General features: G+C 66.3%; 50 protein-coding genes, 1 tRNA gene, 1 rRNA gene and 1 pseudogene (1 of these 53 running past the window's edge). 36 read left to right on the top strand and 17 right to left on the bottom strand.

Translation table 11 applies throughout. The annotated features are described in order from the left end of the window. Positions 1-212: 212 nt before the first annotated feature. The 5 genes from rrf to ehuA all read left to right on the top strand — a co-directional run bounded on the left by rrf (position 213) and on the right by ehuA (position 3,660). Positions 213-329, top strand: a 5S ribosomal RNA gene (gene rrf, locus ACZI8W_RS22735). Positions 330-554: 225 nt separating this feature from the next. Then, positions 555-1,457, top strand: a complete 903-nt coding sequence (gene ehuB, locus ACZI8W_RS22740) for an ectoine/hydroxyectoine ABC transporter substrate-binding protein EhuB (protein WP_463370788.1) — start codon at positions 555-557, stop codon at positions 1,455-1,457. 16 nt (positions 1,458-1,473) lie between these two features. Continuing rightward, complete coding sequence (gene ehuC, locus ACZI8W_RS22745; protein WP_463370789.1) at positions 1,474-2,208, top strand: ectoine/hydroxyectoine ABC transporter permease subunit EhuC; 735 nt, start codon at positions 1,474-1,476, stop codon at positions 2,206-2,208. Further along, entirely contained in the window at positions 2,205-2,849 is a 645-nt protein-coding gene (gene ehuD / locus ACZI8W_RS22750) for an ectoine/hydroxyectoine ABC transporter permease subunit EhuD (protein ID WP_463370790.1), read from the top strand. Before ehuC ends, ehuD begins: the two co-directional genes overlap by 4 nt. A 46-nt stretch (positions 2,850-2,895) precedes the next feature. Beyond that, positions 2,896-3,660 (top strand): ectoine/hydroxyectoine ABC transporter ATP-binding protein EhuA, encoded by a 765-nt coding sequence (gene ehuA, locus ACZI8W_RS22755; RefSeq protein WP_463370874.1) that lies wholly within the window; start codon positions 2,896-2,898, stop codon positions 3,658-3,660. A gap of 10 nt (positions 3,661-3,670) precedes the next feature. On the opposite strand, the gene ACZI8W_RS22760 is transcribed toward ehuA, so the two are convergent. Beyond that, complete coding sequence (locus tag ACZI8W_RS22760) at positions 3,671-5,215, bottom strand: adenylate/guanylate cyclase domain-containing protein (RefSeq protein WP_463370791.1); 1,545 nt, start codon at positions 5,213-5,215, stop codon at positions 3,671-3,673. A 43-nt stretch (positions 5,216-5,258) separates the two neighbouring features. Between ACZI8W_RS22760 and nucS the strand changes: the two genes are divergently transcribed. Further along, positions 5,259-5,936 (top strand): endonuclease NucS, encoded by a 678-nt coding sequence (gene nucS / locus ACZI8W_RS22765; RefSeq protein ID WP_463370792.1) that lies wholly within the window; start codon positions 5,259-5,261, stop codon positions 5,934-5,936. A gap of 3 nt (positions 5,937-5,939) precedes the next feature. Then, positions 5,940-6,278, top strand: coding sequence for an ATP/GTP-binding protein (locus ACZI8W_RS22770; RefSeq protein ID WP_463370793.1), 339 nt, complete (start codon positions 5,940-5,942; stop codon positions 6,276-6,278). 15 nt (positions 6,279-6,293) lie between these two features. Here the strand turns inward: ACZI8W_RS22770 and ACZI8W_RS22775 are convergent, their stop codons facing one another. Together ACZI8W_RS22775 and mce are read right to left on the bottom strand one after the other, a co-directional pair. Beyond that, positions 6,294-7,496: a hypothetical protein gene (locus tag ACZI8W_RS22775; protein WP_463370794.1), complete on the bottom strand. Its 1,203-nt coding sequence runs from the start codon at positions 7,494-7,496 to the stop codon at positions 6,294-6,296. Positions 7,497-7,578: 82 nt separating this feature from the next. Continuing rightward, on the bottom strand, positions 7,579-8,064 hold the full coding sequence (mce, locus tag ACZI8W_RS22780) for a methylmalonyl-CoA epimerase (RefSeq protein ID WP_463370795.1): 486 nt from the start codon (positions 8,062-8,064) through the stop codon (positions 7,579-7,581). A 97-nt stretch (positions 8,065-8,161) separates the two neighbouring features. On the opposite strand from mce, the gene ACZI8W_RS22785 reads away from it, so the two are divergent. The 3 genes from ACZI8W_RS22785 to ACZI8W_RS22795 all read left to right on the top strand — a co-directional run bounded on the left by ACZI8W_RS22785 (position 8,162) and on the right by ACZI8W_RS22795 (position 10,796). Then, positions 8,162-9,352, top strand: coding sequence for an acetyl-CoA C-acetyltransferase (locus ACZI8W_RS22785; protein WP_463370796.1), 1,191 nt, complete (start codon positions 8,162-8,164; stop codon positions 9,350-9,352). A 102-nt stretch (positions 9,353-9,454) separates the two neighbouring features. Continuing rightward, entirely contained in the window at positions 9,455-9,814 is a 360-nt protein-coding gene (locus tag ACZI8W_RS22790) for a DUF3817 domain-containing protein (RefSeq protein WP_463370797.1), read from the top strand. Positions 9,815-9,905: 91 nt separating this feature from the next. Continuing rightward, on the top strand, positions 9,906-10,796 hold the full coding sequence (locus tag ACZI8W_RS22795; protein ID WP_463370875.1) for a tetratricopeptide repeat protein: 891 nt from the start codon (positions 9,906-9,908) through the stop codon (positions 10,794-10,796). Between the two features lie 36 nt (positions 10,797-10,832). On the opposite strand, the gene ACZI8W_RS22800 is transcribed toward ACZI8W_RS22795, so the two are convergent. From ACZI8W_RS22800 to ACZI8W_RS22810, 3 genes are all read right to left on the bottom strand, one after another. Continuing rightward, positions 10,833-12,281: a neutral zinc metallopeptidase gene (locus ACZI8W_RS22800; protein ID WP_463370798.1), complete on the bottom strand. Its 1,449-nt coding sequence runs from the start codon at positions 12,279-12,281 to the stop codon at positions 10,833-10,835. Positions 12,282-12,313: 32 nt separating this feature from the next. Next, positions 12,314-14,503, bottom strand: a complete 2,190-nt coding sequence (gene glgB / locus ACZI8W_RS22805) for a 1,4-alpha-glucan branching protein GlgB (protein ID WP_463370876.1) — start codon at positions 14,501-14,503, stop codon at positions 12,314-12,316. 71 nt (positions 14,504-14,574) lie between these two features. Further along, positions 14,575-16,593: a maltotransferase domain-containing protein gene (locus ACZI8W_RS22810; protein WP_463370799.1), complete on the bottom strand. Its 2,019-nt coding sequence runs from the start codon at positions 16,591-16,593 to the stop codon at positions 14,575-14,577. 240 nt (positions 16,594-16,833) lie between these two features. Between ACZI8W_RS22810 and glgP the strand changes: the two genes are divergently transcribed. From glgP to ACZI8W_RS22825, 3 genes and pseudogenes are all read left to right on the top strand, one after another. Continuing rightward, positions 16,834-19,410, top strand: a complete 2,577-nt coding sequence (glgP, locus tag ACZI8W_RS22815; protein ID WP_463370800.1) for an alpha-glucan family phosphorylase — start codon at positions 16,834-16,836, stop codon at positions 19,408-19,410. 122 nt (positions 19,411-19,532) lie between these two features. Continuing rightward, a pseudogene (locus ACZI8W_RS22820) lies at positions 19,533-19,646 on the top strand (type IV toxin-antitoxin system AbiEi family antitoxin domain-containing protein); the annotation flags it as partial. 144 nt (positions 19,647-19,790) lie between these two features. After that, on the top strand, positions 19,791-20,381 hold the full coding sequence (locus ACZI8W_RS22825) for an endonuclease domain-containing protein (protein WP_463370877.1): 591 nt from the start codon (positions 19,791-19,793) through the stop codon (positions 20,379-20,381). Positions 20,382-20,432: 51 nt separating this feature from the next. Here the strand turns inward: ACZI8W_RS22825 and ACZI8W_RS22830 are convergent, their stop codons facing one another. The 3 genes from ACZI8W_RS22830 to ACZI8W_RS22840 are packed head-to-tail and all read right to left on the bottom strand — an operon-like array spanning position 20,433 to position 24,407. Beyond that, on the bottom strand, positions 20,433-22,463 hold the full coding sequence (locus ACZI8W_RS22830) for an ATP-dependent DNA helicase (RefSeq protein ID WP_463370801.1): 2,031 nt from the start codon (positions 22,461-22,463) through the stop codon (positions 20,433-20,435). Between the two features lie 25 nt (positions 22,464-22,488). Further along, positions 22,489-23,064, bottom strand: coding sequence for a nicotinamidase (locus tag ACZI8W_RS22835; protein ID WP_463370802.1), 576 nt, complete (start codon positions 23,062-23,064; stop codon positions 22,489-22,491). 5 nt (positions 23,065-23,069) lie between these two features. Further along, complete coding sequence (locus tag ACZI8W_RS22840) at positions 23,070-24,407, bottom strand: nicotinate phosphoribosyltransferase (protein ID WP_463370803.1); 1,338 nt, start codon at positions 24,405-24,407, stop codon at positions 23,070-23,072. 69 nt (positions 24,408-24,476) lie between these two features. Between ACZI8W_RS22840 and clpS the strand changes: the two genes are divergently transcribed. The 11 genes from clpS to ACZI8W_RS22895 all read left to right on the top strand — a co-directional run bounded on the left by clpS (position 24,477) and on the right by ACZI8W_RS22895 (position 32,469). Then, positions 24,477-24,812: an ATP-dependent Clp protease adapter ClpS gene (clpS, locus tag ACZI8W_RS22845; protein ID WP_463370804.1), complete on the top strand. Its 336-nt coding sequence runs from the start codon at positions 24,477-24,479 to the stop codon at positions 24,810-24,812. Positions 24,813-24,838: 26 nt separating this feature from the next. Then, the gene (gene aosR, locus ACZI8W_RS22850; RefSeq protein WP_463370805.1) at positions 24,839-25,417 is read left to right on the top strand and encodes an oxidative stress transcriptional regulator AosR; all 579 of its coding nucleotides are present in this window, start codon (positions 24,839-24,841) and stop codon (positions 25,415-25,417) included. Beyond that, positions 25,414-26,493 (top strand): P1 family peptidase, encoded by a 1,080-nt coding sequence (locus ACZI8W_RS22855; RefSeq protein ID WP_463370806.1) that lies wholly within the window; start codon positions 25,414-25,416, stop codon positions 26,491-26,493. Before aosR ends, ACZI8W_RS22855 begins: the two co-directional genes overlap by 4 nt. Before the next feature lie 46 nt (positions 26,494-26,539). After that, complete coding sequence (locus tag ACZI8W_RS22860; RefSeq protein ID WP_463370807.1) at positions 26,540-27,163, top strand: rhomboid family intramembrane serine protease; 624 nt, start codon at positions 26,540-26,542, stop codon at positions 27,161-27,163. A 128-nt stretch (positions 27,164-27,291) separates the two neighbouring features. Continuing rightward, positions 27,292-28,053, top strand: a complete 762-nt coding sequence (locus ACZI8W_RS22865; protein WP_463370808.1) for a cyclic nucleotide-degrading phosphodiesterase — start codon at positions 27,292-27,294, stop codon at positions 28,051-28,053. Positions 28,054-28,086: 33 nt separating this feature from the next. Further along, positions 28,087-28,872 carry a ribonuclease PH gene (gene rph, locus ACZI8W_RS22870; protein WP_463370809.1) on the top strand — a complete coding sequence of 262 codons (786 nt, stop codon included), beginning with the start codon at positions 28,087-28,089 and terminating at the stop codon, positions 28,870-28,872. A 1-nt stretch (position 28,873) separates the two neighbouring features. Further along, positions 28,874-29,494 carry an RdgB/HAM1 family non-canonical purine NTP pyrophosphatase gene (gene rdgB / locus ACZI8W_RS22875; RefSeq protein WP_463370810.1) on the top strand — a complete coding sequence of 207 codons (621 nt, stop codon included), beginning with the start codon at positions 28,874-28,876 and terminating at the stop codon, positions 29,492-29,494. A 98-nt stretch (positions 29,495-29,592) separates the two neighbouring features. Beyond that, positions 29,593-30,297, top strand: a complete 705-nt coding sequence (locus tag ACZI8W_RS22880) for a DedA family protein (protein ID WP_463370811.1) — start codon at positions 29,593-29,595, stop codon at positions 30,295-30,297. Then, positions 30,290-31,369, top strand: coding sequence for a sensor histidine kinase (locus ACZI8W_RS22885; protein ID WP_463370878.1), 1,080 nt, complete (start codon positions 30,290-30,292; stop codon positions 31,367-31,369). The genes ACZI8W_RS22880 and ACZI8W_RS22885 overlap by 8 nt, the downstream gene beginning before the upstream one ends. Next, entirely contained in the window at positions 31,357-32,007 is a 651-nt protein-coding gene (locus tag ACZI8W_RS22890) for a response regulator (protein ID WP_463370812.1), read from the top strand. Before ACZI8W_RS22885 ends, ACZI8W_RS22890 begins: the two co-directional genes overlap by 13 nt. A 96-nt stretch (positions 32,008-32,103) precedes the next feature. Beyond that, on the top strand, positions 32,104-32,469 hold the full coding sequence (locus ACZI8W_RS22895) for a hypothetical protein (RefSeq protein ID WP_463370813.1): 366 nt from the start codon (positions 32,104-32,106) through the stop codon (positions 32,467-32,469). Between the two features lies 1 nt (position 32,470). Here the strand turns inward: ACZI8W_RS22895 and ACZI8W_RS22900 are convergent, their stop codons facing one another. Continuing rightward, a complete protein-coding gene (locus tag ACZI8W_RS22900; RefSeq protein ID WP_463370814.1) occupies positions 32,471-32,902 on the bottom strand; it encodes an ATP-binding protein in 432 nt (143 codons plus the stop codon). A 30-nt stretch (positions 32,903-32,932) separates the two neighbouring features. Beyond that, positions 32,933-33,322: an STAS domain-containing protein gene (locus tag ACZI8W_RS22905; protein WP_463370815.1), complete on the bottom strand. Its 390-nt coding sequence runs from the start codon at positions 33,320-33,322 to the stop codon at positions 32,933-32,935. A 158-nt stretch (positions 33,323-33,480) separates the two neighbouring features. On the opposite strand from ACZI8W_RS22905, the gene ACZI8W_RS22910 reads away from it, so the two are divergent. The 3 genes from ACZI8W_RS22910 to ACZI8W_RS22920 are packed head-to-tail and all read left to right on the top strand — an operon-like array spanning position 33,481 to position 36,847. Continuing rightward, the gene (locus ACZI8W_RS22910) at positions 33,481-34,674 is read left to right on the top strand and encodes a PP2C family protein-serine/threonine phosphatase (protein ID WP_463370816.1); all 1,194 of its coding nucleotides are present in this window, start codon (positions 33,481-33,483) and stop codon (positions 34,672-34,674) included. Next, entirely contained in the window at positions 34,671-36,410 is a 1,740-nt protein-coding gene (locus ACZI8W_RS22915; protein WP_463370817.1) for a sensor histidine kinase, read from the top strand. The genes ACZI8W_RS22910 and ACZI8W_RS22915 overlap by 4 nt, the downstream gene beginning before the upstream one ends. Beyond that, the gene (locus tag ACZI8W_RS22920) at positions 36,407-36,847 is read left to right on the top strand and encodes a response regulator (RefSeq protein WP_463370818.1); all 441 of its coding nucleotides are present in this window, start codon (positions 36,407-36,409) and stop codon (positions 36,845-36,847) included. Before ACZI8W_RS22915 ends, ACZI8W_RS22920 begins: the two co-directional genes overlap by 4 nt. A gap of 23 nt (positions 36,848-36,870) precedes the next feature. Here the strand turns inward: ACZI8W_RS22920 and ACZI8W_RS22925 are convergent, their stop codons facing one another. The 4 genes from ACZI8W_RS22925 to ACZI8W_RS22940 form a co-directional block, all read right to left on the bottom strand. Next, entirely contained in the window at positions 36,871-37,248 is a 378-nt protein-coding gene (locus ACZI8W_RS22925) for a DUF3817 domain-containing protein (protein WP_463370819.1), read from the bottom strand. Further along, positions 37,245-37,661 (bottom strand): transcriptional regulator, encoded by a 417-nt coding sequence (locus ACZI8W_RS22930; protein ID WP_463370820.1) that lies wholly within the window; start codon positions 37,659-37,661, stop codon positions 37,245-37,247. Before ACZI8W_RS22930 ends, ACZI8W_RS22925 begins: the two co-directional genes overlap by 4 nt. A gap of 114 nt (positions 37,662-37,775) precedes the next feature. Then, the gene (locus ACZI8W_RS22935) at positions 37,776-40,130 is read right to left on the bottom strand and encodes a sulfatase-like hydrolase/transferase (protein ID WP_463370821.1); all 2,355 of its coding nucleotides are present in this window, start codon (positions 40,128-40,130) and stop codon (positions 37,776-37,778) included. Positions 40,131-40,185: 55 nt separating this feature from the next. Continuing rightward, the gene (locus tag ACZI8W_RS22940) at positions 40,186-41,574 is read right to left on the bottom strand and encodes a hypothetical protein (RefSeq protein WP_463370822.1); all 1,389 of its coding nucleotides are present in this window, start codon (positions 41,572-41,574) and stop codon (positions 40,186-40,188) included. 249 nt (positions 41,575-41,823) lie between these two features. Between ACZI8W_RS22940 and ACZI8W_RS22945 the strand changes: the two genes are divergently transcribed. Genes ACZI8W_RS22945 through ACZI8W_RS22955 form a run of 3 tightly spaced genes read left to right on the top strand, consistent with a single transcriptional unit; the run spans position 41,824 to position 43,777 of the window. Continuing rightward, positions 41,824-42,225 (top strand): ArsR/SmtB family transcription factor, encoded by a 402-nt coding sequence (locus ACZI8W_RS22945; protein ID WP_463370823.1) that lies wholly within the window; start codon positions 41,824-41,826, stop codon positions 42,223-42,225. Then, positions 42,222-43,319, top strand: a complete 1,098-nt coding sequence (arsB, locus tag ACZI8W_RS22950; protein ID WP_463370824.1) for an ACR3 family arsenite efflux transporter — start codon at positions 42,222-42,224, stop codon at positions 43,317-43,319. Before ACZI8W_RS22945 ends, arsB begins: the two co-directional genes overlap by 4 nt. Continuing rightward, a complete protein-coding gene (locus ACZI8W_RS22955) occupies positions 43,319-43,777 on the top strand; it encodes an arsenate reductase ArsC (RefSeq protein ID WP_463370825.1) in 459 nt (152 codons plus the stop codon). The genes arsB and ACZI8W_RS22955 overlap by 1 nt, the downstream gene beginning before the upstream one ends. A 131-nt stretch (positions 43,778-43,908) precedes the next feature. On the opposite strand, the gene ACZI8W_RS22960 is transcribed toward ACZI8W_RS22955, so the two are convergent. Continuing rightward, positions 43,909-44,796, bottom strand: a complete 888-nt coding sequence (locus ACZI8W_RS22960; protein WP_463370826.1) for a helix-turn-helix domain-containing GNAT family N-acetyltransferase — start codon at positions 44,794-44,796, stop codon at positions 43,909-43,911. Between the two features lie 100 nt (positions 44,797-44,896). Between ACZI8W_RS22960 and ACZI8W_RS22965 the strand changes: the two genes are divergently transcribed. The 5 genes from ACZI8W_RS22965 (at position 44,897) to ACZI8W_RS22985 (ending at position 50,931) form a co-directional block, all read left to right on the top strand. After that, positions 44,897-46,246, top strand: coding sequence for an FAD-dependent oxidoreductase (locus ACZI8W_RS22965; RefSeq protein WP_463370827.1), 1,350 nt, complete (start codon positions 44,897-44,899; stop codon positions 46,244-46,246). Between the two features lie 7 nt (positions 46,247-46,253). Further along, the gene (locus ACZI8W_RS22970; RefSeq protein WP_463370828.1) at positions 46,254-47,498 is read left to right on the top strand and encodes an MFS transporter; all 1,245 of its coding nucleotides are present in this window, start codon (positions 46,254-46,256) and stop codon (positions 47,496-47,498) included. After that, positions 47,495-48,586 (top strand): flavin-containing monooxygenase, encoded by a 1,092-nt coding sequence (locus ACZI8W_RS22975; protein WP_463370829.1) that lies wholly within the window; start codon positions 47,495-47,497, stop codon positions 48,584-48,586. Before ACZI8W_RS22970 ends, ACZI8W_RS22975 begins: the two co-directional genes overlap by 4 nt. 78 nt (positions 48,587-48,664) lie before the next feature. After that, on the top strand, positions 48,665-49,024 hold the full coding sequence (gene cmtR / locus ACZI8W_RS22980; protein ID WP_463370830.1) for a Cd(II)/Pb(II)-sensing metalloregulatory transcriptional regulator CmtR: 360 nt from the start codon (positions 48,665-48,667) through the stop codon (positions 49,022-49,024). Continuing rightward, positions 49,021-50,931, top strand: coding sequence for a heavy metal translocating P-type ATPase (locus ACZI8W_RS22985; protein ID WP_463370831.1), 1,911 nt, complete (start codon positions 49,021-49,023; stop codon positions 50,929-50,931). Before cmtR ends, ACZI8W_RS22985 begins: the two co-directional genes overlap by 4 nt. Before the next feature lie 301 nt (positions 50,932-51,232). Here the strand turns inward: ACZI8W_RS22985 and ACZI8W_RS22990 are convergent. Then, a tRNA-Leu gene (locus ACZI8W_RS22990) sits at positions 51,233-51,316 on the bottom strand. A 603-nt stretch (positions 51,317-51,919) separates the two neighbouring features. On the opposite strand from ACZI8W_RS22990, the gene ACZI8W_RS22995 reads away from it, so the two are divergent. Then, positions 51,920-57,671: the 5' portion of a fatty acid synthase subunit beta domain-containing protein gene (locus ACZI8W_RS22995; protein WP_463370832.1), read on the top strand. 3,530 nt of this gene lie beyond the right edge of the window; 5,752 of the gene's 9,282 nt are visible here — the first part of the coding sequence; the start codon lies at positions 51,920-51,922; its stop codon lies off the right edge, out of view.

Raw genomic sequence — 57,671 nt, forward strand, 5'->3', positions numbered from 1 at the left:
CGGATCTGGAAGCGCAGTAATGTGTGGAGGTGACTGGTACTAATAGGCCGAGGACTTATCATGAAGGTGTTACGCGTCCACTGTGCGGTGTCTGAAACAACACACGTGTGTGTTGTTTGAGAGGTTTCGCGGGAGTGTGTTCGTTTCGTGTGCTGTTGGGGTCTGGTAGGGGCTTCGGGGGTGCGCGGGGGCGGAGCTCCTGCGGGTAGAGTTTCGGTGGTTATAGCGATAGGGAAACGCCCGGTCTCATTCCGAACCCGGAAGCTAAGCCTGTCTGCGCCGATGGTACTGCACTCGTCAGGGTGTGGGAGAGTAGGTCGCTGCCGAACACCCGTTGCGGGAGGGGATCCACTTTGTGGGTCCCCTCCCGTCTTTCTGTCTGTTTGTGTTGCGGAGCCATCCAATTAGGTTACGAGATGGTAACGACGCGGTTCTGGTTTCCGGTTTGACCCCTTCGATCGGTAACGTCCGCTGAGCAGATCCGTTGGGTCGTGCTGCACAGGCGGCGCGGATCCTCCCGGGTCGTTCCTAGTGACGACGAAAGGGATTGGACGATGAAGATGCGATTTGGCACGAGCGCGACCGCGAGACTCGTTGCAGGAATTGTCGGAGTCGGTTTGGTCGGCGCATCGGTTGCGGGATGCACCAGTACCGATACCGGAGGTGGCGGAGAGGGCGGGACAAGCCTCGAAAGCCTGAGAGAGGCCGGAACGGTCACGGTCGGATTCGCCGGCGAGGCACCCTACAGCTTCATGCAGGACGGTGAACTGACTGGCGCAACCGTTGCCTTGCACCGCGAGATCTTCAAGAACCTCGGTGTCGACAATGTGGAAGGTGTTGCCACAGACTTCGGTGCGCTCATTCCAGGTTTGCAGGCCGGTCGATTCGATGTCGTCAGCGCAGGCATGTCGATTCTGCCTCAGCGGTGCGAGCAAGCGTTGTTCAGTGAGCCCGAGTTCAACTACACGACCGCGCTGATGGTGCCTGAGGGCAATCCTCAGAACCTGTCGGACATTCAGTCGATCAAGGACAGTGGCGCGAGCCTTGCCACCATGACCGGCGCGATCGAGTCGGACTACGCTGCGGAATCGGACATCGATGCAACCCAGGTCGCATCGGCACAGGATGGCATGGATGCGGTGATCAACGGACGCTCGGATGTGTTCGCGTTGACAGGTATCTCGCTCAATTGGATGAAGCAGAACAACGAGTCCGCTCCGGTGGACGTCACTGAGTCGTTTGTAGCCGAGATCAACGGTGTTCCCCAGGTCGGTGCCGGCGGCACCGTCTTCCGTCTGGGTGATGAGGAACTTCGCGACGCGTACAATGAAGAGCTGGCGAAGATCACGTCTGACAAAGACAAGTACCTGTCGATCGTCGGCGAGTTCGGCTTCACCGAGCAGGAACTGCCCGACCCGGAACTGACCACGGAGATGCTCTGCGAGGGCGTCTCCTGAGAGCGGGTTCTCCAGAATGGATTTCGGTTCGAAGATCGAGGCGCTGACAAGCGCGTTTCCTCGAATTCTCGATGGAATCCTGGTCACCCTCTACCTCACGATCGGTAGTGCGTTCTTCGCGTTCGCGCTGGCCGTCGCCCTCGGGTTGGCGGCCGGCGCGAAGAACCTGATCATGAGGGGGAGTTCCCGGGTATTCATCGAGTTCTTCAGGGGCACTTCACTCCTGGTGCAGTTGTTCTGGTTCTTCTATGTCATGCCGCTGTTCGGTTACCGGCTGGAGCCGATCGTCTGCGGTATCCTCGCGCTCTCGTTGAACTATGGCGCGTACGGCGCCGAAGTGGTGCGCGGCGCGATCGCATCGGTTCCGCGTCCGCAGTGGGAGGCGGCGACCGCGCTGAATTTCAGCTACTGGCAACGGCTTCGGCGTGTCATCTTCCCTCAAGCATGGGCCGAGATGATTCCGCCACTGACCAACCTGCTGATCCAGCTGCTCAAAGGTACCGCGCTGGCAAGCTATATCCTCCTGCACGACTTGACATTCGAGATCGAACAACTACGTCGTACCACCGGCGACACCCTGTTCGCGTTCGGTGTCGGGCTCGTCCTGTACTTCATCGTGGGATACCTGTTGACGCTGTTGATGAATGCGCTCGAGGTGAGAGCCAAGAGCAGGCTGGGGACCGGTCCGTCGATGCGTGAGATCTTCGGTCTCGCACCGGTGATCGACAAGCCGGAGGAGGTGAAGCCGTGACGGTCGATTGGAGTTGGGAACGCGCCTGGGATGCACTTCCGGTGCTGCTCGACGGATTCAAGATAACGTTGCTCGCCACCGTCCTCGGTTTCGTGCTCGCGGCAGCTCTCGGATTGGTCGTGGCGATCGCTCGACGTGTGTTGCCGAGGCCGCTCGCCATGGTGCTCGGAGGTGTGGTCGAGTTCATTCGCCTGACACCGCTGGTTGTGCAGTTGCTCTTCGTGTACTACATGCTTCCGCAGTTCTCGGCATTGCAGATAGGTATCGCCGTCCTGGGCGTTCACTATTCGACGTACATGGCCGAGGTGTACCGAGCGGGGATCGAAGCGGTGCCGGTAGGGCAGTGGGAAGCAGCCCGGGCACTGTCGTTGCCGAGTTCCCGTACATGGCGAGCGGTTATCCTCCCGCAGGCCGTGCGACGGGTGGTCCCGGCACTGGGAAACTACGCCGTCTCGATGTTCAAGGACACGCCGTTCCTCTTCACCATCACGGTGGTCGAGATGGTCACCGCAGCTCAGCAGTTCGGTGCCAGGAACTTCCAGTATCTCGAGCCGCTGACGTTGGCCGGGTTGATCTTCCTGATCGCGAGCTACCCGACCTCATTGCTGATCCGCCGATTGGAGCGTCGTCTTGCCTACTGACCTGACCAAAGACACCCCGGGTACCGAGGACTCCTCGAATGGCCCGATGATCCGCTTCGAATCAGTGGTGAAGCAGTTCGGCGACAACGTCGTACTCGATCATCTCGACTTCGAGGTCGCGGCCGGTGACCGCGTGACGTTGATCGGGCCGAGCGGTTCGGGGAAGACCACGATCCTGCGACTGCTCATGACGTTGGAGAAGATCGACGGCGGTGTGGTGTGGGTCAAAGGTGAGCCCCTGAGTCACGAGCGAAAAGGTTCGCGGCTCGTACCTGCATCGGAGAAACACTTGCGCAAGGTGCGGCAGAGCATCGGAATGGTCTTCCAGCACTTCAACCTCTTCCCGAACATGAACGTCATGGAGAACCTCACCGAGGCTCCCATTCATGTGCTGGGCAGGAAGAAGGCCGACGCCGAGGAACGTGCACGAGAACTGCTCGCGATGGTCGGCCTGTCCGACAAGGAGAAGGCCCATCCCACCCAGCTGTCGGGTGGTCAGCAACAGCGTGTCGCGATCGCCCGCGCACTCGCGATGGACCCCGACATCCTGCTGCTGGACGAAGTGACATCGGCTCTGGACCCGGAGCTGGTTGCCGACGTGCTCGACGTCCTACGTCAGATCGCGGACACCACCGACATCACGATGCTCATCGTCACGCACGAGATGAACTTCGCCAGGGACGTCTCCAACCGCGTCCTGATGTTCGACAAGGGCCGGATCATCGAGCAGGGGCCGCCTCAGGTCATCTTCACGAATCCGAAGGAGGAACGCACCCGCAAGTTCCTCGACGCGGTCCTCGCCGGCGAGTGAGGAATGGAGGTCACTCGGCTGGTACTGCCAGCCGGGTGACCTCCGTCCTTCCGCGTAAGGTGATTTCGTCGTGCACGGTCCACTCTGATGATTCCTCGGTCGCTGCAGTGTCGAGGGCTCGGCCCGATGCGACAACGTAACCCGGCAGGGTCTTAGCAAGATCGGACAGGCGCGCCGCCTCGTTCACCGGATCGCCGATCACTGTGTACTCGAAACGTTCTGCGGCTCCGATGTTTCCCGCTACCGCCCGCCCGGCGGCGACGCCGATCCCGGCGCGGCAGTCGGGTACCTCCACCGCGAGTCGTCGAGCCATCCTGCGTGCGGTCCGCAAGGCACGCCCGGAGGCGTCGTCGACCCGTACAGGTGCACCGAAGATGGCCAGCGCCGCGTCACCTTCGAACTTGTTGACCGATCCACCTGCCCGGTGGACTTCTGCGACGACCACCGCGAAGAAGCGGTTGAGCAGTGCCACGACCTCGGCGGGAGGTCTTTCGGTCGCGAGGGCAGTAGATCCGACGATATCGATGAAGAGCACCGCCACATCACGTTCTTCGCCGCCGAGGACACCGGCGTTGTCGAGAGCTTCGGCCGCCACATCTCGGCCGACGTGTCTACCGAATACTTCTCTGATGCGGTCGCGTTCGCGCAGTCCTTCGGCCATGCGGTTGAATCCGGCCTGGAGCTCGCCGAGCTCGGTCCCGTCGTACACCACGATCTTGGTGTCCAGTTTCCCCTTCTCGATCTGTGACATCCCGTACTGCACCGATTCGATCGGGGCGATGCTCGAGCGCACGCTGAGAAACAGCAGCAACGAACCGACGAGCAGGCTGATGCCACCGAGCACGATGATGGTCACCGCGAATCGGACCGGGGTGACCGGCCGGATGAAGCTGAACACCGCGATCAACATCAGCCCGATCACGGGGATGCTGCTGCCGAGTGCCCACGCGAGCATCACACGTCCGGTGGTTCCCGCAAATCGGTGGCGGCTGGGTGCACCTGCCTCGAGTGCTCGTGCCGCGATCGGACGAAGCGCGAATTCGGTGAAGAGATAGACGAATCCGCACACCGTGGCTCCAGAAAGCAGGATCGTGATCGACACCTTGGGAATCGTGTCGGGATCGATGACTCCGAGGCAGGCGGTGAACAGGACGAGCCCGACGATCCAGAGGGAACCTTGCTGCAGGGTCATGCGCAGGGGCAGGTTCAGGGCCGTCCGTTGCTCTTCGAGGGTGGGGCTGCGGCCGTCGAGAGCCCACCCCAGCCGGTCCACGCCGTACCGGGTTCCGAGGATGGTGCCGACCACGATCGCCGCGACCACATACGCCGGTGCCAGGGCGCCGGTCACGAGGAGGTACTCCGAGGTGAGCAATGACGGCCCGGGAATCACCACATTGATGAGAGTTGCCGCGATCAACGCTCCGACGATGTGGGTGCCGGCGAGTGAGAGGGTCAGCAACGACTGGACCCGAATTCGGAGTCGCCGGACCGGTTCCTCCGGTTGTCCGAGGATCGCGGAACCTAGCGGTGCGGTACGGCTGTTGCGAGCTGACATGGTTGTTCGAGAGTAGACGAGGTGATCCTTTAGGGTGGGCTCTGTGCGCCTAGTGATTGCTCGTTGCCGTGTCGACTACATCGGACGTCTGACCGCACACCTTCCCACTGCACGCCGATTGTTGTTGGTGAAAGCGGACGGGTCGGTGAGCGTGCATGCCGACGACCGTGCCTACAAGCCTCTGAACTGGATGAGTCCGCCGTGCTGGCTGTCGGAAGAGGCACCGGAGGAAGACGTGGCGGCGCTCTGGGTGGTGACGAACAAGGCCGGTGAGCAGTTGCGCATCACCATCGAGGAGATCGAACATGATTCGAGTCATGAACTCGGGGTCGACCCGGGTCTGATCAAAGATGGCGTCGAAGCACACCTGCAGGAACTGCTCGCCGAACATGTGGAAACGCTCGGCTCGGGATACAGCCTGGTTCGCCGCGAATTCCCCACCGCCATCGGACCTGTCGATTTGCTGTGCCGCGATGCCGACGGTGCGACGGTCGCAGTCGAGATCAAGCGGCGCGGCGAGATCGACGGCGTGGAACAGCTCACTCGCTATCTCGAACTTCTCAATCGTGACCCGCTCCTGGCTCCTGTCACCGGGGTATTCGCTGCCCAGCAGATCAAACCGCAAGCCAAGACTCTCGCGACCGACCGCGGTATCCGCTGCCTCGTGCTCGACTACGAGGCGTTACGCGGAACCGAGAGCACCGAGTTCCGGCTGTTCTGAGCTATGCCCCGCCGAAATCGTTCCCACGGGTCGCGTAAGCGCTCGAACCCCGACGCGGGTTCGTCGAACACGGGATCCTCGACCTTCGGGTGGGCGACCACGCGGACCGAGTCGGGACCGACCGGTGCGGAGACCGAACAGTTCACCGTGCGCACCGTGCCGGGGTCGCGAGCGACAAAACCGTATCGGTGCCCCGGTTGCGATCACCAGATCGCCCCGGGGACGCCGCACATCGTGGCGTGGTCGACCGATGTCCCCGGTGGTGCCGACGATCGTCGGCACTGGCACAACGGGTGCTGGTCGGCCCGGGCGAGGCGGGGACCGACCCGACGGTGGTCCTGACCGGCGGGGATACGGCTAACGTCGGACCCTGCTCGCGACCGCCGGTGAACGACCGCTGCCACCGGGGCGCGGAGTCTCGCCCCGGAAAGGCGTCGGGGGAGGGGTCTGCTTCGGCGCCCGCGGGGAGGTGCCGCGTCTGCTCTCGCTCGAGGCGGCATCGGCATCGTCCTTGCTGGTGCTCCCGGACTCGCCGGTCCCCGAGCTCGTGGGGCCGTCGCCGTTAGCACCTCGGGGCCGAGTGCGGTCGGTCTCGTCCTTCTCCGTGGTTTGGTCGTGTGCTGTGGTCGCGGCCAGCTCTGCGGTTCGGTCGAGCGAATCGTTCTCGGAGTCCGACGGGGGTGTCTCGTCGTCCGGGAGACCCCGTGCCAGGAGTTCGGTCTCCTCGGTCGCGGCGGCCAGCATCTCGGGTACATTGTCGAGCTGTTCACGCACGGCGTCGAGTTGCCCGAGGATGCGTCCGCGCAAGACGAGAAGCTCCTCGGTGAGCTCCTTGGCGCCCTCGATCTTGCGCTCGGAGGACTCGGTAGCCACCGACAGGCGTCGAGCCGCTTCGGAGGTGGCCTTCTCGAGACGACGCTCTGCTTCGCTCTTGCTCGAGCGTTCGAGCTCGTCGAGCGAACCCAGCAGCTTCGACCGGCGCTCGGACATCGTGATCTCGAAGTCCTGCTGCACCTGCTCGCGTTTGCCCTCCGCTTCGACGGCGCGACGGTCGGCCTCTGCGCGTGCGGCAGCGACAATCCGGTCGGCTTCGGCGCGCGCGGCGGCCATCGTGCGGGCGTGTTCTTCCTCGCAGGCGAGGCGTCGGTTCTCGAGATCCGTGAGACGCTTTTCGAAATCGCCGCGGAGTCGGATGCCTTCCTGTTCGGCCAGGGAGACCATCTCCGCGGCATCGGTTTCGGCCCGGGCTCGCAGTTCTGATGCCTCGTCGGACGCCAGCCGCAGCATCCGGGAGATGCGGTCGCTCATCCCTTCGGCGGTGGTCGGAGGCACCGAGAGGCGGTCGACGTCCTTGCGCAGATCGTCGATCTCGTTGCGGGCGTTCTCCAGCTGACGTGCGAGGTCGCGGGCCTGTGCCGCCGCTGCGTCGCGATCGGTGGCCGTCACGCGGAGCTCGGCTTCGAATCGCGCGAAGTAGTTGGTCACCTCGTCGCGGTCGAAGCCCTTCCGCACGATGGAGAACGGCAGGTGACTGGGGGCGCGATCACGATCGAAGACCATGAAGACAATCTACCCGCTCGAATGCGGGATCACTTGCGCAGCTCCACTACCACAGGTACCGGATCAGTCTCTACCGCCTGCCTCAGTGACCGGAGGCTGCGGCGGGCTCGACCAGCTCCACCAGAACGCCACCCGCGTCCTTCGGGTGGAGGAAGTTGATGCGTGAGTCGGCGGTGCCGCGGCGCGGTGTGTCATACAGAAGCCGGACACCCTGTCGACGAAGGTGCGCGGAGATCGCGTCGAGATCGGTGACCCGGTACGCGAGCTGCTGCAGGCCGGGACCACTACGGTCGATGAACTTCGCGATCGTCGAGTTCTCGTCCAGCGGGGCGAGCAGCTGGATCTGGGTGGCACCGTCGGGGCTGCCCGGAACGGAGAGCATGGCCTCCCGGACACCCTGCTCCTCGTTGATCTCTTCATGCGTGGAGACGAGCCCGACGTTCTCGGCGTACCAGGCGAGTGCGGCGTCGAGGTCGGATACGGCGATACCGACATGATCGATCGCCGTGACGAGCCCGGAGGGCAATGCTGCCGCGACGGGCGACGATGTGGGAGAGGTCTCGGTCATACCTCTGACGGTAGCGGTACCGTTGGTCAAGCTCATTTCGGGTCCCAGGCAGTCCACCCAGTGAGCATCCGCGTTGCCTATTCGAAGGATATTTCCCGTGAATACTTCTGTCATTGTCGCTGGAGCCCGTACGCCCATGGGCCGCCTGCAGGGGTCGTTGAAGGACTTCTCCGGATCCGATCTCGGCGGGGTCGCCATCAAAGGTGCCCTGGACAAGGCCGGGGTCGCGCCGGAGAAGGTCGACTACGTGATCATGGGCCAGGTACTCACTGCCGGAGCGGGTCAGATCCCCGCACGTCAGGCAGCTGTCGCCGCCGGTATCCCGATGGGGGTCCCGGCGCTGACGATCAACAAGGTGTGTCTGTCGGGTCTCAACGCCATCGCGATGGCCGACCAGCTGATCCGCGCCGGCGAGTTCGATATCGTCGTCGCCGGTGGCCAGGAGTCGATGAGCCAGGCCCCGCACATGCTCGAGAAGAGCCGCGCCGGATTCAAGTACGGCGATGTCACCCTGCGCGACCACATGGCCTACGACGGACTGCACGACATCTTCACCGATCAGGCGATGGGCCTGCTCACCGAATCGGCGAACAAGGATTCCGATTTCGTCTCCCGCGAGGAGCAGGACGCATTTGCGGCGGCCTCGCATCAGAATGCGGCGCGTGCCTGGAAGGACGGCCTGTTCGACGACGAGGTCGTGCCGGTGTCGATCCCGCAGCGCAAGGGCGATCCGATCGTGTTCGTCGCCGATGAGGGCTACCGCGCCGACACCACCGTCGAATCGCTCGGCACATTGCGTCCCGCGTTCGCGAAGGACGGCACGGTCACCGCCGGATCGGCGTCACAGATCTCCGACGGTGCGGCAGCAGTGGTGGTGATGAGCAAGACCAAGGCCGAAGAGCTCGGTCTGAGCTGGATCGCTGAAATCGGCGCGTCCGGTGTCGTGGCCGGTCCCGACTCGACGCTGCAGCAGCAGCCGGCTCGCGCGATCGTCAAGGCCTGTGAGCGTGCGGGTATTGCCCCGGCAGATCTGGATCTGATCGAGATCAACGAGGCGTTCGCCGCGGTCGGTATCGCGTCTGCGCGCGAGCTCGGTATCGATACTGCCAAGGTCAACGTCAATGGCGGTGCGATCGCGCTCGGCCACCCGCTGGGTATGTCCGGTGCCCGGATCGCGTTGCATCTCGCGCTCGAGCTGAAGCGTCGCGGCGGCGGCGTCGGCGCGGCTGCACTGTGTGGTGGCGGCGGACAGGGCGACGCCCTGATCGTGCGTGTGCCGAAGTCCTGAACTCCGAACTCGGCAGGGTGGGTGCCCCGGCGTCCAGCGTCGGGGCAGTGATGTCCCTCACTGCACTACGGGTCGTCGTAGATCAATAGGCACAATGGCCCTATGACGACGATCTTCGACCTGTCCACTCCAGCGAAGCGGTTCCGCCTCGTGGCCATCTGGGAAGCCGTGACCTGGCTGGCTCTGCTGATCGCGATGTTCTTCAAATGGGTCCTCGGATACGAGGAAGCCATCCGCATCCCGGGAATGGTGCACGGTATCGCCGGGTTCATGCTGTTCGTCGTCGTCACGTTCATCACCGCGTGGGCGCTGAAGTGGGACATCAAGACCACATTCCTCGCGCTCGTGTCGAGCGTCCCGCCCTTCGGCACCATCGTCTTCGAGCGCTGGGCCGTCAAGACCGGGCGCCTCGCAGAACTGTCTGAGCCCGGTACTCGCGAGGACACACCCGCGAGCGTCTGACCGCCCGCAACATCCGCGGCCGTGGCGTGCCAAACTGGAGGACGTGACTCGACCCGGTTCCCGTCCTGCACGTTCCGCCGCGGCCGCGGCGCTGTCCGGTGCGGTGGATCTCGCGCCCCTCAAGGAGCGGACTGCCACACCCCCTCCTCCGCCCCCGTCCGGTGACGGCACGCACGGCGCACTCGCGCCGATCGTGGACGTCACCGAGGCCACCTTCGAAACCGAAGTGCTCCAGCGCTCCAGTCAGGTCCCCGTCATCGTGGATCTGTGGGCCACCTGGTGTGAACCCTGCAAGCAACTCTCACCACTGCTCGAGAAGCTCGCCACCGAGGCCGGCGGCGCGTGGGTGCTCGCCAAGGTCGACGTCGATGCCAATCCCCGGATAGCCCAGGCTTTCGGCGTGCAATCGGTGCCGACCGTCGTCGCGATCGCGGCGGGGCAGCCGCTTGCCGACTTCCAGGGCATCCAGCCCGAACCGGCTCTGCGCCAGTGGCTCGATGCGATCGCACAGGCTGTCGAAGGTAAGTTGTCGGGCCCGCCCACTGCTGAGGGGGAGCCCGCCGAACAGCCGGTGGACCCTCGATTCGTTGCGGCCGAGCAGGCCCTCGAACAGGGCGACTTCGAAGGCGCTGAAGCCGCATACAACCTGATCCTCAATTCCGAGCCGGGCAATGCCGACGCCAAGGCCGCATTGCGGCAGGTGAAATTTCTGGCGCGGGCCCAGAACGTCCCCGCAGATGCGGTTGCGCGTGCGGACGAAGCGCCCACCGACCTCGAGGCGCAACTCGCTGCGGCGGATGCCGAGCTGTTCGCACAGAATCCCGAAGTTGCCTTCGAGCGGATCATCGCCTTCGTCAAACGCAGTGCCGGTGACGACCGCACCGCCGCGCGCACTCGACTGCTGGAGCTGTTCGAGCTGTTCGACACCGCGGAGCCGTTCGTGATCGCCGCGCGTCGCAAGCTTGCGGCTGCGCTCTACTGAGGCGCCCTTCGGTACGACGACGCACCGGCCGCTGTCTCAACGGTAACGGCCGGTGCAGGCATTCTCGCCCCCCAGCACTCCGGTCCGGAACGCGTCCACTCGCGCGAATCCGCTCGGCACGGTGTTGCCGTTGACATCGCTTGCCGCGAGTCCGTCGCGGAGCAATCCGGACACGGCTTCGTCGAGGTCGCCGGGGGAGAGCCACACCATCGTGTCGGTGGCGATGCCCGCGGCAACCGTGCTCGACGGACTCAAGGCCGCGCTGATCACACCCGACAGGCATGCCGCGCGCAAGGCGGTGCGGGCATCGGTGAGGCCCTGGCCCGCGTCCCGCTGCACCGCAAGCGCGTAGCGGGACGCGACGAGGACGTAGGCGTTGTAGTCTCCGCGCACATCAGCGCTGAAACCGTCGCGCCGCGATCGGTCGGGCGTACCGAGTTCGGCGAGTTCCTCGAGGTCGACGCCCACCGTGTTCGTCGACGGGCAGTACGACACGGGCGCAGTCGTCTTCGCATCCGAGCAGCCGAGGTCCGCGCCCGACAGATCCAATTCCGGCGGGGAGTCGAGGTCGAACACGTGGTGGAACGACTCGAAGATCGCACCGACGGAATCCGCAGTGACGGGAAGCTCGCCGTCGTCGGTGCTGTCGAAATACTGCGGCAGATCTGCGCGCCGAGATTCGATCTCCGCCGCGTCGATGCGCGGGCAGGTCGCGGCACCGTCCGTGAATCCGATCTGCACTGCCGTCACGCGTTCGAAAGCGGAACCGTGGATGGAATCCGGATCGTTCGGGTCGCTGTCGCGGAACAACACCATCGACGCCAGGACATTGTTGAGGCCGTCCGCCGTGTTGAGTTCGAAGTGCTCGGAGTTGCCCTCGGCGACGTGTCGCATGAAGGCACCGGCGAAGCAGTCGGCCTGCTGCTCGAACACGATGCCGGGATCGTCATCGGCGACGATTCCGGCCGAGTACTGGATGGCATGGCCGTATTCGTGGGCGAGTACGGTGACCGCCGACATGGGTCCGAAATCCTCGACGAGTTGCGGCATGAGATAGGTACGGTCCCAGCCGATCACGTCTCCGCCGCTGCAATAGGCCGCATTGATGAAGTCGTAGGTGGACTCACCGCAGAAACGAGGGCCACGACGCTCGGAGGGATCCCACGAAATTATCGTACCGACCGGTTCGAAGTCGCCTCGCGCCACCGAGCCGTACTCCTGCCGCCAGTATTCCTCGATGTCGGCGATCGCGTTTCCCGCAAGGGTGTCGATCTCACTACCATCGGTGTTCTCGATCGTCACATCGGCATCCGGGACACCGCTGCGCGGCCCCGTCGGTCCCGACACCACAGGTAGACCGGCGACGGTGAACGGATTGTCGTAGATCGACACCGCCGTCCCGGAGATCTCCTGCGCGCAACCGGCCACCAACAGGGCCACGAAGGCCGGGAGAAACGGGGCGAACCACCGGCGCTGTCGTGTCACGTCGATCCACTCTCCGCTCGTCGCTGTCGGCCTCACCGCCGCGGCGACAACCAGATCGCGCCGTGTGCAGGGAGCGTCACCCGAACCGAAGCCGGGCGACCGTGCCACGAATGAGCCGTGGCGATCACCGCGCCGAGATTACCGGTGCCGCCCCCCTGATATGCCAGTGCGTCCGTGTTGAGCACCTCCTCCCAGGTACCCGGCTCGGGCAACCCGACACGATAGTCGGCGCGGACAGTGCCCGAGAAGTTGTACAGGCACGCGATCACCGAACCGTCGCTGCCGTAGCGGAGAAAGCTGAGCACATTGTTGTGGGCGTCGTTGGCATCGATCCACGAATATCCGCCGGGCGTCGTGTCGAGCGTGTACAGCGCCGGGTGCTCGCGGTACGTGCGGTTCAGATCGGCGACCAGCGCGCGGATACCCCTGTGCACTGCACCGGTGTACGGGTCGTCGAGCTGCCACCAGTCGAGTCCGCGCTCCTCCGACCACTCGCCGACCTGCCCGAACTCCTGCCCCATGAACAGCAGTTGCTTACCGGGATGCGACCACATGTACGCGAGCATCGCGCGCAACCCCGCGGCTTTGATGCGATCGTCACCGGGCATCCGCGTCCACAACGTGCCCTTGCCGTGGACGACCTCGTCGTGGCTGATCGGTAGCACGAAATGCTCACTCCATGCATACATCAGCGAAAACGTGATCTCGTGGTGGTGGAACGTGCGGTGCACCGGGTCGTGCATCAGATACCCGAGGGTGTCGTGCATCCAACCCATGTTCCATTTCATCGAGAACCCCAGGCCACCGACATTCGTCGGGCGCGTCACCCCCGGCCACGCGGTGGACTCCTCGGCGATCGTCACGACACCGGGGTGGTGCTTGTGCACGGTCGCATTGAGTTCCTGCAGGAACGACACGGCATCGAGATTCTCGCGGCCACCGAACTCGTTCGGGGTCCATTCACCCTCCGGCCGTGAATAGTCCAGGTAGAGCATCGACGCCACCGCGTCGACCCGCAGGCCGTCGATGTGGAATTCGTCGATCCAGAACAACGCGTTCGCCACCAGGAAATTGCGTACCTCCTTGCGGCCGTAGTCGAACACGTAAGTACCCCAGTCGAGTTGCTCACCGCGTCTCGGATCGGCGTGTTCGTAGAGAGGACTGCCATCGAAGCGGGCGAGAGCCCAGTCGTCCTTCGGGAAATGCGCCGGCACCCAATCCATGATCACGCCGATACCGGCGGCGTGCAGACGGTCGACGAACTCACGGAACTGGTCGGGAGTGCCGAACCGTGCGGTCGGTGCGTAGTACGAGGTCACCTGATAGCCCCACGACCCGCCGAAAGGATGCTCGGCGACGGGCATGAGCTCGACGTGGGTGAACCCCATCTCGCGCACATACTCTGCCAGCTGGTCGGCGAGCTCCAGGTAGGTGAGGCCCGGTCGCCACGAACCGAGATGCACCTCGTACACACTCATCGGTTCCTGCCACGGCTGGGACTTCTCCCGCGCGGCGAGCCACTGCGCATCGCGCCATTCGTGTGTGCTACGCGTGACGACCGATGCGGTCGCCGGGGGTACCTCGGTGGCGAACGCCATCGGATCGGCCTTGTCGCGTACCGAACCATCGTGCCCGTGCACTCTGTACTTGTAGAGCCCACCCGGTTCGACACCGGGAACGAACAGCTCCCACACACCACTCGAACCCAGCACACGCATCGGCGCCGTGGTCCCGCCCCACAGGTCGAACTCGCCGAGCACCGTCACGCCGCGCGCCCCGGGCGCCCACACCGCGAACGACGTTCCTGTCACCGTACCGTCGGGAGTGTCGTACGAACGGGGATGCGCACCGAGCACCTCCCACAGCCGCTCGTGCCGACCCTCGCTGATGAGATGACGATCGAGTTCGCCGAGGGTGGGCAAGAACCGGTAGCCATCCGCTACGACCACAGTGTGGTCGTACGGGTACCGCACGACCAGGCGATAGCTCGCGGGATCGTGCACCGGCAGCAATGCGCTGAACACGTCGTGCCCCACGCGCTCGAGCGGATGATCCGTTCCACCCACACGCACCGCCACCGCCTCGGCACCCGGACGCAACACCCGGAACACGGTGCCCTCGGGGTGCGGATGCGCACCGAGGACCGAATGGGGATCGTGGTGTTCGCCTGCCGCGAGGCGTGCCAGATCGTCCGGGTGCGGCGCGTGACGCGGGGCGGACACACTCGGCCGGCCACGCGGCGGTCTTGGTGTGCCCGGGTCCTGCCGGGGCTCTGGTGACGACGGCGATCCGGTCACGGCTGCCTCCTGTACGCGAGCGTCGTGCGGGCGGGGATACCGATCGGTGGTAACACCAGAATGTGCGCCACAGCTCGCCACGGCTCGAGTCTCACGAAATTGGCCTGTCCCCAGTGGTACTGCTCACCACTGACTTCGTCGTAGACCGGCAGGTGGTCGTGCCAATCGTGTCCGATCGCGGGCATGTCGAGCCAGATCGTGCCCTCCTCCGCGGCATACGGATCGAGGTTGACAATGGTGAGCACCGTGTCGCCGGTCGTCGGATCGAACTTCGAATATCCGATCAACGCGTCGTTGTCGATGTGGTGGAACGTGATGTTGCGGAGTTGCTGCAGCGCCGGATGCGCCCGTCGGATCCGGTTCAGCTCGGTCAGCCACGGTTCGAGGGATTCACCGCGACGCCGGGCCTCGTCGAACCGTCGTGGGCGCAGCTGATACTTCTCCGAGTCGAGGTATTCCTCGCTACCGGGTCGCAGCGGCACATGCTCGTACAGTTCGTAGCCCGAATACACACCCCACGTCGGCGCCAGGGTCGCGGCCAAGGCCGCTCGCAGCGCGAACATTCCCGGCCCGCCGTGCTGCAACGACTCGTGAAGGATGTCGGGGGTGTTGACGAACAGATTCGGCCGAGCTTCGTCGGCCTTACTCGCGATCTCCAACCCGAACTCGGTGAGCTCCCACTTCGCGATCCGCCACGTGAAATACGTGTAGGACTGTGCGAATCCGCGGCGTGCCAGACCGTACATCCGTGCGGGCCGGGTGAACGCCTCGGCGAGGAACACCACGTCCGGATCGGTCTTGTGGACCTCCTCGATCAGCCACTCCCAGAAGTCCGGTGGCTTGGTGTGCGGATTGTCGACCCGGAAGATGCGCACCCCCGTGGTGATCCAGTGCCGGACGACACGCAGAACCTCGCTGTAGATGCCGTCGTGGTCGAGATCGAAATTGATCGGGTAGATGTCCTGGTACTTCTTGGGCGGATTCTCCGCATACGCGATCGTTCCGTCGGGCAGCACCGTGAACCATTCGGGGTGCGACTGCGCCCACGGGTGATCCGGTGCGCACTGCAACGCGAGGTCGAGCGCGACCTCGAGGTCGAGTTCCCGGGCGCGCGTCACGAAGTCGCGGAAATCGTCAACGGTGCCCAAGTCGGGGTGGATGGCGTCGTGGCCGCCTTCGTGAGAGCCGATCGCCCAGGGCGACCCGACGTCGTCGGATCCGGCGACCAACGTGTTGTTCGGACCCTTACGGTTGACTCTGCCGATCGGGTGGATCGGCGGCAGATACACCACGTCGAATCCCATGGCGGCGATGCGCGGAAGGTCGGCGGCAGCCGTCGCGAAGGTGCCGTGTCGTGGGGTGCCGTCGTCATTCCAGCCTCCCGTCGAGCGGGGGAAGAACTCGTACCACGAACCGAACAGCGCGCGGCGTCGCTCGGCGATCGTGGTGTAGGCACGCCCACGGGTGACGAGTTCGCGCAGCGGGTGCGCGCGGAGGATCTCGGTGACGTCGGGGGAGTAGGCGAGCGCGACACGTTCGGGCAGGGCGCGGTGCGACCGTAGGGCCGCAGACACAGCCAGAAGGGCAGGGCGGCTGCCTTTGGGAGCCGCCTTGGCGGTGCGCTCGAACAGTTGGGCGCCGATCTCCAGATCGTTGGCCAGATCCTCCGGACCCTGACCGACGTCGATTTTCGTTTCGACGGCGTGTCGCCACGTAGCGATCGGGTCGCTCCAGGCTTCGATCCGGTAGGTCCATCTGCCCGAGCTGGTCGGGGTGAACACCGCGTTGAACGTGTCGGGTTCGTAGCCCGGTGCCATGGGGATCCGCACGAGCTTCCCCATGGTTTCGGGGTCGGCAGCCGGGCCGCGCACCGCCAGAGTTGTCGCGAGGGCGTCGTGGCCCTCGCGCCACACCACGGCAGAGACGGGAACGACCTCGCCGACGACCGCCTTGGTCGGATACCTCCCGCCGTCGATCGCGGGTCGAACGTCGTCGATGGCGAGACGACCTGTCACGTGTTCTCCGTTCGCTGAGGCGGGCGGGGCCCGCGCCGAAATGAACCGTGGGTGTTCGTCCACAACCCTATTCCAGGTACCGGCAGAGTTCCGAGCATGCAGTCGGCCGTGGAAGCAACGACGGGCCCGCGAGGTCCCATCGGGAGCTGTCACGCGTGTCGAACGGGTCCCCGGCAGGGAGCTACCGGCACCGACTCCACATCCGTCGCATCTCCAGAGAACCTGGGTAGGATTCGCGGAGTGAAAGCCTTGCGTCGGTTCACCGTCCGAGCCCATCTGCCCGAGCCGCTCGCCGCGCTGGAGGCACTGACAACCAATTTGCGCTGGTCCTGGCACGCGCAGACCCAGGATCTGTTCGCATCCATCGACCCTGAGTTGTGGGTGAAGGTCGACGAGGATCCGGTCCGCCTGCTCGGTGAGATCGCCCCGTCGCGTCTCGATGCGCTGGCGACCGACAGCGACTTCCTCGCTCGGCTCGAAGCCGCTGCCGCTGACCTCGACCACTATCTGACGCGCCCGGCCTGGTATCAGCTCCAACGGGAACGCGGCACCGCCCTGCCGAAGGGGATCGCCTACTTCTCGATGGAGTTCGGTGTCACCGAGGTCCTTCCGAACTACTCGGGCGGACTCGGCATCCTCGCCGGCGACCACCTCAAGGCCGCCTCGGATCTCGGACTCCCGCTCATCGGTGTCGGACTGCTGTACCGCTCCGGCTACTTCAAGCAGTCGCTGAGCGCCGACGGCTGGCAGCTCGAGCACTACCCTTCGTACGACCCGCAGGGCCTTCCGTTGCGTCTGCTCACCGAGTCCGACGGTACGCCCGCGCTGGTACGCGTCGATGTGCCCGGCGCCCGCACCCTCGATGCGCGGGTCTGGATCGCGCAGGTGGGTCGGGTGCCGCTGCTTCTGCTCGACTCGGACATCGCGAGCAACGACGAAGACATGTGCCGGGTCACCGACCGCCTGTACGGCGGCGGCCAGGACCACCGCATCAAGCAGGAGATCCTCGCGGGCATCGGTGGGGTACGGGCCGTGCGCGCCTACACCCGCATCCACGGGTTGCCCGACCCCGAGGTGTTCCACATGAACGAGGGCCATGCAGGGTTCCTCGGAGCGGAACGAATCCGCGAACTCGTGACCACCACCGGTCTGGACTTCGACGAAGCCCTCGCTGCGGTGCGGGCCGGAACGGTGTTCACCACCCATACTCCAGTACCCGCGGGCATCGACCGCTTCCCGATCGATCTCGTCCGGCACTACTTCGCAGGCCCCAACGGCGAGAACGAGTCGGCGCTGCTGCCCGGCCTGACCGTCGACCGGATTCTCGCGCTCGGTCGTGAAGACGACCGCCACGTGTTCAACATGGCTCACCTGGGTCTGCGACTCGGGCAGCGATCCAACGGCGTGTCCAAGCTGCACGGTGAGGTCAGCCGCACGATGTTCGAGGGGCTGTGGCCCGGATTCGATGCGACAGAGGTGCCGATCGGGTCGGTGACAAACGGAGTTCACGCTCCCACGTGGGCGGCCCGCGAATGGTTCACGCTCGCGAATCGGCTCGCCGGACCGGACCGCGTCGAGGAAGCCCGCGGCTGGGAATTGCTGCAGGCCGTGGACCCGGCCGAACTGTGGTCCACCCGCAATGTCCTGCGCGGACAACTCGTCGACGAGGTTCGACGTCGCCTGCACAACTCGTGGCTCGAACGCGGCGCCACCGAGGCCGAACTCGGCTGGATCGGCACCGTCTTCGACCCCGACGCACTCACCGTGGGCTTCGCGCGCCGCGTGCCCACCTACAAGCGCCTGACGCTGATGCTGCGCGACCCGGATCGGTTGCGCGCTCTGCTGCTCGATGAAGAACGGCCCGTGCAGCTCGTCGTCGCAGGCAAGAGCCACCCCGCCGACGACGGAGGCAAGGGCCTGATCCAGCAGATCGTGCGATTCGCCGACCAGCACGACGTGCGGCACCGCATAGTTTTCCTGCCCGACTACGACATGTCGATGGCCCGCTTCCTGTACTGGGGGTGCGACGTGTGGCTCAACAACCCGCTGCGTCCGCTCGAAGCGTGCGGAACATCGGGCATGAAATCTGCGCTCAACGGCGGCCTGAACCTGTCCATCCGCGACGGATGGTGGGACGAGATGTTCGACGGCGAGAACGGGTGGGCCATCCCCACCGCGGATGGCGTCGACGATGTGCGACGCGACGACCTCGAAGCCGGAGCGCTGTACGAACTGCTCGAGCGTTCCGTGCTGCCCCGCTTCTACGATCGCGACGATCGCGACGTGCCCACCCGATGGATCGAGATGGTGCGCCACACCCTCGAGAAGCTCGGGCCCAAGGTCCTTGCCTCACGTATGGTCCGCGACTATGCCGTCGACTACTACACACCCGCTGCGGAAGCGGCGCGAGTGGTCGTCGCCGACGATTTTGCGGGGGCCAAGGCCCTCGCTGACTACCGGCACCGCATCGACTCCGCCTGGCCGGCGGTGAGGGTCGCGCAGGTCGACAGTCACGGTCTGCCGGAAAGCCCCGTCATCGGCTCGAGCCTCGGACTGATCGCACATGTCCAACTCGGTGGCCTGACTCCCGACGATGTGCAGGTGCAGGCGGTGTTCGGCAAGGTCGGCTCGGACGACACACTCAGCGACACCGTGACGGTGCCGATGAAACACTCGGGGGCCGATCCCCTCGGAGAGGAATTCACCGTCGACGTGCCGCTGCCGCTGTCGGGGGCGGTCGGATACACCGTCCGGGTGCTCCCGCATCACGACCTGATGGCAACCCCTGCCGAGTTCGGTATGGTTGCGCTGCCGTAAGCCGAGGAAGTGTGGATCCGAGCCCGGAATCCGGGCTCGGATCCACACTATTTTCGGGCGGGAACCTGATCGGCAGCGACTGCGTCGAACAGGTTATGAACCCGAGAGTGATTCACGAGATCATGGCGCGACAGGACGGCGTCATCACCCGCGACCAAGCACGCGCGCACGGAGTCAGTACCTCGGCGATCGACCGTAGGGTCCGATCGGGTGAATGGCGAACCCTCGGAAACGGTGTCTACCTACGTGCAGACCGCCCGCACACCGCGGCGGTTCGTTTACGGGCATCGGTTTATGGCGCAGGTCCGGGCGCAACTGCATGGGGGCCGAGTGCGGCATGGTGGCACGGGCTCTGCGAACGTCCCCCCGCACGCGCTTTCGTGACGATTCCGCAGCACCGAACACTCGGGCGCGGTCGTGAGGTCACGCTTCGTCGACGCGACCTCGACGAGCGCGACGTCGTCACCGTCAGGTCGTTGGTTGTGACCTCCTTGCCCTTGACCGTTCTCGAGGCTGCGGTCGCACTGCCGGACGGCTCGGTGCTCATGGACCGCGCGTTGCAACGACGTACCTCGTTGACCGCGCTGGAAGCAGCGCACGTCCGAAACTCGGGTCGCCGTGGTGCTCGATCGGCTCACCGGTTGTTGTGCGTCGCTCGTGCCGGGGGACATTCCGAAGCCGAACGTGTTCTGTACCGGTTGCTGCGCGACGCCGGCCTCACCGGGTGGCGCGCGCACGCCATGAGTTGCGGATTCGAGATCGATGTAGTGTTCGACGATGCACGGGTCGCTATCGAGGTCGATGGGTGGGCGTGGCATCGCGATGCACACCGGCACCGCCGTGATGCAGACAGGCAGAACATCCTGGTCAATGCGGGGTGGCACGTCCTGCGGTTCACGTGGCATTCGCTCACCCAGGAACCCGACGAGGTCGTCCGGCAGATCCGGGCGGCCCTGAACCGTTCTCGGTGAGCAAATCGTGTGGATCCGAGCCCGGAATCCGGGCTCGGATCCACACTTTCGTCAGCTGGTGAGCCGGGTGAGGGACTTGCGCACGATCTCCGGGTCGGTGGTCTCCCAGAATGGCGGTAGCGATGCCCGCAGATAACCGCCGTAGCGGGCTGTGGCCAGGCGTGAGTCGAGTACGGCGACGACCCCGCGATCGTCGGTTGCTCGCAGCAACCTTCCGACACCCTGAGCCAGGAGCAGCGCGGCGTGGTTCGCGGCGACGGCCATGAAACCGTTGCCACCCCGGGATTCGACGGCACGCTGCCGGGCCACCAGCAGCGGATCGTCGGGGCGGGGGAACGGGATCCGGTCGATGAGGACCAGCGAAAGAGACCGGCCGGGTACGTCGACGCCCTGCCACAGTGACAGCGTGCCGAACAGCGACGTCGCTTCGTCTGCCGCGAACTTCTCGACCAACGCACCCGTGGAATCGTCGCCCTGGCACATGATCGGGGTGGCCACTCGGTCGCGCAGAGCTTCGGTCGCGGTCTTCGCTGCACGCATCGACGAGAACAACCCCAGGGTACGGCCACCCGCAGCCGTGACCAGCTCGGCGATCTCATCGAGATGCGACGACGCGAGTCCGTCGCGGCCGGGTGGCGTGAGGTGCTTCGCGATGTACAGGATTCCGGACTTCGCGTGGTCGAACGGGGATCCGACGTCGACGGCATTCCACTTCAGCTCACTCCCGTCGGCGGGTGGTTCGACTCCGGACGCGGCCGCGGTCTCGCTACGCGACGGTGCTTGCGGGGGGAGCCCCCAGTTGACGGCCAGGCCGTCGAACGACCCCCCGACCGTGAGCGTCGCCGAGGTGAGCACCACCGTCGACTCACCGAACAACCGCGACCTGAGCAGCCCCCCGACCGACAGCGGTGCAATTCGCACCGTGCGGCGCACATTGCCGCGGAACTCGTCGGCGGACAGCCACACGACATCCTGGCGTTGCGCGGGATCGGGCTGTTCGAACGTGGTCAGCGCCCGGACCGCGCAATCGTGCACGTCGTCGATCTCGGCGAGCGCTTGGCTGCGGGCAGCTGCAGCTTCGGGATCAGTGCCCGGCTTGGCCGGACCGATCGCGGTGTGAACCGTCCACGCGGCATCGCGGATCGACGCAAGTGCAGCCGCAGCACCCTCGGGCATCGAATCCCACCGGGCGGCCGGAAGCTCCTCGAGTAGCGACTCCCAATTCTCGGCGGCACCCTCGAGCCGGTCGACGTCCTCATCTTCGACCAGCTTGACGCAGCGCCGCGCGGCTGCGGAGATGGTGCTGCCCGACAACTCGGCGGTCGCGACACCGGTGACCCGATCGACGAGTTCGTGCGCCTCGTCGATGACCACCACGTCGTGTTCGGGCAGGATGGCGATCCCCGTGATGGCGTCGATCGCGAGGAGGGCATGGTTGGTGACGACCACGTCGACCTGCGACGCTTCAGCGCGTGCGATCTCGGCAAAGCAGTCGTCGCCGACCGGGCAGCGTGCTTTGCCGAGGCATTCGCGGGCGGTGACGCTGAGCTGACGCCACGATTGATCGGAGACGCCGGGAGAGAGGTCGTCGCGGTCGCCTGTGTCGGTGGTCGACGACCATTCCGTCACGCGTCGCACCTCGCGGCCGATACGTGAGAGCGTGAACGCGTCGAACAGCTGGGCCTCGGCCGGTGCCTCCTCTGCGAGACCCGTGTGAATCTTGTTCAGGCAGAGATAGTTTCCGCGGCCCTTGAGAATTGCGAAGCGCGGCCGACGGCCGAGGGTCTCTGCGAGGGCCTCGGCGAGCCGCGGGAGATCGCGGTCGACGAGCTGGCGCTGCAGAGCGATGGTCGCGGTGGACACCACCACGGTCCGGCCGGTCTGCACCGCGTACCGGATGCTCGGCACGAGATACGCGAGCGACTTGCCGGTGCCGGTGCCCGCCTGCACCGCGAGGTGCTCACCGGTGTCGATGCAATGCGCCACCGCGGACGCCATGGTCAGCTGAGTGCGACGCTCCTTTCCGCCCAGAGCGTGCACCGCCGTACGCAGCAATTCGGGGACATCCGGGAGTTCTGGCACCGGGCCAGGGTAGCGGGACCCACCGTCAGGTTTCGGCGCCCACCCATGCGACCAGGTCGACACCTGCGCTACGCATCCGATCGAGCGCGGACTCGATGGTCGCGTCGGCAACGCCCGCGGTGTAGGGCAGCAGTACCCGCGTCCCGAAGTTCGCCTCGACGGCATCCAACGCCGTCGCGCGCACACAGTGATCGGTGGCGATTCCGACGATGTCGACATCTGTCACGCCGCGCTCGCGCAGCCACTGCGCAAGAGACTGCCCCGCATCGTCGACGCCCTCGAAACCCGAGTACGCGGCCTCATAGGCACCCTTCGAGAACACCGCTTCGACTCGCGACAACTCCAGATCCGGATGGAACCGGGCACCGGCGGTGTCGGCAAGACAATGTGGTGGCCAGGTATCGAGGAAGTCGGGATCGTCCGAGAAGTGCGCACCCGGATCCACGTGATGGTCGCGTGTCGCGACGACATGAGAGTAGTCGTCACCCCGCTCGGCGAGGAAACGCGTGATGGCGGACGCAACCGCGCTACCGCCACTCACTGCGAGAGCACCGCCCTCGCAGAAGTCGTTCTGCACATCGACTACCAGCAGTGCTCGCATCGACCTCACCTCCCGGTTGCCGCAGTCACGAAACGAGTGGGTATCGCCGGATCTCCGGCCGATATCGTCAGTCCCTCCCACGGCAGACTCACCATCGACTTCTTCAGGTTCTCCCTACTGTCTTCCAGGGTAGGGAGACCGGGAACCGGCTCGCCACCGCGGACCAGCGGAACCACGAGTTCCGTCGCGGTGCGACCCGCTCCGGTGGGCACCTCCAGGTGTTCGGGGTAGACGACCTCCTCGACGACAGTGCCGGTACTGCGCGCGTACCGCACCGCGCGCTTCGCACCGCCGCGCGATTCCTTGGCCGTACTGCGCTTCTCGACCGGTATGCCGTCGACCTCGACGAGTTTGTAGACCATGCCTGCGGTCGGTGCACCCGAACCCGTGACCAGCGATGTCCCGACCCCGTACGCATCGACAGGTTCGGCACGCAGACCCGCGATCGCGTACTCGTCCAAGTCGCCGGACATCACGATCTTCGTCCGCCTGGCGCCGAGGTCGTCGAGCTGCCTGCGCACCTGACGTGCCAGCACCCCGAGGTCCCCGGAGTCGATCCGGACACCACCGAGATCGGGACCCGCCACTTCGATCGCCGTCGCTACGCCCTGGGTGATGTCGTAGGTGTCCACGAGCAGAGTCGTATCGACACCGAGCGACTCGATCTGACTGCGGAATGCCGACGCCTCATTGCGGCCGTGCGCAGTGGTGTGCAGCAGGGTGAACGCGTGGGCGGCCGTCCCGGCGGCGGGAACCGCGTGACGCCGCGCCGCTTCGAGGTTCGAGGTCGAATCGAAGCCCGCGAGATACGCCGCGCGGGACGCAGCCACCGCAGCCTCCTCGTGAGTGCGGCGCGAGCCCATCTCGATCAGGGTGCGCCCGTCGGCCACGCTGACCATGCGCGCCGCGGCGGACGCGATAGCGCTGTCGTGATTGAAGATCGACAGCGCCAGCGTCTCGAGGAGCACACATTCGGCGAACGTGCCGCGGACGGACAGAATCGGCGAGCCGGGAAAATAGAAGTCGCCCTCGCGGTAGCCGTCGATATCGCCGCTGAACCGGAAATTGCGCAACCACGCTACGGTCGACGGTTCGAGGAAGTCCGCCGCAACGGCGAGCTCGGCGTCGCCGAACCGGAACGCGGGAAGCGCCTCGAGCAGTCGCCCGGTACCGGCGACCACCCCGTACCGGCGACCGGCGGGAAGCTTGCGTGCGAACAACTCGAAGACGCAGGGGCGATCGCCGGAACCGTCGGCCAGCGCGGCTTCGAGCATCGTCAGTTCGTACTTGTCCGTGAACAGTGCGGTGCTCACCGGCTTCGTGCCGGTGAATGTGACAGCCATCCGCTCACTCTAGAGCGAGCACGATGCCGGTGGGTTTTTCGAGTCGTGAGAACGCCGTACTCTGGATGCATGGCGCCGTGTTCCAGGACAACCCCCCTCGACGTCCGCCTGATCACCGCGGGTCAGGCCATGCCTGCCGAAGCGGAAGTCGTCGAAGAAATCGAGGCGGTCGACCGACCGTGGGTGACAGTCGTGTGGGACGACCCCGTCAACCTCATGCACTACGTGACCTTCATCTTCCAGAAGCTGTTCGGCTACAGCAAAGCCAAGGCGACCGAACTCATGCTCGAGGTGCACAACGAGGGCAGAGCCGTTGTGTCGAGCGGATCCCGTGACAAGATGGAACACGACGTGCAGCGTCTACATGCCGCAGGGCTGTGGGCCACGATGCAACGGGACGAATAAGGCGCCTACAGGAGGATCCGACCGACGTGCGGCAGTGGACCCGGAAGAACTCGCTGAGCGGCCCCAAACTTCGATCGGAGATGGACGGCCACGAAGCCTCCGTCCTGCGCTCCCTCGTCGCCTCGGTGCTCGGGATGCTGGAGGACCGATCCGCACAGGCACCTCGGGACGATCTTGCCGAACTCACCGGGCTGCGCACAGGTAACTCCACCCCACCCGAGATTCCGGCCCTCGAACGACTGCTCCCCAATTTCCACCGACCCGACGCGGACGCCTCCGTCAACGCCGACGACGAGGCAGGCGACCTCAACGGTGCACTCCGAAGCCTCCACGAACCGAGCATCATCGACGCGAAGCTGGCTGCCGGTGCCGTCATCCTGCGGACCGTTCCCGAAAAGGGCGGAAAGGTGGTCCTCAACCCGGAACAGGCCGAATCCTGGTTGTACGGGCTCAACGACGTGCGGCTCGCGCTGGGCACCACCCTTGGCATCGACACCGACACCCCCGAAACCCTCGACGAGGACGATCCCCGCGCACCGCATCTCGATGTCTACCACTGGCTGACCTGGATGCAGGACTCCCTCGTTCAGGCGTTGCTGCCGTGACGCCGGGACCTACGGATTCCCTCCTCGACGTGGCGGGCCTGCGCGTCGGCCACTGGCAGCAACTCGACGACCACGTCACTGTCGCCGGTGAACAACCCGGAACCGGCGCCGCCACCGGCTGCACCGTGATCCTCACGGACCGGCCCACAGTCGGTGCGGTCGATGTGCGCGGCGGCGGGCCAGGCACCCGCGAAACCGACCTGCTCGATCCGAGCCACTCGGTCCGGCACGTCGACGCTGTCCTCCTCACCGGGGGAAGTGCCTACGGCCTGGCCGCCGCAGACGGCGTGATGCGCTACCTCGAGGAACAGGGCCGCGGTATCCCGATGGGTGCGCCCGGCGCCGTGGTGCCGATCGTGCCCGGCGCCGTGATCTTCGATCTGCCCGTCGGGCACTGGCACACCCGGCCCACCGCCGAAGGCGGATACGCGGCCGCCGCGGCGGCCACCGACACGGCACTCCCGCGAGGATCCGTCGGTGCCGGCACCGCCGCGCGCGCGGGAGTGCTCAAGGGAGGAATCGGAAGCGCGAGTATCCGGCTGGGAGACGGACCGGCTGCGGGGGCCACCGTCGCCGCGCTGGTCGTGGCGAATCCTGTCGGGTCGGTCTTCGACCCCGCCACCGGATTGCCGTGGGCGACGACCACGACCCGAGCACCCGACCCCGGCCTCACCGCCCCGGACGCTGCCGAACTCGCCGCCGCCAACGCGCTCGGAGACAAGGGCACTGCGCTGAACACGACCATCGGCGTCGTCGCAACCGACGCGCGGCTGTCCAAAGCTGCGTGCCGCCGGGTTGCCGTGGCCGGACACGACGGTCTTGCCCGGGCGATCAGGCCGGCACATTCGCCCCTCGACGGCGACACGCTCTTCGCCCTGTCCACGGGCGCCACCGACCTCCCCGTGCCGGACGGCGTGCCCGACGCATTCCCCACCGACCTACCGATATTGGCGGCCGTCTGCGTGGCGGCGGCGGACGCAGTCGAACGCGCCATCGCCGACGCAGTCCTGTCCGCCGAGTCGGTCGCAGGAATCCCGTCCTACTTCGACACCTTCCCGTCCACTCGGATGCTGTGACCACGACAGACCCACACGTCACTCGGACAGACGTCACAATGGACGCATGACCATCCCGACGGGTACCCCGCCAACCGAACGACCGACGTGGCTGCGGTCCGGACTGTGGATCGGCGGCTTCGTGGCCTTCCTCTACGTCGTCGAGATCGTGGATCGGATACTGCCTGCCAACCTCCAGTCGGCCGGGATCGAACCTCGCACCGGTGACGGACTGTGGGGCATCCTGTTCGCGCCCATCTTGCACGGCGATTGGACACATCTGACCGCCAACACGGTGCCCGCACTCGTTTTGGGCTTCCTGGTCCTGCTGTCGTCCGGCGTCACCCGCGGCATCGCGGCGACCGTAGTCATCTGGGTGGTCGCCGGTGTCGGTACCTGGTTGTTCGCCGGCTCCGGCGAGAACCACATCGGTGCGTCGTCGCTCATCTTCGGGTGGTTGACCTACCTGATCATCCGGGGGATCTTCACCCGCAAGGGCGGACAGATCGTCCTCGGGCTCGTCGTTCTGTTCTTCTACGGCGGACTGTTGTGGGGAGTTCTGCCCAGCGACCCGTTCGTGTCGTGGCAAGGTCATCTCTTCGGGGCGATCGGTGGGGTCGTCGCGGCATGGCTGCTCTCGTCCGACGCGCGCCGTGCTCGAGCGGTGAAAGCGGCGGATCCGCTGCGCTGAACTCCGCGACCGGCGTCACGTCCGAACCGTGTGCCGATCCGTGGGTCACAGCATTGTTGTAACTGTGAGTCCACCCCGAAATCGGACGTCGGCTTCATCGACGACCTTCGGCATGGCAGCATGACCCTATGCGCATGACCGTTCTGGGGTGCTCGGGCAGTGTGGCCGGGCCGGATTCTCCCGCATCCGGGTATCTGCTCACCGCGCCCGATACCCCGCCCCTGGTCATCGACTTCGGTCCGGGAGTGCTCGGGGCCCTGCAACGTCACGCCGATCCCGGTGAGGTGTCTGTACTCCTGTCCCACCTCCACGCGGACCACTGTCTCGACATCCCCGGCCTCCTCGTGTGGCGCCGCTACTCCCCGAACGCCCCCACCGGGAGGGTTCCCGTATACGGTCCGGCAGGTACCGAGCAACGCCTCGGTGTCGCCTCGGCGGAGGTGGCGGGGGAGATCGACGACGTCTCCGACACCCTCGACATCCGACGCCTGAGCGACGGCGGGACGTTCAAGTTCGGTGCGCTCACCATCAGCTCCACCAAGGTCAACCATCCTCCGGAGGCGTACGGTTTCCGGATCACCAGCGACTCCGGCCGCACGATCGTCTACACCGGCGACACCGGCATGTGCGATCAGGTCGTCGAGCTCGCCCGCGGCGCCGACGTGCTGCTGTCCGAAGCGTCCTGGACTCACGCGCCAGGAGCGCGCCCCGAAGGAATCCACCTGTCGGGTACCGAGGCGGGGCAGGTCGCTGCCCGTGCCGGAGTCGGCGAACTGTTGCTCACCCACATCCCACCGTGGACGTCTCGCGAAGATGTCATAGCGGAGGCAAAGGCCGAGTTCCACGGTCCGGTGCATGCAGTGACCTCCGGAGACGTCTACCGCATCTGAGTCGTTTCGTTCGCATCCCCTAGGCTCGTCCGGGTGACGACACGAGCAGATGGCAGGGAAGACGACCAACTCCGCAACATCAAGATCACCCGAGGGTTCACCGACCACCCCGCGGGTTCGGTCCTCGTCGAATTCGGACAGACTCGTGTGATGTGCACCGCGAGCGTCGAAGAAGGGGTACCGCGGTGGCGTCGAGGTTCGGGTCTGGGCTGGCTCACTGCCGAATACGCGATGCTGCCCGCCGCCACGCACACCCGTAGCGGCCGCGAATCAGTGAAGGGCAAGGTCGGTGGCCGCACCCAGGAAATCAGTCGACTCGTCGGCCGCTCCCTGCGTGCGTGCATCGACCTCGCCGCCATCGGTGAGAACACGATCGCCTTGGACTGCGACGTCCTGCAGGCAGACGGAGGAACCCGCACGGCTGCCATCACCGGTGCCTACGTGGCCCTCGCCGACGCGGTCACCTGGCTTCGAGCGGCAGGTCGCCTTGCCGATCCGCAGCCGCTGTCGTGCCAGATCGCGGCCATCAGCGTCGGTGTCGTCGACGGTCGAGTCAGGCTCGACCTCCCGTACGAGGAGGATTCGCGCGCCGAGGTCGATATGAACGTCATCGCCACCGATACGGGCACCCTCGTCGAGATCCAGGGCACCGGCGAAGGCGCCACTTTCCCGCGTACGACGCTCGACAAACTGCTCGACTCGGCGCTCGGTGGCATCGAGGAACTGTGCCGCATCCAGCGCGAGGTCCTCGAACAGCCGTATCCCGGTGTCCTGCCGGAACCCACCGCCGAGCCGGCGAAGAAGAAGTTCGGTGCCTGACGTGGCCACACGAGTGCTCGTGGCAAGCCGGAACGCGAAGAAACTCCGGGAGTTGCAACGGGTTCTCGACGGTGCGGGCATCGCCGGGATCGAACCCGTCGGTCTCGACGCTGTTCCCCCCTACCCGGAAGCCCCCGAGACCGGCGCGACGTTCGAGGAGAATGCTGCGGCGAAGGCTCGTGACGGCGTGCTGGCGACAGGGATGGCCTGCATCGCGGATGATTCCGGACTCGAAGTCGACGCTCTTCGCGGCATGCCCGGAGTGCTGTCGGCGCGGTGGAGCGGCACACACGGTGACGATGCTGCGAACACGGCGCTTCTTCTCGCCCAGTTGAACGATGTGCCCGACGAGCGTCGGGGCGCCGCCTTCGTGTCGGCCTGCGCGTTCGCTGTCCCCGACGGCGACACCGTCGCCGTCACCGTGGTGCGCGGCGAGTGGCGTGGCGCGATCGCACATGCTCCTCGGGGTGAGAACGGGTTCGGCTACGACCCCGTTTTCGTGCCCGAAGCGGAGGGCCGCACCGCGGCGCAGCTCAGCGCCGAAGAAAAGGATGCCGCGTCGCACCGGGGTCGCGCACTCGCTCAGCTGGTGCCTGCGCTTGCTGCGTTCGCGAGCAGGTGACCGGGGAGTCCGGGGTGCGGTAAACCGCACCCTGGACCTTCGATTCTGTCCGGAAACCCCCAGCGACGTGCAGGTTTTCGGTTCCTAGTGTTGAATTCATGAACCTGGAACCCAAGTCCTATCTCGCCGCGACCTCTGAACTTGACGGTGTCGCCGGGGTCGCTGTCGACCTGATGGAGAAGCTCGGCGCGATCGGTGCCGGCATCGCGGTGGCGGCCGAGAATCTGTTTCCCCCGATCCCGAGCGAAGTGATCCTGCCCCTCGCCGGATTCGCTGCGGCTCGAGGGGACCTGTCTCTGATCGGAGCGTTGGTGTGGACCACAGTCGGTTCGGTGGTCGGCGCACTGGCCCTGTATCTCGTCGGTGCCGTCCTCGGACGCGACCGGATGTACCGCCTGGTCGACAGGCTCCCGCTCGTCCACGCCGGCGATCTCGCCCGCAGTGAGCATTGGTTCGAGCGCCACGGCACGAAAGCCATCCTGGTCGGCCGCATGATCCCGATCGTGCGGAGTCTGATCTCGGTGCCGGCCGGTGTGGTCCGGATGCCGGTCGGTCTGTTCGTGGTGCTGACTGGCGTCGGCAGTGCGCTGTGGAACTCGGTGTTCGTCCTCGCGGGTTACAGCCTGGGCGAGAACTGGCACGTTGTCGAGGAGTACGCATCGATGCTGCAGAAACTCGTCATCATCATTGTGGTCGTCGCCGGTGTGGTCTTCGGGACCCTGCGTGTTCGGCGCGGCACCACGAAGCCTGCCCGTCGTGACGTGACGATGCGGGTAGCCTCGCGCCGTGACCACGATGCGTGATGCTCGACCCGTCGTGCGGGCTCTGCGGGCGGTGTTCGGCGCGCTCCTCGGCGCCGGCACCGCTGTTTCGGGCGCCGCAGCGGGAACTCCGACGGCCACAGCGCGCCGTGCCCGCGACGACAGAGAACGGCTGGTCAGATGGTTTGGAGTAGCCGCCGTCCGTGAACTTCCCGACCGGGACCCCGTCCGCTATTTCAGGCGCCGTTGTATCTATGCGCCCGCTACGGGTGTCGTGCTCGTCGCCGGTCTCACGGTCACGCTGGTCTATTCGTTGTGGGCGCTCCTTCTGCTGGTCACCGCACGCATCCCGGTGGTGGACGGGGCGGTGTCGCTCGGTGTGGGTGTGGTTGCGGTTTATCTGCTGCTCCGGCTTGCGATCGTGGCGGGCAAGTGGGATACCGGACTCGCGCTTCGATACCTCGGGGACGACACGACGCGAGCCCGTCTGCGCGAACTCGAACGGACCCGCGCCGACGTCATCGCGGCCATCGACGATGAGCGACGTCGGATCGAACGTGCACTCCACGACGGTGTGCAGCAGCGCGCAGTGGTGCTCGCGCTGGACCTGGGGCGTGCACGAAGGTCCGCGGAACGCGGAGGCCATGACGACCTGACGGCAGCATTGGATACCGCTGTCGGGCAGTCGCAGGAGCTACTCGCCGATTTGCGCGATGTCGCGTGGCGCATCTACCCCGCAGCACTCGACGAGCATGGGCTCGCGGAGGCACTGAAAGCGTTACCCTCGCACACGGCGCTCCCCATCGACATCGATGTGGCCGTCGAACGCGAACCCGCACGAGACGTGTCGGCCGCCGCGTACTACGTGTGCGCCGAGGCGGTAACCAATGCGACGAAACACTCAGGCGCGCACAGAATCTCCGTCAGGGTGATGGCCGGTCGTGATCACGTCACCGTCACTGCTACCGACGACGGTCGTGGAGGGGCGGATCCCGGCGGAATCGGACTGACCGGCTTGCGGCGACGTGTCGCAGCCCTCGACGGGGCCTTCCGGGTCGACAGTCCGGACGGTGGTCCGACGGTAGTGGAAGCGAGGATCCCGTGCGCATCGTGATCGGGGAGGACTCGACGCTGCTGCGTGAGGGACTCGTGCGTCTGCTCGCCGACGAAGGCCACGAGGTGACGGCCGCGGTGGGCAGCGCCGTCGAAGTGCTGCGCGCAGTGGATAACGAGCCACCTGATCTGGTTCTCCTCGACGTGCGCATGCCCCCGACGTTCACCACGGAAGGACTTGACGCCGCGCTACATCTCAAGACGGAACGGCCGGAACTCGGCGTGCTGGTGTTATCCCAATATGTCGAGCAGCGAAACGCTGTGCAGTTGCTGACCACAGGAATCGGTGGCGTCGGGTACCTGTTGAAAGACCGTGTCGCGCATATCGACACGTTCCTCACGGACCTTGTACGTGTCGCATCGGGGGGCACGGCCTTCGATCCGGAGCTTGTGCGTCGACTGTTCGCGCGCGACAAGGACGACGATCCACTCGCCGCGCTGACGCCGCGCGAACACGACGTGCTCGAACTCGTCGCGAGGGGGTTGACGAATGCCGGTGTCGCCGAGCAATTGTCGATGTCCGTCAGTGCCGTCGAGAAGCACGTGAACGCGATCTTCGGAAAGCTCGACCTGCCTCGCGATACAACACAGAGCCGTCGGGTGCGTGCCGTGCTCCTCTATCTCGAGAAGACCCGCTGAACAGATAGGCGATCCTCGTCATCTGGCGCGAACAGATTCCCGACTGGAACTCCTGGAGAAGGGCGCACGCGCATTCCGGGTGGGACGCACTACCACGTGGTGCTGGTGCAGGACGACGTCACATCCGCGGGCGCTGCCCTGTCACGCGCACTCGTCGACGGCCACCGCACTCTCGACCTCGGGAAGCACCCGGGCCTCCTCGGCCGGTACGAGTGGCTGCGCCTGCTCAGCATGCTTCGGTTCTTCCTCAGCAAACGAGGACTGGACGATCTGGGACTGCCGTCGGTCCCGCCTGCGGTGGTGTTACCAGTCGTGGCGGCGAACATCGTGAAACCGGTGTTGATCAAGCGAACATCGGAGGGGCGCCGGTTCCTCGAGTATCTCGGCGACCGGGCCGCGCGCCGCGAACTCCGCTCGAAGTCCGGACGCGAACGCGCCGATGTCGGGAAACTCGAGATCTGATTCAGAGCGACCAGCGCATGGCGACGTGAGTTCCGGCCTGACTCGGCGTCACCACCATCTCTGTGGACAGGCTGCGCATCAGGGTGAGACCGTGGCCGCGAGATCCGTATCCGGTTCGATCCAAGACATCGCGCCACCTGCCATGATCGGCGACAGTCACCTCGAGGTGCCGGTCTTGAGGTCGGTAGACGGCCTCGAGGTCCACCGTGGCAGATGGGTCGTTCGCCGAGTAGGCATGTTCGACGGCGTTCGCCATGGCCTCATAGCTCGCCAGCACCACGTCCTGTTCGTGTTCGGGCCCGAGGTGCAGATTGCCCAGCCACTGCTGCATCGAGCGGCGTACCCCGGCGATATCGGACGGATCCGCACGTACCCCGTGGAAAAAGATTCCACCGGACTCGAACGACGCAGACCCTGATGGGTGAGTCGGCATGGCTCCCTCTGTTCGTCGAGACGGGCAGCACTATTCCGGCGGTGCTGCCGGTTCGCCGCTCAACGCGGAAAGAGCATCGTCGAGTTCCGGATGGATCGCAAGGACCTCTCCCAGACCGAGAAGCTCGAGCGGTCGTGCGGTGGCATTCCCGTTTGCCACCACCGCGAATTCGACGCTGCCGGCGGTGCGCTTCGACAACTCCACCAATAAGGCCATACCCATTGATGCGAGAAAACTCACCTCGGTGAGATCGACGATCAAACCGGAGGGGCTGTCGGTGGTGAGCAGGCCGAGGGCCTGTTCCTCCAGCAGCGGTGCGCTGGAGAGATCGACATCCCCGCGCACGGACAACACCGTGACAGACCCCGACCGTGTCGTCGACAGGCCCATGTGGGGGTGTTCCGTTGATCGTTCATTCACAGGGACCATCATGCAAGATCACTCCGAAGGATGCGAGCGTGCCCGGTTGTGAGGTCGTCGCGCAGGCATGAGGACACGCCAGTGGGTAGTGTTCCGCGAGGGTGTCGGCGTGAAATGCCGATTCCCGGGGGCCGCCGTGATCAGGAGGAACGACCGCCGTGGATGCGCAACGACCGGGGGAAGGGGCGAATGCGCCGTTGCTGTTGCTGATCGAGGACGACGCCGGCGACGCGCTGCTCGTCGAAGAACTCGTCGCCGACAGCGCCCCGGACATGAAGGTCGTGTGGGTACAGTCGCTCGCCGAGGCCCGCGACACACTGACCGAGAGCACACCCGACTGCGTGCTGCTCGATCTCCACCTCCCGGATGCCCACGGTGTCGAAGCCGTCGCCCGGGTACAGGACTACGCCGAAACCGTACCGATCGTCGTGCTCACCGGCCTCGCCGAGGAACAGACCGGGCTTGCCGCGGTGGCTGTCGGTGCACAGGATTACCTCGTCAAAGGCAGGGTCGAACCCGAGTTGTTCGGTCGTGCCGTGCGGTACGCGATCCAACGTAAACAGGCAGAACAACATGCTGCGGCGCTCCAGGCGAGCGAATTGCACGCGCAGGAGAATGCGAGACTTGAACGAGGTCTGCTGCCGTCGCCACTGCTACGCGCGAACGATGTAGAAGTCGTGGCCCGATACCGTCCGGGCCGTGCATCTGCGCTGCTCGGCGGAGACTTCTACGACGTCGTCCAAACCGACGACGGTGCGGTGCACGCACTCATCGGGGATGTTGCCGGGCACGGCCCCGACGAAGCGGCCGTCGGTGTTGCCCTACGCATCGCGTGGCGCACACTGGTCCTGAGCGGCATCGTCGGCGAGCAGCAGATGCAGAAGCTCGAGGAGATCCTTCTCGCGGAACGGGCGGAGGATCGCGTTTTCGCCACCGTGACGACCATTGTCATGGCGCCCGACCGGACCGGTGTATCGGTGATACGAGCGGGGCATCCGGGGCTGCTTCTGCGTTCCGGGCATGCGGTCGAGTGGGTCGAAGCACCTGGTGGTCCTGCACTCGGGCTGATCCCGGGTGCCGCCAACTGGCCCCTCCACGCCTTCGAGCTACCTCCGGAAGGTGCGCTCGTGTTGTTCACGGACGGGCTGTTCGAAGGACATACCGGCGCCGGGCGCGAACGCCTGGGCGAGTTGGGCCTTCTGGAACTCGCGCGCAACGGCGGGCGTCTCGAATCCGACGAGTTCGCCGACGCGCTCGTGCGTGATGCCGAGAAACTCGCCGAGGCGCACGGCGGTCTGGCCGACGACGTTGCACTGGTGCATGTGCGATGGAACAGGACCACGAACCGATGACCGACCCGAGCTCCGGCGATCGCAGTTCGTCCGCGTACGATCGGCCACCACTGCGTGATCGTGCACCGCTGCGTGATCGTGCACCGCTGCGTGATCGTGCACCGCTGCGTGATCGTGCACCACTGCGTGATCGTGCACCACTGTGGTCGCGACTCACCGTACGAGGATGGGTGATCCTCGTTCTGGGACTGGTGATCGTGGGGGTCAGCGTCGCCGCCATCGTCGGTGCGCGCTCGTTGAGCCGCACAGTGGAGGTGTCCAACTATCTGCGTGACGTGATCCAACCCGCGGAGATCGAGGCCGGTCGTCTGCAGAGCGCACTCCTGAATCAAGAGACCGGCGTGCGGGGATACATTACTTCTGCCGACCCTGCCCTGCTCGAGCCCTATAGAGTAGGTCGCGAGGAAGAAGCTCGCGCAGCCGCGGCGTTCCTTTCGCTGATCGAGAAACAAGAAGCGGTACCGGGTGTGAACGAACGGCTGATCGCCGACGCCCGAGCAATCGACGACGCGGCGAATCAATGGCGCGAACTGTACGCGGTTCCGCTGATGGACTCGGTCGTGCCCGGGGAACCGCGCGCGGTGGACGTTGCCGTCACCGAATCGGGCGCGTCGGCATTCGATCAGCTGCGACAGCTGTTCGAGGTCCAGGCCTCGGATCTGGCGGATGCGCGAGACGATGCCGGTGCCGTCCTCGACGACGTACGCTCCATGCGAGACCGCTTGTTCACCACCATGATCGTGGTGTTCCTCCTCAGCGGTATCTGCGTGGCGCTGCTGGTTCATTCCCTCATCGTCCGTCCGCTCACTCGGCTACGAGAGGAAACCCGCAAGGTCGCGGCCGGAAACTTCGGTCAGCGCATCAGCGTCGACGGCCCCAGCGACATCCGCGCACTCGCCATCGACGTGGACGGAATGCGGGCACGTCTCGCACACGAACTGGATGTGTCGAAAGAACACCACGCTCAGGTGGAAGCACAGGCGATGGAACTCAGCCGATCCAACGCCGAACTCGAGCAGTTCGCCTACGTCGCATCGCACGACCTGCAGGAACCACTCCGCAAGGTCGCGTCATTCTGCCAACTCCTCGAAAAGCGGTACGGCGACCGGCTCGACGAGCGTGGTCACCAATACATCGCCTTCGCGGTCGACGGCGCCAAACGAATGCAGGTCCTCATCAACGATCTGCTCACATTCTCCCGCGTGGGCAGGGTAGGCGACACGCACGTCGCCGTCGAACTCGATCGGTCGCTCGACTCGGCACTCGGTAACCTCTCCGAATTGATCGACGAAACCGGAGCGGAGATCGAGCGACCCACGGGGTTGCCGGAGATCACCGGCGACCCCACATTGATGAATATGCTGTGGCAGAATCTGGTGGGCAATGCGATCAAATTCCGGAAGCCGGATCGGGCTCCTGTTGTGCGGATCGCGTCTGAGCAGGTGGGTGAGGGCGCTGGCGCAAACTGGCAGATCAGCGTCAGCGACAACGGCATCGGCATCGCCGAGGAATTCGCCGAGAAGGTATTCGTGATCTTCCAGCGCCTCCACGGTCGCGAAGCATACGGCGGTACGGGTATCGGACTCGCTCTGTGCCGCAAGATCGTCGAATACCACGGCGGAGAGATCTGGATCGACCACGGATACACGGATGGTTGCCGCTTCTGTTTTACGATTCCCGTGTCGCGGGAATCCACGCCCACGACCGAGGACGCTTCCGAAGGAGCCCATGCATGACCGCGACCGGAAAGCCCATCGACGTACTTCTGGTCGAAGACGATCCCGGCGACGAGCTGATGACGCGGGAAGCGTTCGAAGACAACAAGATCGGGAACAATCTTCACGTCGTCCGCGACGGTGAGCAAGCACTCGACTTCCTGTATCAGCGTGGCGAGTATGCCGGCGCACCGCGTCCGGACCTGATCCTGCTCGATCTCAACCTGCCCAAGTACGACGGACGCCAGGTACTCGAGAAGATCAAATCCGATCTCGATCTCTCGTATATCCCGGTGGTCGTGCTGACCACCTCGTCTGCGGAGGAGGACATCCTGCGCAGCTACCGGTTGCACGCCAACGCGTATGTCACCAAACCCGTCGACCTCGACCAATTCATCAAGGCCGTCAAACAGATCGACGAGTTCTTCGTGCAGGTAGTGCGGTTACCCACACGCTGAGCACCTACAGCAGGCCCGCGGAGTCAGACTCCGAAGTCCGCCTTGACCTGCTTGGTGCGCTGATGCTCGACGTAGAACGACAGGAACGGTACGGTGCCCGCGAGCAGCGTGCCGATAGTGCGCGAGAACGGCCAGCGCACCTTGATCGACAGATCGAAGGTGAGCACGAGATAGACCGCATACACCCAGCCGTGCACGATCGCGATCCACGACGGGAGGTCCTCGATGCCGATGATGTACTTCGCGATCATCTCTGCAGTGAGGACGAGCAGCCAGACGCCGGTGGCGTACGCGAGCACGCGGTACCGCAGCAGCGCGGAGCCGATCTTCTTGCGATCAGCGTCGCTGACGGTGCGGGGAGTCGCGGCTGCCTGGTCGGACGCCTCGGGGGTGGTGCTCACTGACCGCTCCTCTCGGACCCGCGCGAGAGTTGCGCGAGGTACTCGTTGTATTCCCGGGCCTGCTTCGCCTCGAGATCGTTCGCGGTGTCGTCGGACTCGTCGATCGAGACCTTCGGGCGGCTCGGCAGAAGATCCACCGGGATCTCTGTGGGTTCCGCGCGCTTCGGTGCGTGTGTGCCATCCGGGTCGTCGGCCTGAGCTTCTTCGGCCTCGAGTTTGACGAAACGCCGATACGCGTAGATGCAGAAGAACGCGAACGCCGGCCACTGGAACGCGTAACCGAGATTCTGTCCGTTACCGCCGACCGCTTCGAAGCGTGTCCATTGCCAATACCCGAGAGCCAGGCACCCGGCCGCGGCGACGACCACCAACACGATCAGAGCCACGCGACGCGGGGGACGGTATTCGGACACAACTTCGACGGTACCTGAGCACCGCACCGACCTGCCAAGACGGACCGAGCGCCGTGGGCGAGGTCACGTGGTTTCGGCGTCTCGGTGTCGTGATGGCGCCTCGGTGTCGTGATGTCACTGCCGTGAAGTCGCGACCCGCGCAACTTCTGCGGGGTCGATCAGGTGTGAATGGTCGTCGTCGCCGACGTCGATCTGCACGACCTCGATGCGTCCGTTGAACTTACTGGCGCCGGCGTAGTCGTTGCTCACCGGCATGCCGAAATCGTCTCCGATATCGGTGGTCTCCTCTGCGGAGAAGATCATCGGTTGGGTCCTGTCGACGCGGCCGGTACCCACACTGCGGCCATCGACGTAGAGGGTGACGTCTCCGCCCATTGCGAGGCCATCACCGTCATACGCGAATTGGACGCGGATCTGATGTGTGCCAGCCGGGACGTCTTCGGTCGCGCCGACCGTGTATTCTTCGATGCCGAGAAGGTTGTAGACGAACTTCACGCGTCCATCGCGCACGTAGAGAGCCCAGCCACCGAAGCGGCCGCCCTGAGCGATCACCACACCGTTGGTGGGGCCTTTCTTCGGTGTCTCGATCGCCGCGGTTACTGAGAACGACCGGTTCTTGAGGTCGATCACGCTGTGTTCGCTGAGCCGCTTCATCCCGGGGAACAGCACCTGCCTGCTGCCCGTCACCAATTGTGGTCTGCCAGCGATGGTCGGATTGAGTCGTTCGAATCGGCGGTCATCAATGGGGAGCACGTTGTACTTCACCGCTTCGATCAACCAGAGACGTTGCAACGACGCGAGTTTGTCGGGCATATCGGCTGCGAGATCCCGTGCTTGCGACCAGTCGGTCGTGCCGTCGTAGAGTTCCCAAACATCGTCGTCGAGGGCCGGAAGCTCTTCGTTCGGCAGCCAAGGTGTGCTGTGCCGGGTGACCGCGCTCCAGCCCTTGAAATAGATCCCGCGGTTGCCGGCCATTTCGAAATACTGCAGGTCGTGCTGCTCCGGCGCGTCGGGGTCGTCGAAGGTGTACATCATGCTCGGGCCTTCGAGCGGGGATTGCTGCACCCCGTTGACGAAGGTCGGTTCCGGCAACCCGGCCGCCTCGAGCACGGTCGCCGCCACATCGATGACGTGGGTGAACTGTGAGCGGATCTGGCCCTTGCTGCGGATTCCGGCAGGCCAGTGGACGACTGCGCCGTTACGAGTGCCACCCCAGTGGGAGGCGACTTGCTTGGTCCACTGGAAAGGCGCGCACATCGCCCACGCCCACCCCACCGAATAATGGTTGTAGGCGTCCGGGGTACCGAGTTTCTCCTTCATCGCTGCCATGAACTCGGGAGTTTCGATAGCTGCGAGGCCATTGAAGTTCGCCATCTCGTTGAACGCGCCGTTGACGGTTCCCTCCGCCGAGGCGCCGTTGTCGCCGACAATGTAATAGACGAGGGTGTTGTCGAGAGCACCGAGCGCCTCGATTGCATCGACCACACGACCGACATGAAAGTCCGTGTGTTCAAGAAAGCCCGCGTAGACCTCCATCTGGCGTTCCAGAACCGGCTTGAGCACGTCGTCCATCTCGTCCCATGCAGGGATCGCCTCCGGCCGCGCGGTTAGTTCTGTGTCTGCCGGTACGACACCTCGTCGCTTCTGCTGCGCAAGAATCGACTCTCGCTGCGCATCCCATCCGTCCGCGAACCGGCCCGCGTACTTGTCCGCCCACTCTGCGGGAACATGATGCGGAGCGTGGGTCGCGCCCGGGGCGAAGTAGACGAAGAACGGCTTGTTCGGCGCGAGTGATTTCTGGGTGCGGATCCAGTCGATCGCGCGGTCGGCGAGGTCCTCGGTGAGGTGGTAGCCCTCCTCGGGACTCCTGTCCGCCTCCACAGGGACGATGCCGTCGTACAGGGCGGGGTAGTACTGGTTGTTCTCGCCGCCGATGAAGCCGTAGAAGTGTTCGAAGCCGCCCCCTCCGGTGGGCCAGGCGTCGAATGGCCCGACGGGAGACGTCTGCCATGGAGGAACCTCGTGGCACTTGCCGAACTGCGCCGTCGAATACCCGTTGAGTTTCAAGGTCATGGCCAACGGTGCCTTGGTGTTCGGTCGCAGCCCCGACGACCCGGGTGCCGACGTGGCGGTCTCGGTGATCATGCCCATTCCCACCGAGTGGTGATTGCGGCCGCTGAGCAGCGCAGCGCGGGTCGGCGCGCACAGAGCGGTGGTGTGGAACCGGTTGTACGTGAGACCGTCGCGCTGCAGACGCTCCGCGGTCGGGTTGTGCACCGGACCGCCGAAAGCGCTGCTGGCACCGAAACCTACGTCGTCGAGGAGGACCACCAGGACATTCGGTGCGCCCTCCGGAGGTAGTAGGGGTTCGATGGGTGGGAAGGCCGTGTCCGGGTCCTTCGCGTCGTACGTGATCAGTCCGAGGTGCTGCCGGTCGGGAATCGGAAGGACCTCACGTCTCTTCGTCATGGTGCGATACATCCTTTCATCGAATGGAGTGCTTGTGACAAGCGCTCTGCAATGGTCAGGTCGAGTCGACCGGCTTGCGTGCTCTCGTGACGACCGGCCGGACGACGACCTCGAGGAGCATCAGTGCGACCAGGGCGATCACCACGGTCCATCCGACGACCGCTCCGGTCGGGTAGTTCCAGAACACGATCACCAGCACGGCCACGGCGATGATCGCCGCCCGCGCCGGTACGCGGGCGTGCGTCAGCCACACCTCGACGGTGCTCGGAGTGCGGGTGCTGTCCGGGTTCCTCAGCTTGTTCATCCCGTAACCGAACCCGCGACGTACCGCCATCGCCGACGACGATCCGCCGATCAGGTAGGCGCCGACCGCCACCACCAGCCCCGTGACCAACACCGCGCGCAGGGTCGTGCGCAACGGTGTCGCGGCGGTGTCGAACAACACCGCCGCCGCGTCGGGTGAGCGCACCTCGGCCGGAAGATTGTCCAGGTACAGCGACCGGCCGATGAGTATCGCCGATGCGAGGACGAGCATGGCGACGACGAAGGTCATGCCGACCGCGGACAGCGCCCGAAGTCGCGAACCGCGCGGCGCAGCCCAGATCGCTCCCGCCGCTACGAGCAGCGTCAGCCATGGAAGGACCCCGGAGGCATTGTCGAGGGCGGTGACAGCGCGCTGGGCTTTCACGAGTTCGGGAGACTGGAACAACACGAACTGCTTGTCGATCTCCGGGATATTGTCGGCGAACGTGAACCCGCGGTCGACGAGCAGCGTCTTGGCTCGTTCGATGATCGGGGCGAGATTCAGGCTCACCGTCCCGCTTTCGTCGATCTGAACGGCCTCGACGCGGGTGTCCCCGGTCAACACCGCGGCGAGTCTGTCGTGCGCTGTGCGGTTCGCCTGGATCCACAGGCTCTCGAACTGGTCCGATGCAACCAGGCTGCTGACGGTGTCGTGCACGAAGCTTTCCGCCTGCCCCACGAGGACCGGAGCCAGACCCACCACCGGTTCCAACCGCGGCCTGTCTTCGGTCAGTGCGCTCAAGGCATCCGTGGTGAGTCCTTCGACGTCGACCTGGGAGAAGATCTCCTCGGTCACCCGATCGGTGACCGCGCCTTGGATCACCGGATCGGAGGCGAGCGGTGTCACCATGGTCACGTAACGGTCGGTGTCGAGTATCTCGCTGCGCGCGAAGCGGGCGACCACTGAGCTGATGGCAAGTAGGCCCATGAGCACCAGCAGGATGACCACCGCGGTCCAGCGGAGGGCGCGTCCGCGCGCGGGACGCTCGATATCGGTTCGGGGGGCCGGGGCCGCACCGGGAGACTGTCTCCGTAGTTCCGCGACCTCGAGCCGAAGCCGCTCGAGTTCACGACGCTCGCCGGAACTCAGCGGGGCATCCTCGGAGGGCTGATCGGGCGACGACTGAGTGGGCTCGGTCATGTGGGCGCCTATCCTTCGCGTGCCGGCCGGGCGCCGGAGTCGCCTCGCACCGATACTCACGAGGTTCCACGTCAGAGGTGGTATCCGCTTCACCTCTGGAGGATGAAGTCGACGTCCGTGGCGGCTCAGGGCACAGTGAGAGGATTTCAGGTCTGTGCGACGAACAGCATCGAAGCAGCAGGCACGGGAGGGTGGCTTTCAGGCGGAACTGGAGTTGACGCTTGAATTGATAGCAGTCAATATAGACGAATGTCGAATCAGCTGTCGAGTGGGGCCGAGCCGTGCTGCCCACCGCTCTCGCGTGAGCCCCTCACCTCCGATTGGGCCACCGACCTGGCCCGCATGTTCAAGGCTCTCGGTGATCCGGTGCGGCTGCGGATGCTCAGTCTGATCGCCAGCCACCAGGGCGGGGAAAGCTGCGTGTGCGACATCAGCCCCGCCTTCGACCTGTCGCAACCCACCATCTCGCATCACCTCAAGGTGCTGCGCGAAGGCGGGCTGCTCGACTGCGAGCGTCGAGGCACCTGGGTGTACTACCGTGTGATCCCCGCCGCGCTCGAACGGCTCTCCGCGGTGCTCGCCACCGAATCCGGGGTCGTACCCGCCTCGGCCTGCACCCCGGCTGCCGCACTCGCAGAGACCCTCGCATGACCGCGACCACCGAGCATCGCTCTGTCGCCGGGAAGATGTCGGTCCTCGACCGGTTCCTCGCCGTGTGGATCGGCATCGCCATGGTCGCCGGTCTGCTGCTCGGCCGCCTGATCCCCGGACTCGGGGATGCATTGAGCGTCATCGAGATCGACAATATCTCGCTGCCGATCGCACTCGGTCTGTTGATCATGATGTATCCGGTGCTGGCGAAGGTGCGCTACGACCGACTCGACACCGTCACGGGCGACCGCAAGCTGCTGATATCGTCGCTGATCCTGAATTGGGTTCTCGGTCCGGCGCTGATGTTCGCGCTCGCGTGGTTGTTGCTGCCCGATCTGCCGGAGTACCGCACGGGTCTGATCATCGTCGGCCTGGCCCGCTGCATCGCGATGGTCATCATCTGGAACGACCTCGCGTGTGGTGACCGTGAAGCCGCCGCTGTGCTGGTGGCGATCAACTCCGTCTTCCAGGTGATCATGTTCGCGGTGCTCGGCTGGTTCTACCTGTCGATCCTCCCTGGCTGGCTCGGACTCGAGCAGACCGCTTTCGACGTCTCGCCGTGGCAGATCGCCAAGTCGGTGCTGATCTTCCTCGGCATCCCCCTCGTTGCGGGATTCCTGACCCGCCACTTCGGTGAAAAGGCCAGGGGACGTGAATGGTACGAGGAGAAGTTCCTGCCCAGGATCGGGCCGTGGGCGCTCTACGGATTGTTGTTCACGATCGTGATCCTGTTCGCGTTGCAGGGGGAGCAGATCACCTCCCAGCCCTGGGAGGTCGTGCGGATCGCGCTGCCGCTGCTGGCATATTTCGTCCTCATGTGGGGCGGCGGATTCCTGTTCGGGGCGGCGATCGGCCTCGGATACGAACGCACCACCACGCTGGCGTTCACCGCGGCGGGCAACAACTTCGAACTGGCCATCGCCGTGGCGATCGGCACCTTCGGGGTCGCCTCCGGGCAGGCACTGGCCGGTGTGGTGGGCCCGCTCATCGAGGTGCCCGTCCTCGTCGCGCTGATTTACGTCTCGCTCGCCCTGCGTAAGCGTTTCACCCGCTCACCCGCGCCCGTTGTGCGTGATGATCGAACAGTGTCGTGATGACCGAATGTCAGGAGAAGTCGATGCCCCAGCACGCCACCGATCATCCCGTGCCGTCGGTGTTGTTCGTGTGTGTGCACAACGCCGGCCGCTCGCAGATGGCCGCCGGGTTCCTCACCGCCCTGGCCGGGGATCGGATCGAGGTCCGCTCGGCCGGCTCCGCGCCTGCCGAGCAGGTCAACCCCGCCGCTGTGGCGGCGATGGCCGAAGCGGGAATCGATATCTCCGCCGAGAATCCGAAGATCCTCACAGTTGATGCGGTACAGGCCTCCGATGTGGTGATCACCATGGGGTGCGGGGACACCTGTCCGGTGTTCCCGGGCAAGTCCTACCGGGACTGGGTGCTCGAGGACCCGGCCGGGCAAGGGGTCGAGGCGGTCCGGCCCATCCGCGATGAGATCAAGTCCCATGTCGAGGCGCTGATCGCCGAACTCGTCCCCGCGGATACTCCCGCATGAGCGGCCTGCCGCGATCGACGATCTGATCCTCGGCGGTGCTCGGGGCGCCGCGGGTCGTCAGCGGTGCTCGGCGGCCTCCAGGGCCTGTCGACATGCAGCAGTTCGACCTCCCTGGCGGTGGGTGTCGTTCGTCAGTGGTCGCCACTGGCGGGAACGCCCTCGGAGCGGCGTTCGAGTAGCACAGTGTCGCGCCACACTCCGCCGAGTTTGCCGATGCGTTCGCGCACCCCCACGGTGCGGAAACCTGCCGAGTGGTGCAGGGCGAGGCTGGGGCGGTTCTCCGGGAAAATCGAAGTCTGCAGCGTCCACAATCCCGCCTCGTCGGCGGCGATGACCTGGGTACGTAGCAGCGCCTTGCCGACCCCGCGGCCGCGCATGCCGTCGCCGACGTAGACCGAATTCTCGGCGACCCCGCGGTAGCATTCCCGCCCCGACACCGAGCTCAGGGCTGCCCAGCCAACCAGCTGACCATCGATCTCGGCCACCCACCGATGCTCGGGCAGCCACTGCTCCTCGAGGGCCTCGCGGGTGGGGACCTCGGTGGTGAACGTGGCAGTACCGGTGGCGATACCTTCGGTGTAGATGCGGCGCACCGCCTCCCAATCACCCTCGTCGAGCGGGCGCACGTGCACGTCCGCCGGAACGTCTTCGGGGCAGCACGGGCGGGTGGTGAGCACCCCCATGACCGCGTCTGCGGCGCTGGGCAGGTCGCTGCAGCAACTCGGATTGACCCGCACCACGGTGCTGGTGCCGTGCTTGCCGGTGGTGACGAACCCGACGTCGGCGAGTTTGCGGACGTGATGGGAGATGGTGGGCTGACCGACCCCGAGGATCTCGGCGAGTTCTCCGACGGTGATCCCGTCCGGGCGGGCGGCGACGTGGTGCAGCAGCCGCACCCGCGTCGGCTCGGCGAGGCAGGCGAACCAGCCGGAGTAGGTTGCTGCGTCTTCTGGGCTCAGCGCATCGGGATCCATCTCCGTGCCGGAGGCGGCGGTGGTGGGCAGGCCGAGTGCTGTCATGTCCCCACTGTATCGATCCGAATCGATGGTTGTATACATCGATAGCGATCGATACTCTGACAGCGGCTTAGATCGATATACATCGATGAAAGGATCTGTCATGAACGAGTTGCCCGTCGTCGTCGTCGGAGCCGGACCGATCGGCCTGGCCGCCGCCGCCCACCTGCGCGAACGTGGACTCGAGCCGTTGGTACTCGAACGCGGCACCGCCGCGGGAGCTGCGGTGGCGCAGTGGCACAGCGTCCGCACCTTCTCCCGCTGGGCCGAACTGATCGACCCCGCCGCCCGCCGCCTCCTCGAGGCCACCGGCTGGAATGCCCCCGACGACGAGGCCTATCCCACCGGTCAGGACTGGACGGGGGAGTACCTGACCCCGCTGGCCGCCGCCCTCGGCGACGCGGTCCGCCTCGATCACGAGGTCGTCGGTATCGCCCGCCGTGGCCGCGACCGCATCGTCGACGCCGGTCGCGACACCGAACCACTGTCGGTGCACATCCGCCACCGCGACGGCACCGACACCCGCCTGCTCGCCCGCGCAGTCATCGACGCCTCCGGGACCTGGGGCACTCCCAACCCTCTCGGCGGCGAAGGACTCCCGGCTCTCGGCGAACGCGCCGCAGCGGAGAAGATCACCTACCGCGTCCCGGATCTGGAAGACGAGGCTGTGCGCGCCCGTTACGCCGGCCGGCACACCGTGATCGCAGGCAGCGGCCATTCGGCTCTCAACGCTATCGTGGCACTGGCGCAGCTCGCCCGCAGCGCCCCCGGCACCCGCCTGACCTGGGCGCTGCGCCGCGGCGACATCGGCACCGCGTTCGGCGGCGGCCGAGACGATCAGCTGCCTGCCCGCGGTGCCCTAGGGCTACGCGCCAAGAAAGCCGTCGACGACGGGCTGCTCACCGTGGCCACCGGATTCCGCACCACCGCCGTCGATCCTGCCAACGGTGGTCGGATCGTCTTGGTTTCCGACGCCGGTGCCCGGATCGACGCGGTCGACGAGGTCATCGCCTCGACCGGTTTCCGTCCGGACCTGTCGTGGCTCTCGGAGATCCGCCTCGACCTCGATCCGGTGCTGCAGGCCCCGACTGCCCTGGCTCCGCTGATCGACCCGAACGTGCATTCCTGCGGGACCGTGTATCCGCACGGGGCCGCCGAGCTCACCCACCCCGAACCGGGCTTCTACGTCGTCGGCATGAAGAGCTACGGCCGGGCCCCGACATTCCTGGCGATGACCGGCTACGAACAGGTCCGCAGTATCGCCGCCGCCCTGTCCGGCGACACCGAGGCCGCCGCCCGCGTGGAGCTGATATTGCCCGAAACCGGGGTGTGCGGCGGCGCCGGGGTGTTCGACGACCCCACCGCCGACACCGGCACCGCCGCCGACGGTGGCGGGTGCTGCGGCACTCCCGAACCGCAGCTGGTCACCCTGTCCGCCCGCACCGACGGATAACACACCGGTGACGGACACCCCGACCCTCCGCCCGCAGACCACTGCCCTCACCGGCAGCGGTCTGCGGCGGGTGCTGGCGGTGCTGTGCCTGACCGAGATCACCAGCTGGGGCATCCTGTACTACGCGTTCCCGGTCCTGTCGGTGTCCATCTCAGCCGATACCGGCTGGTCGCCCACGTCAATCACCGCGGCGTTCTCGCTCGGCCAACTCGCCACCGCCGCCGCCGGTATCCCGGTCGGGCGCATCCTCGACCGGGTCGGACCGCGCAGGATCATGACCGCCGGCTCGGTCCTCGCGGTCCCCGCCCTGGTCCTGATCGCGCTGGCCCCCACGCTGCCGGTGTTCTACGCCGGGTGGCTGCTGGCCGGCACCGCGATGGGCGCGGTGCTCTACCCACCGGCGTTCGCCGCCTTGACCCGCTGGTACGGCGACCGCTCCGTGCAGGCCTTGATGATTCTGACCTTGGCCGCGGGGTTGGCCAGCACCGTCTTCGCCCCGCTGACCTCGATGATCGATCAGCAGTCGGACTGGCGCATCACCTACCTGATCCTCGCGGTGATCCTCGCCGCGATCACGATCCCCGGGCACTGGTGGGGTCTGCGCGGATCCTGGCCCGCCGTGGTCCCACCGGCGGACGGCACCGCGCAGCTCGGGCACCGCGAGATCGCCCGCAGTCCCGCGTTCCTCGTGCTGGTGACCGCCTTGGCGTTGGGTGCGTTCACCGCCTTCGCCGGGGTGTTCAACCTGGTGCCGTTGCTGCTCGAACAGGGCTTCTCCCCATCGGTGGCGGCGCTGACGCTCGGGCTCGGCGGCGCCGGACAAGTCCTCGGGCGCCTCGGCTACCTGCCCCTGGTTGCTCGCACCAGCGTCCGCGCCCGCATTGTGGTGATCCTCGCCGGAACCGCGGCGACCACCGCACTACTCGGCGCCGTCACCACCGCTGCCGCGTTGATCGGTGCGGCGATCGGAGCGGGATTGGTGCGCGGGTTGTTCACCCTGATCCAGGCCACCGCGATCACCGACCGGTGGGGAGCTACCCACTACGGGCGCCTCGGCGGGCTGATGTCCGCCCCCATCGTTCTGGTCATGGCGCTGGCGCCGTGGGCGGGAACCGCGCTGGCGACGGCCACCGGCAGCTATGCCACCGCCTACCTCGTCCTCGCCGTCGTTGCCGCGCTCGCCGCCGTCATCGCGGTCGCGTCCGTGCCGCGCCTGCCCGCCCGAATGTCTGCTACCGAAGGAACCTTATGACCGACCACGACACGACCGACTATGACGCTCTCGTCATCGGTGGTGGCCAGTCCGGCCTCGCCGCCGCCCACGCCCTCTCCACCCGCGGCCTGCGCACTGGCCTGCTCGAAGCCGGCGACGAACCCGTCGGTTCCTGGCCGCACTACTACGACAGCCTCACCCTGTTCTCCCCCGCGAAATACAGCGCCCTACCCGGCCTGGCGTTTCCCGGCGACCCGCAGCGCTATCCGCGGCGCGACGAGGTGATCGACTACCTGCGCCGCTACGCCAAGAGGCTCGACGTCGACATCGTTACCCGCTCCCGCGTCGAGACTGTCACCTGCGACTCGGGTATCTACACCGCCCACACCGGTACCGGCGGCGCGTTCACCGCGCCGATCCTGATCGCAGCGACCGGCTACTTCGGATCCCCGAACACCCCGGCGCTGACGGGTCTGGACACCTTCGGCGGCACGGTGTTGCACACCAGCGACTACCGCAACTCCGCTGGGCTGGCCGGACAAAGCCTCGTCGTTGTCGGTGCCGGTAACTCGGCGGTGCAGATCGCCACCGAACTCGCCGAGGTCGCCACTGTGACCTTGGCCAGTCGCCAGCCTCCGAAGTTCATGCCGCAGCGGCCGTTCGACCGCGATGTGCATTTTTGGCTGACGGTCACCGGGTTCGATCGTGCTCCTCTCGGGCGGCTGCTGCGCACCCCGCCGACGCAACAGGTCCTCGACACCGGCCGGTACCGCCGCGCCCTGTCGAGCGGCAACCCGCGGCCCCGGCCGATGTTCACCGGTCTCGACGGCGATCGTGTCACCTGGCCCGACGGCACCACCACCACTGTCGACACCCTCGTACTGGGCACCGGCTATCGCCCGCACCTGCCGTATCTGCACGGCCTGGATGCTCTCGACGGCGGAGACCGGCCACTCCACCGGCAGGGCGTCTCGACCACCCACGCCGGGCTTGGGTATGTCGGCCTCGAATGGCAACGCAGCCTGTCGTCGGCGTCGTTGCGGGGTGTCGGCCGCGACGCCGAGCGGGTCGCCGACCGTGTGGTCGCCGCTGCCCGAGCCTGCCGCGCAGTGCCGATCACTCCCTGACCGGTGCTGCGTCGGTGCACAGTTTGCGGCGGTCCGGGCAAGGCGAAGATAGGTCAGTTATCACTGTATCGTCAGTGCATGCTGACCATTTCTTCTCGCCTCGACGTCATGAATCGGCTCGGCCGGGCCATGGCCGACCCGACGCGTTCCCGCATCCTGATGACCCTGCTCGACGGCCCGAGTTACCCCGCCGTGCTCTCGCGCGAGCTGGAGCTGACCCGTTCGAACGTCTCCAACCACCTGGCCTGCCTGCGTGACTGCGGGATCGTGGTCGCCGAGGCCGAAGGACGGCAGACGCGCTACGAGATCGCCGACCCACATCTGACGGCCGCGCTCACCGCTCTGGTGGAGGTGACGCTGGCAGTCGACGAGCGCGCGCCGTGCATGGACACGGCGTGCCCTGTGCCCGGTTGCTGCGGGACGGGAGCGGCCGAGTGAGCACGGTGTGCGGCTGCGAGCTCGAGCCCGGGTCCATGACGGGCGACCAGTCCGAGGAGGCAGAGCGCCCCTGGTGGCGGGACCGCGGGATCATGCTCCCGGTCTTCTCCGGCTTCGCGTTCGGCGCAGGGCTGGTCCTGGAGTGGACCGGAGCGGAGGTCCCGGCGCAGGTGCTGTTCTGGATCGGCTTGCTGCTGGGCGCGTCGACGTTCACACCTGGCGCGATTCGGAAGCTGTTCAAGGGCACGCTCGGCATCGGGCTGCTGATGACGATCAGCGCGGTCGGCGCGGTGCTCCTCGGCTATGTCGAGGAGGCCGCCGCTCTGGCGTTCCTGTACTCGATCGCGGAGGCGCTCGAGGACAAGGCGATGGACCGCGCCCGCGGCGGGCTGCGGGCTCTGCTCGAGCTGGTCCCGGAGACCGCGACCATCCGCCGGGACGGGGCCTCGGTCGCAGTCCCGGCGAAGGACCTCGCTGTCGGGCAGCTCATGCTCGTGCGCCCAGGCGGACGGATCGCGACCGACGGCATCGTCCGCACGGGACGCTCCAGCCTGGACACCTCGGCGATCACGGGCGAGTCGATCCCGGTCGAGGTCGAGCCGGGAGACGCGGTGTCTGCCGGTGCGATCAACATCGTCGGTGCGCTGGAGGTCGAGACGACCGCGGCGGGCAGCGACAACTCGCTGACCACGATCGTCGAGCTCGTGGAGCAGGCGCAGGCCGAGAAGGGTGGCCGCGCCCGCCTCGCCGACCGCATCGCCCGCCCCCTCGTGCCCGGCGTGCTGATCCTCGCCGTCCTCGTGGCGATCATGGGGTCGCTGCTCGGCGACCCGGAGCTGTGGATCACCCGCGCCCTGGTCGTGCTCGTCGCGGCCTCGCCGTGCGCCCTGGCGATCTCCGTGCCGCTGACCGTGGTCGCGGCGATCGGGTCGGCGAGCAAGTTCGGCGTGATCATCAAGTCCGGTGCCGTGTTCGAGCGGTTCGGCGTGATCCGTCACGTCGCAGTCGACAAGACCGGCACGCTGACCCGCAACGAGCCTGCCGTCACCGCCGTGCTCACCGCGGACGGGGTGACCGAGGCACAGGCGCTGGCCTGGGCTGCGTCACTGGAACAGCACAGCACCCACCCGCTGGCGGCGTCGATCACTGTCGCGGCTCCCGGGGCTCCCGCGGCCGAGGGCGTGACCGAGCAGGCCGGGCACGGCATCGAGGGCAGGCTCGACGGCGCGCGGATCACGGTCGGCAGCCCCCGCTGGCTCGACGCCGGAAGTCTCGGCGACGGGGTCGCGGGCCTGGAGGAGCAGGGCATGACGGTGGTGATCCTGCACCGTGACAGCGCCGCAATGGCCGCGATCGGCGTGCGCGACGAGCTGCGCCCTGAGGTGCCCGAGGTCGTTCATACTCTCACCGACCAGGGCATCGGCATGACGATGCTCACCGGCGACAACGCCCGCACCGCCCGCGCCCTGGCCGCGCAGGCCGGTATCGGCGACGTGCGCGCCGAGCTGCGCCCCGACGACAAGGCCGCCGCGATCGGCAAACTCGGCACGCACGGGTCGGTCGCGATGATCGGCGACGGGATCAACGACGCCCCCGCCCTCGCAGTGGCGGACATCGGGATCGCGATGGGCGCGACCGGTTCAGATGCCGCGATCGAGTCCGCGGACGTCGCGTTCACCGGCCACGACCTGCGTCTGCTGCCGCGCGCGTTCGACCACGCCCGCCGCGGACGACGCATCATCAACCAGAACATCATCCTTTCGCTACTGATCATCACCGCGCTGCTGCCTCTGGCGCTGTTCGGCGTCCTGGGGCTTGCCGCCGTGGTGCTCGTGCATGAGATCGCCGAGGTGGTTGTCATCCTCAACGGACTGCGCGCCGCCCGCACACGGAAGATCGGCGCGTGACCGTGCAGGACACCGCCGACGTCGTCGCCGGAGTCGGGTTGGTCTGCGTGAACCTGCTCATGCGGACACGCAGGGGATGCTTTCGGACTCACAAACGTGCCCGTCGGGCTGGTCACACGGAGGCAGAGGCGGCGAGCCGCCAATCGGAGGCTTCTTCAGGTCACGTCCACACCGCCATGAGCGCGGACGTTGGAACATCACGGCGCCGACGGGAAGCCCTAGCGCCTTTCCCTGCACTTCCGAGGCGAAAGACCCCCAACCCGGGAGATAAAATCCCAGGCAAGGGGCCATTTCATTCGCGTGCGCGAGGGGGGACTCGAACCCCCACGCCCGTAAGGGCACAGCGTCCTAAGCGCTGCGCGGCTGCCGATTACGCCACTCGCGCGTCACGGACACAATACGTCATGACCCCGACAGATCCGAGTTGAAGCTGAAGCGTCGTCTTCCCGCCCAGGTCGGGGTTTGGCCGGTGGGGCGCTCCGTAAGGATGGTGGTCCAGTGGCGTCGAACGGCGGATCCTCCAAGAGCGCGCGGTCGACCTGTGAAATGTGACGTGTCAATGCCAAGTGCTCTGATCCTGCGACTGAGGTGAGTGTGATGACCACCGCTCGGTTTGAGTCCGAAGTATCTGAGCACTTCGGCGAATTGGTGCATTCCTGCACGGCCTCGGCATGCCGTCAAGAGGTCACGGTTTGATAACAATAAAACGTGAGGGTTCCTCGGGTTCGTGGACGTCCACGCATCGGTGCGGCCTGCGTCAATTCGAGTTACTCGTCGGTCACATCATTGGCGGGTGTGAGCGAAATCACTGGTAGGCGCCTCGTGCGGCAATCTGCGTGAAACGAAACATGAGGAAGTCCTCATGATTTTGTGCGAACCTTGGCGTACCCGTACGAGCAGAACACCAGTCCAAGCAACACACCGGCGCGGGCAGCGCTGCTAGACGAAATGCCTCCACGCAGGGGTGTTCAGGAGAGGAACCACACGCGTGACGATCGACGAGACCACACCAGGCGACAACGGACGGAACTCGAAGGCATCACGACGCACCGGCCGGCGGGCGGCAACCGCCCCGAACGGTGCACTGGTCGACAAGCTTCTCGCGGGTGAGCCCTACGCGCTCGCCTTCGGCGGACAGGGCGCACCCTGGCTCAGCCCCCTCGAAGAGCTCAGCCGCGACAACGGCCTCGAGCCGGTGTTGACCGAACTGGTCAACACCGCAGCCGCACACCTCGCTCCTGTCGCCGGCGACCTCATGGTTGTGCGCCCGGCCGGGTTCGATCCCATCGCGTGGATCCTCGAGCAGGAACTCGTCGACGACGAGGACGACGCTCCCGCGGCCGGCCCGTCCGAAGCGACCCTCACGTCTGCTGCCGTGTCCAAGCCCGGCGTCTTCCTCACCCAGATCGCCGCGCTGCGCGCACTCGCGAACCAGGGGCTCGATGTCGCAGCCCACGCCCCGAGCGCCGTCATCGGCCACTCGCAGGGCGTACTCGCCGTCGAGGCTGTCGCTGCCGGTGGCCGCAAGGACGCCGAGATCCTCGCGCTCGCCCAGCTCATCGGTGCCGCTGCCTCGCTCGTCGGCCGTCGTCGCGGGCTGATCGCCAGCGCTGGTAAGTCCCCGATGCTCGCGGTGTCGGGCGTCGATCCGGAGCGTCTGAGCACCATCGTCGCCGAGGTGTTCGAAGGGCAGGATCCCGAGCGCACCGCGGTTGTCGCCATCCGCAACGGCCGCCGCCGCGTCGTGCTGTCCGGCTCGCCGGCCGCGCTCGAGCGCGTGCAGCAGCGTTGCGAGCAGATTTCCGCAACGGAGACCCGCGAGCGTGATTCCAAGAAGCGTGGTGGCGCCGTGTTCGCGCCCACCTTCGAGCCCGTTCCGGCCGAGGTCGGCTTCCATCACCCTGCGTTCGTCGACGCCGTCGAGCAGGTCGTGGACTGGGCATCGCGCTGCGACCTGGACGCCGATCTGGCCCGTACGCTGGCCGAATCCATCCTCGTCACCCCGGTCGACTGGGTCGAGCAGGTCGACGGCGCTGTGGCGTCCGGTGCCTCCTGGATCCTCGATCTGGGTCCGGGTGAGCTGCTCACCCGCCTCACCCAGTCCGGCCTGCGCGGTCAGGGCGTCGGAATCATCGCCGCCGCGACCCGCGGAGGCCAGCGCAACCTGCTGACCCCGGGCGCCGAGCCCGAGGTGCCGCGGCCGTGGTCGGAGTTCGCCCCGAAGCCGGTAGCGCTGCCCGACGGCCGTGTCGGTGTCGAGACGTCCTTCACTCGTTTGACGGGCCGTTCGCCGATGCTGCTGGCCGGCATGACGCCGACCACTGTCGATCCGAAAATCGTTGCCGCCGCTGCGAATGCGGGTCACTGGGCGGAGCTGGCCGGTGGTGGCCAGGTCACCGAGCAGATCTTCGCCGATCATGTCGCGGAGCTGACAGACCTGCTCGAGCCGGGTCGCGCTGCGCAGTTCAACTCGATGTTCCTCGACCCCTACCTGTGGAAGCTGCACGTGGGCGGCAAGCGGCTGGTGCCCAAGGCTCGTGCGGCCGGTGCGCCCTTCGACGGTGTCGTGGTCACCGCCGGTATCCCCGAACTCGAAGAGGCCGTGCAGATCATCTCCGATCTGCGTGAGGCCGGCATCGAGCACGTCGCGTTCAAGCCGGGCACGGTCGCGCAGATCCGTTCGGTGATCCGCATCGCGAACGAGGTCCCGAACTACCCGATCATCGCCCATATCGAGGGCGGCCGCGCCGGTGGCCACCACTCGTGGGAGGACCTCGACGATCTGCTCCTCGACACCTACGCAGAGCTGCGCACCCGGTCGAACCTGGTGTTGTGCGTCGGTGGCGGTATCGGTACGCCGGAGAGGGCTGCCGATTACCTGACCGGCCGCTGGTCGACCGAGTACGGTTTCCCCGCGATGCCGCTCGACGGCATCCTCGTCGGCACCGCCGCGATGGCGACTCTCGAGGCCACCACGGCCCCCGAGGTCAAGCAGCTGCTCGTCGACACCCCCGGCACCCCCGACTGGGTGGGCGCGGGCACCGCGAACGGTGGTATGGCGTCGGGCCGTAGCCAGCTCGGGGCCGACATCCACGAGATCGACAATGCCGCGTCGCGGACGGGCCGTCTCCTCGATGAGGTCGCCGGCGACGCCGACGCTGTGGCCGCGCGCCGTGACGAGATCATCGCCGCGCTCGACATCACCGCGAAGCCGTACTTCGGTGACGTTGCCGAGATGACGTACCTGCAGTGGCTGACCCGCTACCTCGAGCTGGCCATCGGTGCCGATTGCACCACCGAGTTCGATTGCGGCAGTGATCTCGGCGACGCCGTCGCCGAGGCGCATATCAGCCCGTGGCTGGACGTGTCGTGGCGTGAGCGTTTCCGCGAGATGCTGCAGCGCGCCGAGGCCCGCCTGCACCCCGTGGACCGCGGTCCCATCCCGACCCTGTTCGACGACGACGCGGTGCTCGAGCGCCCCTATGCGGCGATCAAGGCTCTCGAGGCGCAGTACACCGATGCCGACGACGTCGTCCTGCACCCCGCAGACGTCCCGTTCTTCGTCTCCCTGTGCAAGACCGCGGGTAAGCCGGTGAACTTCGTGCCGGTCGTCGACCAGGACGTGCGTCGCTGGTGGCGGTCCGACTCGCTGTGGCAGGCCCACGATCCGCGTTACACCGCCGAACAGGTCTGCGTCATCCCCGGCACCGTCGCCGTCGCGGGCATCACCCGCGTCGACGAGCCCGTCGGTGAGCTGCTCGACCGTTTCGAGAAGGCCACGGTCGACGAGCTCGTCGAGTCCGGTGTCGAACCCACTCCGGTGGTTGCTCGTCGTCGCCGCGACGTCGCGACCGGTCTGCTCGACGCTGTGCTGTCGTCGCCCGATGTCGCGTGGGCCGGCCGCCAGACGCGCAACCCGATCGATCGCCTTGGCGACCTCGACGAGTGGGCCGCAGAGTCGGAGACTGCCGTCGCGCACGCTCCGACCGGCGCGACGCTGACCGTTCTCGACGACGAGCACGTCGGCCTGCGGGTACCGCTGGCGGGTGATCACGCCGTCGAGATCCGCATCACCGTGCCCGCATCCGTGAGCACCGGTGGCGCGCCGGTCATCACCGAGGCCGACGCCGACGCCGCCATGTCGGCGCTGCTCGGTGTAGCTGCCGGCCAGGAACTGCCGACCGTCAAGAAGGGCGCCGCGCGCATCACGCTCGGCTGGCTGCCGGAGAAGATCGCCGACCACGCCGGTGTCACCGGTGCTGGTCTGCCCGAGAACCTGAGCCCGAGCACCAACGGTGTGCCCGACGTCCTCGTCGGCGCCTGCTGGCCGGCCGTGTTCGCTGCGCTCGGCGCTGCCCGCACCGACGAGAACCTGTCGGTGATCGAGGGCATGCTCGATCTCGTCCACCTCGATCACGCGATCGACGTGAAGAACGGTCTGTCCACCGACCCGTCGATCCTGGGTGTCAAGGCGCAGGTCGAGAACGTCGCCGACACCGATCTGGGCCGTGTCGTCGAGGTCCACGTGACCATCTCCGCCGACAGCGGCGACGGCTCGGGCGACAACACGGTTGCGACCCTGATCGAGCGTTTCGCGATCCGCGGCCGCACCGGCACCGCGGAGCTGGCGGATCCGGTCCGCGCGGGTGGTTCGCTGAGCGAGGACGTCATCGAGACTTCGCGTCGCCGTCGCCGCGACGCCGTGATCGTCGCCCCAACAGACATGAGCGCGTTCGCTCGCGTGTCGGGCGACCACAACCCGATCCACACGTCGGACAACGCCGCGCTGCTGGCCGGTTTGGGAAGCCCGATCGTCCACGGCATGTGGCTCTCTGCCGCTGCGCAGCAGGTCGCTACGGCCATCGAGGCCGACGCGACACTGCCGGTCCGGCGGATGACGGCGTGGACCACGCGGTTCCTCGGGATGGTCCGCCCGGGCGCGAAGATCGACGTGCGCGTCGATCGCATCGCGACCGATCGCGGTGCCGAGATCGTCGAGGTGGGGTGCCGCGTCGACGGTGACCTGGTCATGGTCGCGACGGGCCGGATCGCCGCCCCGAAGACCATCTACGCATTCCCGGGCCAGGGCATCCAGCGTCCCGGCATGGGCCTGGACGCTCGCGCCCGCAGCAAGGCTGCCCGCGAGATCTGGGAGCGCGCCGACACGCACACCCGTGAGGCCCTCGGCTTCTCGATCCTCGCTGTGGTGCGCGACAACCCGACGGTCCTCAAGGCCCGCGGTGTCACCCACAAGCACCCGGACGGTGTGCTGCACCTGACCCAGTTCACCCAGGTCGCGATGGCGACCCTCGGTGTCGCGCAGATTGCGGAGCTCCGCGAGGCCGGTGCGTTCGTCGAGGGCTCGCTGCTGGCCGGTCACTCGGTCGGCGAATACAACGCGCTCGCCGCGGTAGCCGGGGTGCTCCCGCTCGAGGCGGTCCTCGAGGTGGTGTTCCAGCGCGGTTCGGCGATGCACGCACTCGTGCCGCGTGACGAGCAGGGCCGCTCGAACTACCGCATGGCCGCGATCCGGCCGTCGCAGTTCGGTGTCGCCGACGAGGATCTGCAGGACTTCGTGACCGGTGTTGCCGCCGACGCCGATGAATTCCTCGAGATCGTGAACCTGAACCTGCGTGGTTCGCAGTACGCGATCGCGGGTACGGTCGCGGGCCTCGAAGCCCTCGAGACCGTCATCGAGCGCAAGGTCGCCGAGTTCGGTGGCAAGCGCGCGTTCATCCTGGTACCGGGCATCGATGTGCCGTTCCACTCGACCGTTCTGCGCGGCGGCGTGGACGACTTCCGTGAGCGGTTGCTGAACCTGCTGCCCGAGGAGATCGATCCGAACATCCTCATCGGCCGCTACATCCCGAACCTGGTGCCCAAGCCGTTCAATCTTGGCCGTGACTTCATCCAGGAGATCGCCGATCTGGTGCCGTCGCAGCCGCTCGCCGAGGTCCTCGCGGACTTCGACGCGTGGGCCGCGACGCCGGTCGCGCTGACCCGCGTGGTGCTCGCCGAGTTGCTCGCGTGGCAGTTCGCGTCGCCGGTCCGGTGGATCGAGACGCAGGATCTGCTGTTCGCCGACGAGGCCGACGGTGGTCTGGGTGTGGAGCGCTTCGTCGAGGTCGGTCTCGGTGCCGCTCCGACCGTCGCGAACCTCGCGTCGCAGACCCTCAAGTTGCCGGGTCGTTTCGGTCAGCCGGTCGAGGTGCTCAACATCGAGCGTGAGGCGTCGGTCGTGTACTCGACCGATGTGGATCCGGCTCCGGTCGAGGACGACGAGCCCGAGGCTCCGGCCGAGGCTGCCGCACCTGTCGCTGCGGCGGCTCCGGCTGCCGCTCCGGCAGCACCGACCGGTGGCCCGACCCCCGATGACATCGCATTCAAGGCAGCCGACGCCACCCAGGTGCTCATCGCACTGTGGACGAAGCTGCGTCCCGATCAGATCGGTCCCGTCGACACGATCGAGGCACTGTGCGACGGCGTGTCCTCGCGACGCAACCAGCTGCTCGTCGACCTCGGTTCCGAGCTGTCGCTCGGCGCGATCGACGGTGCCGCCGACGCCGACATGGGCGCGTTGGCCGGCACGGTCGACCGCCTTGCCCGCACCTACCGTCCGTTCGGCCCGGTGCTGTCGGATTCGATCAACGATCATCTGCGTAAGGTGTTCGGTCCGGCGGGCAAGCGCCCCGGCTACGTCGCCGACCGCGTCACCAAGGTGTGGGGCCTGGGCGAAGGCT

It is taken from the genome of Rhodococcus ruitaii (genome assembly GCF_055230935.1).

Excerpts from the sequence above, each read along its gene's own strand:
- ehuB (WP_463370788.1), top strand. The coding sequence starts at position 555 with ATGAAGATGCGATTTGGCACGAGCGCGACCGCGAGACTCGTTGCAGGA.
- ehuC (WP_463370789.1), top strand. The coding sequence starts at position 1,474 with ATGGATTTCGGTTCGAAGATCGAGGCGCTGACAAGCGCGTTTCCTCGA.
- ehuA (WP_463370874.1), top strand. The coding sequence starts at position 2,896 with ATGATCCGCTTCGAATCAGTGGTGAAGCAGTTCGGCGACAACGTCGTA.
- ACZI8W_RS22760 (WP_463370791.1), bottom strand. The coding sequence starts at position 5,215 with ATGTCAGCTCGCAACAGCCGTACCGCACCGCTAGGTTCCGCGATCCTC.
- ACZI8W_RS22770 (WP_463370793.1), top strand. The coding sequence starts at position 5,940 with ATGCCCCGCCGAAATCGTTCCCACGGGTCGCGTAAGCGCTCGAACCCC.
- ACZI8W_RS22775 (WP_463370794.1), bottom strand. The coding sequence starts at position 7,496 with ATGGTCTTCGATCGTGATCGCGCCCCCAGTCACCTGCCGTTCTCCATC.
- mce (WP_463370795.1), bottom strand. The coding sequence starts at position 8,064 with ATGACCGAGACCTCTCCCACATCGTCGCCCGTCGCGGCAGCATTGCCC.
- ACZI8W_RS22790 (WP_463370797.1), top strand. The coding sequence starts at position 9,455 with ATGACGACGATCTTCGACCTGTCCACTCCAGCGAAGCGGTTCCGCCTC.
- ACZI8W_RS22835 (WP_463370802.1), bottom strand. The coding sequence starts at position 23,064 with ATGCGAGCACTGCTGGTAGTCGATGTGCAGAACGACTTCTGCGAGGGC.
- ACZI8W_RS22840 (WP_463370803.1), bottom strand. The coding sequence starts at position 24,407 with ATGGCTGTCACATTCACCGGCACGAAGCCGGTGAGCACCGCACTGTTC.
- clpS (WP_463370804.1), top strand. The coding sequence starts at position 24,477 with ATGGCGCCGTGTTCCAGGACAACCCCCCTCGACGTCCGCCTGATCACC.
- ACZI8W_RS22860 (WP_463370807.1), top strand. The coding sequence starts at position 26,540 with ATGACCATCCCGACGGGTACCCCGCCAACCGAACGACCGACGTGGCTG.
- ACZI8W_RS22865 (WP_463370808.1), top strand. The coding sequence starts at position 27,292 with ATGCGCATGACCGTTCTGGGGTGCTCGGGCAGTGTGGCCGGGCCGGAT.
- ACZI8W_RS22880 (WP_463370811.1), top strand. The coding sequence starts at position 29,593 with ATGAACCTGGAACCCAAGTCCTATCTCGCCGCGACCTCTGAACTTGAC.
- ACZI8W_RS22885 (WP_463370878.1), top strand. The coding sequence starts at position 30,290 with ATGCGTGATGCTCGACCCGTCGTGCGGGCTCTGCGGGCGGTGTTCGGC.
- ACZI8W_RS22900 (WP_463370814.1), bottom strand. The coding sequence starts at position 32,902 with ATGCCGACTCACCCATCAGGGTCTGCGTCGTTCGAGTCCGGTGGAATC.
- ACZI8W_RS22915 (WP_463370817.1), top strand. The coding sequence starts at position 34,671 with ATGACCGACCCGAGCTCCGGCGATCGCAGTTCGTCCGCGTACGATCGG.
- ACZI8W_RS22920 (WP_463370818.1), top strand. The coding sequence starts at position 36,407 with ATGACCGCGACCGGAAAGCCCATCGACGTACTTCTGGTCGAAGACGAT.
- ACZI8W_RS22935 (WP_463370821.1), bottom strand. The coding sequence starts at position 40,130 with ATGACGAAGAGACGTGAGGTCCTTCCGATTCCCGACCGGCAGCACCTC.
- ACZI8W_RS22940 (WP_463370822.1), bottom strand. The coding sequence starts at position 41,574 with ATGACCGAGCCCACTCAGTCGTCGCCCGATCAGCCCTCCGAGGATGCC.
- ACZI8W_RS22945 (WP_463370823.1), top strand. The coding sequence starts at position 41,824 with ATGTCGAATCAGCTGTCGAGTGGGGCCGAGCCGTGCTGCCCACCGCTC.
- arsB (WP_463370824.1), top strand. The coding sequence starts at position 42,222 with ATGACCGCGACCACCGAGCATCGCTCTGTCGCCGGGAAGATGTCGGTC.
- ACZI8W_RS22955 (WP_463370825.1), top strand. The coding sequence starts at position 43,319 with ATGACCGAATGTCAGGAGAAGTCGATGCCCCAGCACGCCACCGATCAT.
- ACZI8W_RS22960 (WP_463370826.1), bottom strand. The coding sequence starts at position 44,796 with ATGACAGCACTCGGCCTGCCCACCACCGCCGCCTCCGGCACGGAGATG.
- ACZI8W_RS22965 (WP_463370827.1), top strand. The coding sequence starts at position 44,897 with ATGAACGAGTTGCCCGTCGTCGTCGTCGGAGCCGGACCGATCGGCCTG.
- ACZI8W_RS22975 (WP_463370829.1), top strand. The coding sequence starts at position 47,495 with ATGACCGACCACGACACGACCGACTATGACGCTCTCGTCATCGGTGGT.
- cmtR (WP_463370830.1), top strand. The coding sequence starts at position 48,665 with ATGCTGACCATTTCTTCTCGCCTCGACGTCATGAATCGGCTCGGCCGG.